Annotated in this window: 54 protein-coding genes and 1 pseudogene (1 of these 55 running past the window's edge); 30 read left to right on the top strand and 25 right to left on the bottom strand. The window is 64.5% G+C overall.

The window, feature by feature from the left end; genetic code table 11:
• Positions 1 to 465: the 3' portion of a MarR family winged helix-turn-helix transcriptional regulator gene (locus ACFUOZ_RS10195; protein WP_377547533.1), read on the top strand. The gene continues 57 nt to the left of window position 1, outside the view; only the last 465 of its 522 coding nucleotides appear in the window; its start codon lies beyond the left edge, outside the window; it ends in the stop codon at positions 463 to 465.
• On the opposite strand, the gene ACFUOZ_RS10190 is transcribed toward ACFUOZ_RS10195, so the two are convergent.
• The 6 genes from ACFUOZ_RS10190 to idi are packed head-to-tail and all read right to left on the bottom strand — an operon-like array spanning position 460 to position 6,220.
• Positions 460 to 1,677, bottom strand: coding sequence for a prenyltransferase (locus ACFUOZ_RS10190; RefSeq protein ID WP_377547531.1), 1,218 nt, complete (start codon positions 1,675 to 1,677; stop codon positions 460 to 462). The genes ACFUOZ_RS10195 and ACFUOZ_RS10190 overlap by 6 nt on opposite strands.
• Complete coding sequence (locus ACFUOZ_RS10185) at positions 1,674 to 2,024, bottom strand: lycopene cyclase domain-containing protein (RefSeq protein WP_377547528.1); 351 nt, start codon at positions 2,022 to 2,024, stop codon at positions 1,674 to 1,676. The genes ACFUOZ_RS10190 and ACFUOZ_RS10185 overlap by 4 nt, the downstream gene beginning before the upstream one ends.
• Complete coding sequence (gene crtI / locus ACFUOZ_RS10180) at positions 2,024 to 3,673, bottom strand: phytoene desaturase family protein (protein WP_377547526.1); 1,650 nt, start codon at positions 3,671 to 3,673, stop codon at positions 2,024 to 2,026. The genes ACFUOZ_RS10185 and crtI overlap by 1 nt, the downstream gene beginning before the upstream one ends.
• Complete coding sequence (locus ACFUOZ_RS10175) at positions 3,670 to 4,575, bottom strand: phytoene/squalene synthase family protein (protein WP_377547523.1); 906 nt, start codon at positions 4,573 to 4,575, stop codon at positions 3,670 to 3,672. The genes crtI and ACFUOZ_RS10175 overlap by 4 nt, the downstream gene beginning before the upstream one ends.
• Positions 4,572 to 5,669 (bottom strand): polyprenyl synthetase family protein, encoded by a 1,098-nt coding sequence (locus ACFUOZ_RS10170; RefSeq protein WP_377547521.1) that lies wholly within the window; start codon positions 5,667 to 5,669, stop codon positions 4,572 to 4,574. The genes ACFUOZ_RS10175 and ACFUOZ_RS10170 overlap by 4 nt, the downstream gene beginning before the upstream one ends.
• Positions 5,666 to 6,220 (bottom strand): isopentenyl-diphosphate Delta-isomerase, encoded by a 555-nt coding sequence (idi, locus tag ACFUOZ_RS10165; RefSeq protein WP_377547519.1) that lies wholly within the window; start codon positions 6,218 to 6,220, stop codon positions 5,666 to 5,668. Before idi ends, ACFUOZ_RS10170 begins: the two co-directional genes overlap by 4 nt.
• 85 nt (positions 6,221 to 6,305) lie before the next feature.
• Here idi and ACFUOZ_RS10160 point away from each other — a divergent pair, with 85 nt between their 5' ends.
• On the top strand, positions 6,306 to 6,896 hold the full coding sequence (locus ACFUOZ_RS10160) for a MarR family winged helix-turn-helix transcriptional regulator (RefSeq protein ID WP_377547516.1): 591 nt from the start codon (positions 6,306 to 6,308) through the stop codon (positions 6,894 to 6,896).
• Here the strand turns inward: ACFUOZ_RS10160 and ACFUOZ_RS10155 are convergent.
• A complete protein-coding gene (locus tag ACFUOZ_RS10155) occupies positions 6,893 to 7,711 on the bottom strand; it encodes a CPBP family intramembrane glutamic endopeptidase (protein WP_377547513.1) in 819 nt (272 codons plus the stop codon). The genes ACFUOZ_RS10160 and ACFUOZ_RS10155 overlap by 4 nt on opposite strands.
• Positions 7,712 to 7,884: 173 nt before the next feature.
• On the opposite strand from ACFUOZ_RS10155, the gene ACFUOZ_RS10150 reads away from it, so the two are divergent.
• The gene (locus ACFUOZ_RS10150) at positions 7,885 to 8,988 is read left to right on the top strand and encodes an EAL domain-containing protein (RefSeq protein WP_377547511.1); all 1,104 of its coding nucleotides are present in this window, start codon (positions 7,885 to 7,887) and stop codon (positions 8,986 to 8,988) included.
• Here the strand turns inward: ACFUOZ_RS10150 and ACFUOZ_RS10145 are convergent.
• Positions 8,985 to 9,836: a helix-turn-helix transcriptional regulator gene (locus tag ACFUOZ_RS10145; RefSeq protein ID WP_377547508.1), complete on the bottom strand. Its 852-nt coding sequence runs from the start codon at positions 9,834 to 9,836 to the stop codon at positions 8,985 to 8,987. The two genes, ACFUOZ_RS10150 and ACFUOZ_RS10145, sit on opposite strands and share 4 nt — an antisense overlap.
• Before the next feature lie 86 nt (positions 9,837 to 9,922).
• Between ACFUOZ_RS10145 and ilvD the strand changes: the two genes are divergently transcribed.
• Positions 9,923 to 11,785, top strand: a complete 1,863-nt coding sequence (ilvD, locus tag ACFUOZ_RS10140; protein ID WP_377547506.1) for a dihydroxy-acid dehydratase — start codon at positions 9,923 to 9,925, stop codon at positions 11,783 to 11,785.
• Between the two features lie 11 nt (positions 11,786 to 11,796).
• Here ilvD and ACFUOZ_RS10135 read toward each other — a convergent pair.
• Positions 11,797 to 13,604 (bottom strand): annotated as a pseudogene (locus ACFUOZ_RS10135) (thiamine pyrophosphate-requiring protein).
• Between the two features lie 62 nt (positions 13,605 to 13,666).
• Positions 13,667 to 14,518, bottom strand: a complete 852-nt coding sequence (locus tag ACFUOZ_RS10130) for a LysR family transcriptional regulator (RefSeq protein WP_377547504.1) — start codon at positions 14,516 to 14,518, stop codon at positions 13,667 to 13,669.
• Positions 14,519 to 14,604: 86 nt separating this feature from the next.
• Here ACFUOZ_RS10130 and ACFUOZ_RS10125 point away from each other — a divergent pair, with 86 nt between their 5' ends.
• Positions 14,605 to 15,444: a DMT family transporter gene (locus ACFUOZ_RS10125; protein ID WP_377547501.1), complete on the top strand. Its 840-nt coding sequence runs from the start codon at positions 14,605 to 14,607 to the stop codon at positions 15,442 to 15,444.
• A 26-nt stretch (positions 15,445 to 15,470) separates the two neighbouring features.
• On the opposite strand, the gene ACFUOZ_RS10120 is transcribed toward ACFUOZ_RS10125, so the two are convergent.
• Positions 15,471 to 16,490, bottom strand: coding sequence for a LacI family DNA-binding transcriptional regulator (locus ACFUOZ_RS10120; RefSeq protein ID WP_377547498.1), 1,020 nt, complete (start codon positions 16,488 to 16,490; stop codon positions 15,471 to 15,473).
• A 28-nt stretch (positions 16,491 to 16,518) separates the two neighbouring features.
• Entirely contained in the window at positions 16,519 to 17,604 is a 1,086-nt protein-coding gene (locus tag ACFUOZ_RS10115) for an AAA family ATPase (RefSeq protein WP_377547496.1), read from the bottom strand.
• A 171-nt stretch (positions 17,605 to 17,775) separates the two neighbouring features.
• Between ACFUOZ_RS10115 and ACFUOZ_RS10110 the strand changes: the two genes are divergently transcribed.
• Positions 17,776 to 18,960 (top strand): Gfo/Idh/MocA family protein, encoded by a 1,185-nt coding sequence (locus tag ACFUOZ_RS10110; protein ID WP_377547493.1) that lies wholly within the window; start codon positions 17,776 to 17,778, stop codon positions 18,958 to 18,960.
• Position 18,961: 1 nt separating this feature from the next.
• Positions 18,962 to 19,957, top strand: a complete 996-nt coding sequence (locus tag ACFUOZ_RS10105; RefSeq protein ID WP_377547491.1) for a Gfo/Idh/MocA family oxidoreductase — start codon at positions 18,962 to 18,964, stop codon at positions 19,955 to 19,957.
• Positions 19,958 to 20,015: 58 nt separating this feature from the next.
• Here the strand turns inward: ACFUOZ_RS10105 and ACFUOZ_RS10100 are convergent, their stop codons facing one another.
• Together ACFUOZ_RS10100 and ACFUOZ_RS10095 are read right to left on the bottom strand one after the other, a co-directional pair.
• Entirely contained in the window at positions 20,016 to 20,810 is a 795-nt protein-coding gene (locus tag ACFUOZ_RS10100) for a TIM barrel protein (protein WP_377547488.1), read from the bottom strand.
• Positions 20,807 to 21,943: a Gfo/Idh/MocA family oxidoreductase gene (locus ACFUOZ_RS10095; protein WP_377547486.1), complete on the bottom strand. Its 1,137-nt coding sequence runs from the start codon at positions 21,941 to 21,943 to the stop codon at positions 20,807 to 20,809. Before ACFUOZ_RS10095 ends, ACFUOZ_RS10100 begins: the two co-directional genes overlap by 4 nt.
• A 479-nt stretch (positions 21,944 to 22,422) precedes the next feature.
• Between ACFUOZ_RS10095 and ACFUOZ_RS10090 the strand changes: the two genes are divergently transcribed.
• Entirely contained in the window at positions 22,423 to 23,409 is a 987-nt protein-coding gene (locus tag ACFUOZ_RS10090) for a LacI family DNA-binding transcriptional regulator (protein WP_377547483.1), read from the top strand.
• A gap of 15 nt (positions 23,410 to 23,424) precedes the next feature.
• Here ACFUOZ_RS10090 and ACFUOZ_RS10085 read toward each other — a convergent pair whose 3' ends face one another.
• Positions 23,425 to 24,717 carry an MFS transporter gene (locus ACFUOZ_RS10085; protein ID WP_377547481.1) on the bottom strand — a complete coding sequence of 431 codons (1,293 nt, stop codon included), beginning with the start codon at positions 24,715 to 24,717 and terminating at the stop codon, positions 23,425 to 23,427.
• 66 nt (positions 24,718 to 24,783) lie between these two features.
• A complete protein-coding gene (locus tag ACFUOZ_RS10080; RefSeq protein ID WP_377547479.1) occupies positions 24,784 to 24,951 on the bottom strand; it encodes a hypothetical protein in 168 nt (55 codons plus the stop codon).
• Positions 24,952 to 25,146: 195 nt separating this feature from the next.
• Here ACFUOZ_RS10080 and ACFUOZ_RS10075 point away from each other — a divergent pair, with 195 nt between their 5' ends.
• Genes ACFUOZ_RS10075 through ACFUOZ_RS10065 form a run of 3 tightly spaced genes read left to right on the top strand, consistent with a single transcriptional unit; the run spans position 25,147 to position 27,511 of the window.
• On the top strand, positions 25,147 to 25,965 hold the full coding sequence (locus tag ACFUOZ_RS10075) for a hypothetical protein (RefSeq protein WP_377547477.1): 819 nt from the start codon (positions 25,147 to 25,149) through the stop codon (positions 25,963 to 25,965).
• A complete protein-coding gene (locus tag ACFUOZ_RS10070) occupies positions 25,949 to 26,698 on the top strand; it encodes a LamB/YcsF family protein (protein WP_377547475.1) in 750 nt (249 codons plus the stop codon). The genes ACFUOZ_RS10075 and ACFUOZ_RS10070 overlap by 17 nt, the downstream gene beginning before the upstream one ends.
• Before the next feature lie 39 nt (positions 26,699 to 26,737).
• Positions 26,738 to 27,511, top strand: a complete 774-nt coding sequence (locus ACFUOZ_RS10065; RefSeq protein ID WP_377547473.1) for an allophanate hydrolase — start codon at positions 26,738 to 26,740, stop codon at positions 27,509 to 27,511.
• A gap of 10 nt (positions 27,512 to 27,521) precedes the next feature.
• Here ACFUOZ_RS10065 and ACFUOZ_RS10060 read toward each other — a convergent pair whose 3' ends face one another.
• Positions 27,522 to 27,956 carry a VOC family protein gene (locus ACFUOZ_RS10060; protein ID WP_377547471.1) on the bottom strand — a complete coding sequence of 145 codons (435 nt, stop codon included), beginning with the start codon at positions 27,954 to 27,956 and terminating at the stop codon, positions 27,522 to 27,524.
• Between the two features lie 46 nt (positions 27,957 to 28,002).
• Positions 28,003 to 29,358 (bottom strand): DUF445 domain-containing protein, encoded by a 1,356-nt coding sequence (locus tag ACFUOZ_RS10055; RefSeq protein ID WP_377547469.1) that lies wholly within the window; start codon positions 29,356 to 29,358, stop codon positions 28,003 to 28,005.
• A 50-nt stretch (positions 29,359 to 29,408) separates the two neighbouring features.
• Between ACFUOZ_RS10055 and ACFUOZ_RS10050 the strand changes: the two genes are divergently transcribed.
• From ACFUOZ_RS10050 to ACFUOZ_RS10035, 4 genes are read left to right on the top strand one after another with little or no spacing between them, the layout of a single operon-like run.
• Positions 29,409 to 30,296 carry a glycerophosphodiester phosphodiesterase gene (locus tag ACFUOZ_RS10050; protein WP_377547466.1) on the top strand — a complete coding sequence of 296 codons (888 nt, stop codon included), beginning with the start codon at positions 29,409 to 29,411 and terminating at the stop codon, positions 30,294 to 30,296.
• A gap of 43 nt (positions 30,297 to 30,339) precedes the next feature.
• Positions 30,340 to 30,774, top strand: a complete 435-nt coding sequence (locus ACFUOZ_RS10045) for a hypothetical protein (RefSeq protein WP_377547464.1) — start codon at positions 30,340 to 30,342, stop codon at positions 30,772 to 30,774.
• Positions 30,771 to 31,529, top strand: a complete 759-nt coding sequence (locus ACFUOZ_RS10040; RefSeq protein WP_377547461.1) for an AzlC family ABC transporter permease — start codon at positions 30,771 to 30,773, stop codon at positions 31,527 to 31,529. Before ACFUOZ_RS10045 ends, ACFUOZ_RS10040 begins: the two co-directional genes overlap by 4 nt.
• Positions 31,526 to 31,837, top strand: a complete 312-nt coding sequence (locus tag ACFUOZ_RS10035; RefSeq protein ID WP_018778883.1) for an AzlD domain-containing protein — start codon at positions 31,526 to 31,528, stop codon at positions 31,835 to 31,837. The genes ACFUOZ_RS10040 and ACFUOZ_RS10035 overlap by 4 nt, the downstream gene beginning before the upstream one ends.
• A 33-nt stretch (positions 31,838 to 31,870) precedes the next feature.
• Here ACFUOZ_RS10035 and ACFUOZ_RS10030 read toward each other — a convergent pair whose 3' ends face one another.
• Entirely contained in the window at positions 31,871 to 32,500 is a 630-nt protein-coding gene (locus ACFUOZ_RS10030; protein ID WP_377547457.1) for a TetR/AcrR family transcriptional regulator, read from the bottom strand.
• A 91-nt stretch (positions 32,501 to 32,591) separates the two neighbouring features.
• On the opposite strand from ACFUOZ_RS10030, the gene ACFUOZ_RS10025 reads away from it, so the two are divergent.
• The 3 genes from ACFUOZ_RS10025 to ACFUOZ_RS10015 are packed head-to-tail and all read left to right on the top strand — an operon-like array spanning position 32,592 to position 34,140.
• Positions 32,592 to 32,924 carry a thiamine-binding protein gene (locus ACFUOZ_RS10025; protein WP_262276998.1) on the top strand — a complete coding sequence of 111 codons (333 nt, stop codon included), beginning with the start codon at positions 32,592 to 32,594 and terminating at the stop codon, positions 32,922 to 32,924.
• A 40-nt stretch (positions 32,925 to 32,964) separates the two neighbouring features.
• On the top strand, positions 32,965 to 33,636 hold the full coding sequence (locus ACFUOZ_RS10020) for an O-methyltransferase (protein WP_377547454.1): 672 nt from the start codon (positions 32,965 to 32,967) through the stop codon (positions 33,634 to 33,636).
• Positions 33,637 to 34,140, top strand: a complete 504-nt coding sequence (locus ACFUOZ_RS10015) for a GNAT family N-acetyltransferase (RefSeq protein ID WP_377547452.1) — start codon at positions 33,637 to 33,639, stop codon at positions 34,138 to 34,140.
• A 1-nt stretch (position 34,141) separates the two neighbouring features.
• Here the strand turns inward: ACFUOZ_RS10015 and ACFUOZ_RS10010 are convergent, their stop codons facing one another.
• Positions 34,142 to 34,324 (bottom strand): hypothetical protein, encoded by a 183-nt coding sequence (locus tag ACFUOZ_RS10010; protein ID WP_377547450.1) that lies wholly within the window; start codon positions 34,322 to 34,324, stop codon positions 34,142 to 34,144.
• Positions 34,325 to 34,441: 117 nt separating this feature from the next.
• Here ACFUOZ_RS10010 and ACFUOZ_RS10005 point away from each other — a divergent pair, with 117 nt between their 5' ends.
• Complete coding sequence (locus tag ACFUOZ_RS10005; protein ID WP_377547448.1) at positions 34,442 to 35,317, top strand: spermidine synthase; 876 nt, start codon at positions 34,442 to 34,444, stop codon at positions 35,315 to 35,317.
• Between the two features lie 88 nt (positions 35,318 to 35,405).
• Here the strand turns inward: ACFUOZ_RS10005 and ACFUOZ_RS10000 are convergent, their stop codons facing one another.
• Together ACFUOZ_RS10000 and ACFUOZ_RS09995 are read right to left on the bottom strand one after the other, a co-directional pair.
• Positions 35,406 to 37,136, bottom strand: coding sequence for an ABC transporter ATP-binding protein (locus tag ACFUOZ_RS10000; protein ID WP_377547826.1), 1,731 nt, complete (start codon positions 37,134 to 37,136; stop codon positions 35,406 to 35,408).
• A gap of 47 nt (positions 37,137 to 37,183) precedes the next feature.
• Complete coding sequence (locus ACFUOZ_RS09995) at positions 37,184 to 38,971, bottom strand: ABC transporter ATP-binding protein (RefSeq protein ID WP_377547445.1); 1,788 nt, start codon at positions 38,969 to 38,971, stop codon at positions 37,184 to 37,186.
• A gap of 40 nt (positions 38,972 to 39,011) precedes the next feature.
• Between ACFUOZ_RS09995 and ACFUOZ_RS09990 the strand changes: the two genes are divergently transcribed.
• From ACFUOZ_RS09990 to ACFUOZ_RS09965, 6 genes are all read left to right on the top strand, one after another.
• A complete protein-coding gene (locus tag ACFUOZ_RS09990; RefSeq protein WP_377547443.1) occupies positions 39,012 to 39,818 on the top strand; it encodes a helix-turn-helix domain-containing protein in 807 nt (268 codons plus the stop codon).
• Positions 39,819 to 39,943: 125 nt separating this feature from the next.
• Positions 39,944 to 40,897 (top strand): ABC transporter substrate-binding protein, encoded by a 954-nt coding sequence (locus ACFUOZ_RS09985; RefSeq protein ID WP_377547440.1) that lies wholly within the window; start codon positions 39,944 to 39,946, stop codon positions 40,895 to 40,897.
• Complete coding sequence (locus tag ACFUOZ_RS09980) at positions 40,894 to 41,775, top strand: siderophore-interacting protein (protein ID WP_377547438.1); 882 nt, start codon at positions 40,894 to 40,896, stop codon at positions 41,773 to 41,775. The genes ACFUOZ_RS09985 and ACFUOZ_RS09980 overlap by 4 nt, the downstream gene beginning before the upstream one ends.
• Positions 41,775 to 42,848 (top strand): Fe(3+)-siderophore ABC transporter permease, encoded by a 1,074-nt coding sequence (locus ACFUOZ_RS09975; protein WP_377547435.1) that lies wholly within the window; start codon positions 41,775 to 41,777, stop codon positions 42,846 to 42,848. Before ACFUOZ_RS09980 ends, ACFUOZ_RS09975 begins: the two co-directional genes overlap by 1 nt.
• A complete protein-coding gene (locus ACFUOZ_RS09970; RefSeq protein WP_377547432.1) occupies positions 42,845 to 43,897 on the top strand; it encodes a FecCD family ABC transporter permease in 1,053 nt (350 codons plus the stop codon). Before ACFUOZ_RS09975 ends, ACFUOZ_RS09970 begins: the two co-directional genes overlap by 4 nt.
• A 17-nt stretch (positions 43,898 to 43,914) precedes the next feature.
• Positions 43,915 to 44,736 (top strand): ABC transporter ATP-binding protein, encoded by an 822-nt coding sequence (locus ACFUOZ_RS09965; RefSeq protein ID WP_377547430.1) that lies wholly within the window; start codon positions 43,915 to 43,917, stop codon positions 44,734 to 44,736.
• Between the two features lie 71 nt (positions 44,737 to 44,807).
• Here ACFUOZ_RS09965 and ACFUOZ_RS09960 read toward each other — a convergent pair whose 3' ends face one another.
• Entirely contained in the window at positions 44,808 to 45,704 is an 897-nt protein-coding gene (locus ACFUOZ_RS09960) for a LysR family transcriptional regulator (protein WP_377547428.1), read from the bottom strand.
• A 137-nt stretch (positions 45,705 to 45,841) separates the two neighbouring features.
• On the opposite strand from ACFUOZ_RS09960, the gene ACFUOZ_RS09955 reads away from it, so the two are divergent.
• Both ACFUOZ_RS09955 and ACFUOZ_RS09950 read left to right on the top strand, forming a co-directional pair.
• Positions 45,842 to 47,224, top strand: coding sequence for an MFS transporter (locus ACFUOZ_RS09955; RefSeq protein ID WP_377547425.1), 1,383 nt, complete (start codon positions 45,842 to 45,844; stop codon positions 47,222 to 47,224).
• Positions 47,225 to 47,228: 4 nt separating this feature from the next.
• Complete coding sequence (locus ACFUOZ_RS09950; protein ID WP_377547423.1) at positions 47,229 to 47,978, top strand: 3-hydroxybutyrate dehydrogenase; 750 nt, start codon at positions 47,229 to 47,231, stop codon at positions 47,976 to 47,978.
• Positions 47,979 to 48,097: 119 nt separating this feature from the next.
• Here ACFUOZ_RS09950 and ACFUOZ_RS09945 read toward each other — a convergent pair whose 3' ends face one another.
• Entirely contained in the window at positions 48,098 to 49,534 is a 1,437-nt protein-coding gene (locus tag ACFUOZ_RS09945) for an amino acid permease (protein WP_377547421.1), read from the bottom strand.
• A 258-nt stretch (positions 49,535 to 49,792) separates the two neighbouring features.
• On the opposite strand from ACFUOZ_RS09945, the gene ACFUOZ_RS09940 reads away from it, so the two are divergent.
• Together ACFUOZ_RS09940 and ACFUOZ_RS09935 are read left to right on the top strand one after the other, a co-directional pair.
• Complete coding sequence (locus ACFUOZ_RS09940; RefSeq protein ID WP_377547419.1) at positions 49,793 to 51,811, top strand: ALF repeat-containing protein; 2,019 nt, start codon at positions 49,793 to 49,795, stop codon at positions 51,809 to 51,811.
• A gap of 158 nt (positions 51,812 to 51,969) precedes the next feature.
• A complete protein-coding gene (locus tag ACFUOZ_RS09935; protein ID WP_377547417.1) occupies positions 51,970 to 52,779 on the top strand; it encodes an IclR family transcriptional regulator in 810 nt (269 codons plus the stop codon).
• A 38-nt stretch (positions 52,780 to 52,817) separates the two neighbouring features.
• Here the strand turns inward: ACFUOZ_RS09935 and ACFUOZ_RS09930 are convergent, their stop codons facing one another.
• On the bottom strand, positions 52,818 to 53,276 hold the full coding sequence (locus tag ACFUOZ_RS09930) for an SRPBCC domain-containing protein (protein ID WP_377547414.1): 459 nt from the start codon (positions 53,274 to 53,276) through the stop codon (positions 52,818 to 52,820).
• Positions 53,277 to 53,439: 163 nt separating this feature from the next.
• Here ACFUOZ_RS09930 and hutU point away from each other — a divergent pair.
• A partial coding sequence (gene hutU / locus ACFUOZ_RS09925; protein ID WP_377547412.1) for a urocanate hydratase occupies positions 53,440 to 54,641 on the top strand: 1,202 nt, incomplete at its 3' end.

The raw sequence follows: 54,641 nt of genomic DNA, 5'->3' as shown, positions 1-54,641 counted from the left end.
GCCATCGCCATCGATGTCCTGAACGCATTGAGGGACTATCGGGCCTCCGAACAAGCGATGCGCCGGCGGACTCGTTCCTCTATGGGGATGGGCGAGAAAGACTTGCTGGCACTGCGATACCTGTTTGAGGCTGAAGCTGCGGGCAAGGTAATGAAGCCGAAGGACCTTGGGGACAAGCTCGGGATAACGTCGGCATCCATGACCACATTGATCGACCGTTTGGTGGAGTCGGGCCATATCCTGCGGGAGCCGCACCCCACGGATCGCCGCGCGCTGATCCTGAAGGCAACGCCCGGGTCGGACCAGGAAGTGCGCCACACCTTGGGCGGGATGCACCGCAGGATGCTGGACGCAGCATCTGCGCTGAGCCCCGACGAGTCCCGCGTAGTAGTGGACTTCCTATTGCACATGCGCGAGGCGATGGACACCATCGACGAGGACCCCGAGGAGCCGGCCGGCTCATGACGTGAGGCTCCAGTGCAGGATGAAGATGAGCGTCACGAGGAATCCTGAGCCGTAGTTGAGCCAGATGAACCGCCGCCATGCCGTGTTGGTGCGTGCCGCCGTCGTGTCCGTCACGTTCCAGTACGGCGCGCAGTTGACGATGTACGGGACGGCGATGATCGCCGCGAGCGGCCCGGGCCACGGCGTCGCCAGCATGGCCAGGCCGGCTACCAGCCACAGCACGACGGCGAGGCGCACCGTCCGGCGGGCACCGATGACTGTCGCTATGGAGCCGATGCCGGCCTGCCGGTCCGGTTCGATGTCCTGGACGGCGCCGAAGGCATGGGCGGCCATTCCCCAGAGGAAGAATGCGGCCAGCAGGATGACGAGTCCGGGCGTCACGTCGGCGCCGGCGATTGCAAGGCCGACGACGGCGGGACTCACGAAGTGCGTACTGGACGTTATCGAGTCCAAGACCGGGCGTTCCTTGAAGCGGAGTCCTGCGGCGGAGTAGGCCACCACCGCGAACGCGCTCACCAGCAAGGGCAGCCACGACGCCGGACCTCCTGCGAGCGCCAGTACCACCAGGAACGGAATGTTGGTGATCGCGGCGAGCCACAGCATGGGCCGGTGGAGCCTTGGCTGGAGGAGGGCGCCTTCGATGCCGCCTTTGCGTGGGTTTTTCAGGTCCGATTCGTAGTCGAAGACGTCGTTGATCCCGTACATGGCCAGGTTGTACGGGATCAGGAAGTAGATCGTTCCCACCACCAGGACCCAGTCGATCCCGCGGGTGGTCAGCAGCATGGCCGCAGCGAACGGGTAGGCGGTGTTGATCCAGCTGACGGGACGGGAGGCCAACAGCGCCTGGGGGATGAGGCCCTTGAGCCGGGACGACTTTCCCAGCGTCGCGTCGCCGTTGCGCTCGTGTCGTCGTGTCAGCCACATCCACAGGCCGGGGAGCGCCACTGCGCCGGCCAACGGATAGGCGAAGTCCTCGATGGGTGCCAGGCCAACGGTGAGGCCCAGGAGGTGGGAGGTGTCGTAGTGGAAGAGCTCCATGCCGATCATGACTGAGTCGAACACTGCGGTCAGGACAGCGAGGGCAGCGAAGGCAACCCCGACGGCTTGCCAATGCCGCCGGGACTCACGGGTGCGGGACCCCTGCCGGGCAAAAGCCACCCCGGCTACCGCTGCCATGGCCACGAAGATGAGTGCGAGCCAAAGATAGGTCATGCGTTCTCACGCTCCCTCTCGCGACGCTTCCCGGGCACCCGGGACAAGAACCGCCGGGCGCCGGTGTAGAGGACCATGGTGCACAGGGTCAGGAACAGCAGGAACACTGGTTCCTCGATGGGCAGCTCCGGCGCGAGCAGGATGCCCGTGGCGATGTTCCCTTCCCCACGGAGGAAGATCCCCAGCCCGATGCCGGCCGCGTCCCAGCAAAGGAAAAACAACAGCCCGACGGCGGTCACGATCGCCGCTGCTTTTGCGTCCTGCCAGAAAAACAGGCGGAATCTGTGGTCAAGCAGCAGCATGCACGTGATGCCAAGCAACAACGAGACCAGGTAAAGGACACCCATCAGCCAATCCTGCTGGCTACGGGCCTCACGGTGACTGGGCCGGTGCTGTGGTCGCCGCGGATCCTTTTCAGCACCAACTCGGCACTGATCAGGCACATGGGTACGCCCACGCCCGGGGCAGTAGTGGCTCCCGCATAGTAGAGGCCCTGAACCCGCTTGGAGGCGTTCTGGGCCCGGAACATGGCGCTCTGCCCCAGGGTATGGGCTGGGCCGAGCATTCCGCCGCGCCAGGAGTTGTAATCGCGGGCGAAGTCCGCCGGTCCTGTCGTGTGTCGGACCACGATCCGCTCGCGAAGGTCGGGAATGTTGGCCCACTCGGCGATCTGGTCGATGGCGGCGTCGGCGGCACGCTCTATGAGGACATCGCCGGTTCCGTCCGGGCCACCGGCTCCCAGTGACGGATCAGCCGGGACGGGGACCAGGACAAAGAGATTCTCATGGTCCGCGGGAGCCACGGCAGAATCCGTGGCGCTGGGTTTGCAGACGTAAAGGGAAGCAGGATCAGGGATGCTGGTTTCTGCTCCGAAGATGGAAGCGAAGTTCGCTTCCCAGTCCCGGGTGAAGAACAACGAATGGTGGGGCAGCTCCGGGAGTTTGCCTTTGACTCCCAGCATCACCAGGACGGCGCCGGGCCCGCTGGTACGCCGCTGCCACCACGAGGCCGGGTAGCTGCGGTCCCGTACACCCAGCAGCTTGGTTTCGGTGTGATGCAGGTCAGCACCTGAGACCACCAGATCCGCCACAATGTAGTGCTCGTTGCCCGAGGCGTCGCGCCACGTCACGCCCGTCACCTCGCGGCTGTCTTTGCCGGTCAAGGCGGCTGGAAGTTTTACGCCGTCAAAGCGACCTACCTTTTTGGTCCTTGTGGTTTCGCGCGTGGTGATCTTGAGGGCTTCGGCTCCGGTGTGGATGCGGACCCCGGCGTCCACGGCTAGGGCTTCAAGCCGGGTCACCAGCTCCCGGAATCCGCCCATGGGGTATTGCACACCGTCCCCAAGGTCCAGTGCGCTCATAAGGTGGTACATCGCGGGAGCGTCGGAGGGGCTGGTACCAAGGAACACCGCCGGGTAGCCCAGGACCTGCCGGAGGACCGGATGTTGGAAGCGCCGGGCCACGTACTTGTCCAGGGGAGTCAGGAGTAGCTGCGCCAGCTTGGGCAAGCTCCGGAGCACCTCGGGCTGGAGCAGGGCCTGGAGCTTGGTGAAGGGGTTGTAGAGGAAATAGCGCTCGGCCATCTCTGTGGTGTGCCTTGCCGATGCCAGGTACGTGGCCAGCTCCTTGGCGCTTCCGGGCTCCAATTTTTCGAACGTCTCCAAAACCTGCTCGCTGCCCAAGGGGACGGTCAATGGCTCCGGCCGGCCGTCGTCGTCCGGTTCGCTGAAGACCCGGTACGCGGGACTCAGGGTGCGCAGGTCCAGCTGTTCGGCGGTGCTGGTGCCCAAAAGCTCGAAGAAATGGTCGAAAATGCCGGGCATGAGGTACCAGGAGGGGCCCGTATCAAAGCGGAAGCCAACGCGCTCGAGGCTGCCGGCCCGGCCGCCTACTTCGCTCCGCTGCTCCAGGAGTTGGACCTCGTGTCCTTCGTGGGCGAGCAGTGCGGCGGTGGCAAGCCCAGCGATGCCACCGCCGATTACGACTGTCCGTTTCATCGGTGCAACTCCATCCAGGTTGAGGCCACTGCCCTGGCCGCGAGGCCGGCTTTCACGGCATCCGGAACACGGACCCGTGAGCGGTAGAGCTCGTCCACGGTGGTCTGCTCGATCTTGTCTGTCAGGGCTGTGAAGAGCGAAAGTGCGCTGCGGACAGCTGCCCGGGCGTCACGCGGGAGGAGCGGGATGACGGCGTTGGCGTCGGCCAGTTGGGCCCGGATGGTGCGTACCCATTCCATGCGGTCCCGGTCCACCAGGTGCTCCGAGGTGCCCAGGTAGCTGCGGCCCAGGCGTGTGGTGTCATCGGCGAGGTCGCGGAGGAAGTTGATGTTCTGGAAAGCGGCTCCCAGGCGGCTGGCGCCGTGCTCCAGGGCCGCGGCATCGCCGTCGTCGATGTTTTCATCCCGCATGAAGACGCGTAGGCACATCAGGCCCACCACCTCGGCGGAACCGTGGACGTAACCCTGGTGGGCGTCGGCGTCGAAGCGCAGGGGACCGGCAGGGGCCGAAGTGCGCTCGCCGAGGTCGGTGCGCATCGATTCGAAGAACGGATCGATCAGGGAATCGTCTATGCGGGCTGCCCGGGCGGTCTGTGCGAACGCGTGGATGATGAGGTCGCTGCTGTAGCCAAGTTTCACGGCGCGGTGGGTTTCATCAATGAAGTGCGAAAGGGCATCGCACTGCTCCTGGTAGCTGAGGCCGGCCTCGGCGGTGACACCGTCCACGAGTTCGTCCGCGACCCGCACCAGGGCGTAGATGTTGCGCACATGCTGGCGGTGCCGCGGGCCCAGCAGTTTGCATGCCAGGCCGAAAGAGGTGGAGTAGGCCGCAATGACTTGGTTGGCGGCCCGCTCGGCAGTCCGGGTGAAATGGCTGAAAGAGGTGTCCATGGCGACGCTCATGACTGCCGTCCTTCCAGTTGCCCGGCGAGATCCAGCAAAACACGGCACACACCCGGTGGAATGGTGCTGGTGAGCAGCTCGTTGAAGGCCCGCATCTGTTCCTGAATGAGCCCGTTGACGAACGTTTCGGCCCCGCAATCGGCCAAGTGGCGGCGCACATACTCGCATTCAGCGCCATCGAGTTCGGGCCTGCCGAAGAATGGCTCAATGTCCGGCCACGACGCGGTAGTGCGGGCGTGGGCGATGATCGCTGTTTCCTTGCCCTCGCGTAGATCAGAAAAGGGGTCCTTGCCGTGCCGGCGGGGATCACCGAACGTGGACAAGAGGTCGTCTTGGAGCTGGAAAGCCAGGCCCAGATGGCGGCCGGCGGTGGCGAGCGCATTTTCGACGGCGAAATCAGCACCTGCCAGCGCTGCGGCAGCCCGCAAGGGAAGCTCAAAGGTGTAGGTGGCCGTTTTGTAGCCGCACATCACCAGGATGGTTTCAAGGCGGGGATCGATGATGCCGTCACCCAAGCCGACATCCAACTGCTCACCGGCCACCGTTTCGTTGATGGTGTGTTCCAGGAGATCCAGGAGCCGCAGTCTCAGTGCGTGGGGGAGTTCGGCCCGGGCGAACGCCTGATGGGTGGCCGCGAGGAGCATGTCGCCCATGAGGATTCCGCCTGTTTGGGCCCAGTGGAGGTCGTTGCCTTCGCGGGCACCTTCAGTGGTGTTCCGGGGAAGCGCCTGGGCCTCGGCGAGGAGGGAACCAATGAGGTTGGGATGGCCGCGCCGGACGAGGTCGCCGTCGATCACGTCGTCGTGCAGCAGGAAGGAGTAGTGGAGCATTTCGATCGCGGCTGCAATGCTGATGGCGGTTTCCCGGTGCTTCGTTGCGGGTTGCCGGAGCGCCTCGTAGCATTCCATCAGCAGCAGTGGGCGGACAAACTTTCCGCCCAGGACGTTGCGGCCCGCGAGCTCCCAGAGCCTGCTGAAGTGGGGCCCATAGGCCGTGGCCGCGCTGGCGCGTTTGCCAATAAGCCCGCTCAGCTCGTTCTCGATCGCAGTGCAGAGGTCGGTGCGGCTGCGTAGGGCGCCTGGGATGACGGTCATGCCTTGGCTCCGGTTCCTGGCTGGAGCACCCGCGACTCAAGGAGTTGCGGGAATTGAAGGCCCAACCACGGGCTGAAGACCGAGGGGCTGCGCTCCAGGGACTTGGCCAGCATCGCTGGGGACATCCAGGCCCAGTCCGCCACCTCGGCAGGGTTGGGGTCCACATCGCCGCCGATCCTGGCGACGTAGACGGGGCAGATCTCGTTCTCCACGATGCCCGAGGGGTCAATGGCCCTGTAGCGGAAGTGGGGGAGCGCCAGCTCGATCCGGTTGGCGTCCACGCCCAGTTCGAAGCGCGCACGTCGGGCCACTGCGTCCAAGGGATCTTCTCCCGGACCGGGGTGCCCGCAGAAGCTGTTGGTCCAGATTCCGGGCCAGGTCTTTTTCTCCGGCGAACGGCGGGTCAGGAGGATTTCGCCGTCGTCATTGAGGAGGTAGCAGGAGAAAGCGAGGTGGAGTGGCGTATCCCGTGTGTGTACCCCCGCCTTGGGTGCTGCGCCGATTGCCCGGCCAGCATCGTCAAGGAGGACAACCATTTCTGTCGCGTTCATACTGCGTCTTCCTCCCGGGGTGAATATTGCTAGACAAGCTAGAAGAAAGGCTACCATGTAGGAAGTTAGGTGTAACATACTCAGCATGTCCAGTCCTGAAGAAAAACCCGAGGAAACCGGCTTCCCGGTATCAGCGGACATCTATCACCTGGACGCCAACGATCCCCATCAGGAGCTGATGGACCGCTCCGGGCTCGCGGACACCGACGTCCAGCAGATCAGCGAGCTTATGGCCGCGCTTGGAAAACTTCGCGACGCCGAACAGCGCCTCGCGGAGGCTTCCCTGCGGTACATGAAACTCAACCAGTCGGACATGCGGGCCCTGCATTACCTGATTGTTTGCGCCAACCATGGGGTCATCGCCACGCCCGGTGCGATCGCTTCCCACCTGAACATTTCGACGGCGTCCACCACCAAGCTGCTGGACCGCCTGGAACGCGCCGGCCATGTCACCCGCCAATCGCACCCCTCGGACCGCCGCGCACTGGCAATTGCCATTACGCCCGAAATGCACGACGCCGCGATGCGCACGGTGGGTAAGCAGCAGGCCCGGCGCTTCCTTGCCGCTGCACGCCTGACTCCGGACGAGCGTGTGACAGTGATGCGGTTCCTTGATGACATGGCGCGGGAAATTGAGGTGGCGGACGAGGCCTGGGCGGGAAGCTGGGGGACCTAGTACAGGAAGATCGGCAGCCAATCGCGGTTGTGCGCGTGAACCAGTGCCAGGAACAGCACGAGGTCAAAAAGCAGGTGCACTGAAACCACGTAGGTGAACGACTTGGTCAGCTTGAACGTGTAGCCCTGCAGCAACGCAAAAGGGAACGTCAGCAAGGGACCCCAGGATTGATAGCCGATCTCCCATAGGAATGAGGAGAAAACCACAGCTTGCAGGAGGTTTGCCATCCAGTCCGGGAAGTGCTGGCGGAGCAGGGTGAACGTGGTGCAGATAAAGAACAGCTCGTCCCAGATCCCCACGGCATTGACACCCAGGAAGAGCCGCCAGAAGATGTCGGGATCGGAAGCGTCGGGCCAGTTTTGGTAGACGCCGGTGCTGATCAGGTAGACGGGCAGGATGAAGTAGCCCAGCGCCACAACCCCGATCAAGTACAGTTTCGCGGCAAGAGGCCACTTTCGACCGGTGTTGACGGGGAACTTGATGATGTCTTCGCGGAACAAGAAGCGCGACAGCAACCACGGCACCAGGACTGCCAGTGCGAGGGCGCCTCCCATGAGTGCCATATGTTCCGTGCTGAGGTCCGCATTAAGGGGAACCTGGCTGAAGATGAACATGCCGGCAGCTACCAACGCGAGGTGACGCATCAACAGGTGGTCGATGAAAGCGGCTGTGGCAACGCTCGCGAGCAGCAGGCCGTATCCGAGCAGCTCGTTGCCCACAGCAAAAAGCGGCACGCCGGATAATGAGAGCAGCGCCGCCGGCAACAGTTTCCAGCTGAGTGCGGTGCGGGGCGCTTCCGTTGAGATGGACGTCACCCCCTAAGCATCTCAGGGCTGGCGCCCCCGCGACACGTTTTTGCCCGCGTGTACAGGCACACCACCACAACGGCGATGGGTTCTTCTGTATCATTCGTGACAGGGCCCACAGATGGGTCGGTCGGGTAGTTGTCTGGCTTAGCCAGCGGGGGATACACATAAAGGAATGGCTGATGGCTCAAGAAGAGGGCTCTCTTTCACCTGATGGCGGGGCGGACTCCGCACGCCCTAACGGCGCAGAAGTGCCAGTATCTGCTGAGGCGACCATGCGTGAGCAGGTGAAGGACATCATTGATTCCATCCTCGCCGATGGCGAACCCCGCAGCGAGGACGCCAGGACCAGGCTCCGCGCGTTGCTCGAGACGCATCCCGATGATCCTGCGGGCGCCCTGCTGGAGCACTTGCTCGAAACCCGCAAAGGGAGTCCGTCGCCGGGAGCCGTGCCGGTTCAACTGCAGCCCTCCAGCCTCCACCTCGAATCCGCTGATGCGGCCCGGACCGTATCGGTTCCCGTGAGCCACGAAGTGCGGGAAGGCATCCAGGCGATCCTGGCCGACAAACTCCTGCTGACGGCCTTCCAGCCTGTCCATGCGCTGCCAACAGGTGATGTGGTGGGAGTTGAAGCACTCACCAGGTTCGTCGGTGAAGATGGCGCCGGTGCCGATGTGTGGTTCAGTGAAGCAGCTGCAGCAGGGTTGGGGACCGAGCTGGAGATTGCCGCCCTGCACTGCGCGCTCACGGCCGCGCATGACGTTCCCGACACTATGTCTGTTGCACTGAACCTCACCCCCGCAACTTCCAGTGACCCGAGGGTCCGGAACTTGCTTGCCGCGACGTCCCTTGCGCCGGACCGGATCATCGTTGAGCTCACCGGCAGCCTGGCAGATGTCGAAGGTCAAACCGGCAACGACGGACTGGGCCCGTTGCGTGCGCTGGGTCTGCGACTGGCCATCAGTGCCTCCGGCGCGGCGTTGGTCTCCTTGGAACGCGTCGACCGGTTGCGCCCGGACATCATCAAGCTGGACCGCCACCTCATTGAAGGTATTGAAGGCAACGAGGGGCAGAGGATCCGGGCCCGGGCCATCGTGGAACTTGCCCGGGAGATCGGCGCGGAAGTCATTGCCGTAGGCATCGAAACTGCCGAAGAGCTTGAGGAAGTCAGCGCGCTCAAAATCACCGCAGCCCAGGGATACCTTTTGGGGCGGCCGTCGGTTCACCCGCTGGACTGGTCGGCGTGGAGCATCCGCGCGCAAACGGAAGCGCAGCCTGCCGGCTAGATGTCCGCTGCGCCGCTCCCCTGAGTCTCCATCAGTCGCTGCATCTGGCCGCCGGCGTCACTCCCGGGCGCCGGCGTATAGACCACGATATGAAGGTCCGGCCGGTCCGACGGCGACACCTGGTGGTGCTCAAGCTGCAGCACTCCCACAGCGGGATGATGGAACAGCCGCTCGCGGGACTCAAAGCCAAGGATGTCGTATCGGTCCCAACTCTCCTGGAACTCCGGACTGGCTTCCTTGAGCCGTTCCACTTGGTAGGCAACATCCGGATCGCCCAGCCGTTGACCTGTTTCGGCCCGGAATTCGGCGAGGAACCTTTTGCTGGTGACATCCCAGTCCGGCAGCAGGTCCCGGACATAGGGGTCGGTGAACACCAACCACAAAAGGTTCCTGTCGGCGGCGTCGAACGTTCCAATGTTTGGATACAGCGCCTCATAGGCGCGGTTCCACCCTGCAACCCCCCAGTCCGGGGAAAGAGCGTACGAAGGGTTGGGATCAAGAGCGTCCAGCAGCCGCTGGACGTGGGCGGGGGCGTCGGCGGCGACGGGCCCTTTGGGAAGGGCAGAGGAGTATCCGCCCAACGAGAGCACGTAGCCCAGCCCTGTGTCCGAAAGGTGCAGGGCGCGTGCCACGGACTCCAGCACCTGCCTGGACGGGCTGATGTCGCGGCCTTGCTCCAGCCAGGTGTACCAGGTGACGCTGACGCCGGAGAGAAAGGCGACCTCTTCCCGTCGGAGCCCGCGCTCGCGGGAGCGTCCTACGGGCGGGAGTCCGTAGTCCGATCGCAGGGCCTGGTTCCGGCGGGTCCTCAGGTACAGCCCGAGTTCCTTGCGCCTCTCGTCTTTCACGCTGACAACACTATTACTCTGGTACTTTCACTACTAGTAGCAACACCGTCTTCCCGGGACCGGGGAAGACCAGCATGATGGTACTCATGCCTGCACTTCGCTCCAAAACAGTTACCCACGGCCGCAATATGGCCGGTGCCCGCGCATTGCTGCGCGCTTCCGGCGTCGCCAACTCCGACATCGGCAAGCCGATCATCGCCGTGGCCAACTCCTTCACCGAATTCGTCCCCGGCCACACGCACCTGGCACCCGTGGGCAGGATCGTCTCCGACGCGATCCTTGCCGCCGGCGCCGTGCCGCGTGAATTCAACACCATTGCCGTGGACGACGGCATCGCCATGGGCCACTCGGGCATGCTCTACTCGCTGCCCTCCCGCGATTTGATCGCGGACTCCGTTGAGTACATGGTCAACGCACACTGCGCCGACGCACTGGTCTGTATCTCCAACTGCGACAAGATCACCCCCGGCATGCTCATGGCCGCGTTGCGCCTGAACATCCCCGTGGTGTTCGTCTCCGGCGGGCCCATGGAAGCCGGCCGCGTAACCCTGACTGACGGCTCCGTGCGCTCCCTGGACCTGGTGAACGCGATTGCCGACGCCGTAGACGAATCCATTTCGGATGAGGACATCAACCTCATCGAAGAGAACGCCTGCCCCACGTGTGGTTCCTGCTCCGGCATGTTCACCGCCAACTCCATGAACTGCCTCGCCGAGGCCATCGGCCTGGCACTACCGGGCAACGGCTCGGTGCTGGCCACCCACACCGCCCGCAAAGCGCTCTACGAGAAGGCCGGCGCCACTATCGTTGACCTCGTCAAGCGCTATTACGACGGCGACGACGACTCCGTACTGCCGCGCAACATCGCCACTGCCGAGGCCTTCGACAACGCCATGGCGCTGGACATCTCGATGGGTGGCTCCACCAACACCATCCTGCACCTGCTGGCAGCTGCGCAGGAGGCAGGCGTGGACTACGGCCTGGCCGAGATGGACGCCAAGTCCCGCCAGGTTCCCTGCCTGGCCAAGGTCGCTCCGAACGTCGCCGGAAACAAGACGTACTACATGGAGGACGTGCACCGCGCCGGCGGCATCCCCGCACTGCTCGGCGAGCTGAACCGCGGCGGCCTCCTGCACAAGAACGTCCACTCGGTGCACTCCAGCGACCTCGACGGCTGGTTGGATGACTGGGACATCCGCGGCGGCAAGGCCACCGAGGAAGCGCAGGCCCTGTGGCACGCCGCTCCCGGTGGCGTCCGTTCCTCCACGGCTTTCTCGCAGTCGAACGAGTGGACCTCATTGGACACTGATGCCGAGGGTGGTTGCATCCGCTCCGTGGAGCACGCCTTCTCCAAGGACGGCGGCCTTGCCGTGCTGCGCGGCAACATCGCCGTGGACGGTGCCGTGGTGAAGACCGCAGGCGTGGACGAGTCCATCTGGAAGTTCGAAGGCCCCGCCATCGTGTGCGAGTCGCAGGACGAGGCCGTGGAGATGATCCTGAACAAGACTGTCAAGGAAGGCGACGTGGTGGTCATCCGGTACGAAGGCCCCCGTGGTGGTCCCGGCATGCAGGAAATGCTCTACCCGACCTCCTTCCTCAAGGGCCGTGGCCTGGGCAAGAAGTGCGCCCTGATTACGGACGGCCGCTTCTCCGGGGGTACCTCCGGCCTGTCGATCGGTCACATCTCACCGGAGGCTGCCTCCGGTGGCGAGATCGCCCTCGTCGAGAACGGCGACATCATCAGCATCGACATCACCCAGCGCTCGCTGGAGTTGAAGGTCTCCGAGGACATCCTGGCCGAGCGCCGCGAGAAGCTCTTGGTCAACGGCGGATACAAGCCGAAGAACCGCGACCGCCAGGTGTCCCCGGCGCTGCGTGCCTACGCTGCCATGGCGTTGTCCGCTGACAAGGGCGCCGTCCGCGATGTCTCTTTGGTGGAGAACCTTTAGCCAGTAAACCTCTAACCCCGGAGCTGCGACTCTCCTTCGGCGTAGCTGTCCAACAGCTTGCGTGCATGCTCGCCGTCGGGACCCTCCTGGGACAGGGCGGACCTCATGCCCTCAAGCTTCTCCTCTCCCGCCGGGAAGGGGGGAAGCAGGGGGATGTTGGGGTCCGTCCTGACTTCCAGGACCACTGGCCGGTCAGCGGAAAGGGCGTAGTCCCACGCCTCGCCGAGCTTGCTTGGATCTTCGACGCGTATTCCGGCCAGGCCCAGCAGCTCGCCGTACGCGGCGAAGGGGAAGTCCGGAAGTTCCTGGCTGGCGGGGAAGCGCGGTTCGGCCTCGGTTTCGCGCTGCTCCCAGGAGACCTCGGCCAAATCGCGGTTGTTGAACACGCACACCACGAACCGTGGATCCGCCCAGCTCCTCCAGCGATGCGCCACAGTGATCAGCTCGGCCACTCCCAGCATCTGCATGCCTCCGTCCCCTGCCAGCGCCACCAGGGGCCGGTCGGGGTGCGCGAGCTTGGCCGCCAGCCCGTACGGAATCGCGCAGCCCATGCTGGCGAGCGTTCCGCTGAGGTGACGGGGACTCCCTGCGGGAGGATCAATTGGCGCGCGTACCAGTAAACGCAACTGCCGACGTCGATACTCAACTGGGCATTGTCGGGGAGCCTTCCGCTGAGCTCGCGGACCACCAACTCCGGATTTACCGGCTCGGCAGGAAGGTTGGCGCGTTCCTCTGAAAGGTGCCGCCACGCGCTGACCTGGGTTTCGACGTCGGAACGCCACTGGGCGCGCTGGCTTTCCTTCTCCTGTTGTTTGGCGTCGAGACGGACCGAGAGCTGCCGCAGGGTTTCCCCGGCGTCGCCCACCAGGCCAAGCTCCACCGGGTAGCGGTTGGCGATCTTGCGGCCATCGATGTCGATCTGGACCGCCCTGGCCTGTCCCGGCTTGGGGTAGAACTCGGTCCACGGGTCGTTGGAGCCGACGATCAGCAGGGTGTCGCAGTTCTCCAGATGGTATGCGCTGGCGGTTGTGCCGAGGTGGCCCATGGTTCCGGTGGCGAAGGGGAGGGTTTCGTTCACATAGGGTTTGCCGAGCAGGCTGGTGGTGATGCCGGCGTTGAGTTTTTCGGCCAGCTGAACCACTTCCTCCCGGGCCTTCCTGGCGCCCTGGCCAACGAAGAGTGCAATCCGCTCACCTTGGGACAGGATTTCGACGGCGGCATCCAGTTCTTCGTCGCGGGGCATCACGCGGGCCGGGTGCCAGATGGGGGCTGTCACCACAATGCCGTGATCGGGCTCGAGCTCCGGTGCCTCGGCGGTCTGCAGATCGTGCGGGACGATGACTACGCAAGGCGTGCGGGTTTCGAGGGCAGTGCGGAAGGCCCGGTCGATCAGCATGGGAACCTGCTCCGGGGAACTGGCCAGCTGCGCGAACTGGGCGGCAACATCCTTGAAGAGCGTGAGCAGGTCGATTTCCTGCATGTAGGCCGAACCCAGCACGGTCCGGCTCTGTTGCCCGATGATCGCGACTACTGGAACGCCGTCCATTTTCGCGTCGTAGAGTCCGTTGAGCAGGTGGACCGCGCCAGGGCCCTGGGTGGAAGTGACCACGCCAACGCCGCCGGTGTACTTCCCGTGGCCCACGGCCATGAATGCTGCGGCTTCCTCGTGCCGGGCCTGGACGAACTCCACCTCGCCTTCGGTGCGGCGGAGGGCACCCATGAAGCCATTGATGCCATCGCCGCTGTAGCCGAACACCCTGTCAACGTCCCATGCCTTGAGCCGTTCCACGATCAGATCCGAAACTGTTCGCTGAGTCATGAACCCATAGTAAGCATACTGATGGATCTCGCGGCAGGGCGCGGCAGGGCGGCACAGGACGCTCAGGCGTACACGAACTCCAGGAGCTGCACGATGGAGGCACATTCCCGGGGTGGGTCTTTCGTCAGCCACGCGGCGTACACGGGGAGCGTTGGAGCGTCCCTGACCGGGCGATAAACGACGCCGCGCCGGCGGTATTGGTGGGCCGTGGACTCTGCCGTGATCCCGCGGGCGGAACCGCTGCCGATGACGGTCAACCAATCGTCGATGTCACTGATGGGAATCACCTCCTGTGGTCGCCCACCCTCCGGCCAGAGCTCCACAGTGGTGCTTCCGGTGCGCAGGTCCATCGCCACGGGCAGTTCGGCAATTTGGGCCAGGCTGACGCTCCGCCGCGAGGCCAGGGGGTCGTCCGCGGACATGGCGCAGTAGCGCTTTTCCGTACCGATCCGGACATGTTCGACGCCGGTCGCTCCCGGAAGGCGACGAAGGATGGCAAGGTCTGTGGTTCCGTCCAGCAGCCCACCGCTGGGTGTGTTGGAACGGACCAGTTGCAACTCGGTAGTGGGGAAGCGCTCCCTCCAGTTGCGCTGGAACGCGGTGGTGTGTTCTCCGAGCGCTGACCAGGCGTAGCCGATCCGTACCCGTCCGGCGTCTCCCCGGGCTTCGCGTTCAAGGTCCGACAACAGTGCCAGGATCCGCCGGGCCTTTGCGACCGTGCGCTCACCGGCGGGGCTCAGCTTGACCATGCGCGTTGTCCGCTCCAGCAGCGTTGCCCCGAGGGCCTGCTCGAGGGCTGCGATATTGCGGGAAACGGCTGCCTGCGACATTCCCAGTGCGATCGCGGCGTCCGTAAACGTCCCCTCATCAACTACTGATGCCAAGCAACGCAGCTGCCGCAATTCCACATCCATGGAGTCCATCCTATTCATGCATTTTCCGTATAAATAGGTTCATTCATGCATTTAGCGAATGATTCTTTTCGGCGCACACTCTCACCATGAACAGAAGTGCAGCGGCGGGCGGAACCGCCACTTTGGTGGCCAGTGCTCTCTCCAACCAACTCGGAGCGGCGACCGGATCCCTTGCGTTTCCCGTGATGGGGCCGGTGGGCGTGGTGGCAGTCCGCCAGCTCGTGGCTGCGGCAGTACTGCTCCCGACCGTGCGACCCAAGCTGCGCGAGCTGAGCTGGCAGCAATGGTGGCCCGTGCTCCTGCTGGCACTCTCCTTCGGAACCATGAACCTCGGACTGTATGCCTCGATCCAGCGGATTGGCCTGGGCCTTGCCGTGACCCTGGAGTTCCTGGGCCCATTGGCCGTGGCTTTGATCAGCTCAAGGCAGAAGGCAGGCGCCGTAAGCGCCGTTGCCGCAGCTGCTGGAGTAATGCTCATTACCCGCCCCGAGGCCTCCACCGACTTCGTGGGCATTGGGTTCGGCCTGATGGCGGCATGCAGTTGGGCCGCTTACATCCTCCTCAACCGGGTGGTGGGCCGTCGGATCCAAGGCATCCAGGGCACGGCTGCCGCCTCGGGAGTGTCGGCGACGCTCTTCCTGCCTGTCGCCGTCGTCGTTTTCCTGAGTCGGCCGGTGGATGCCTTGGCGGTCCTGTGCGCGGTGGGGGCTGGCATCCTTGCCTCGGTCCTGCCCTACGTTGCGGACCTGATCGCGCTCCGGCGGGTTCCGGCGAGCCTGTTCGGCATCTTGATGAGCATCAATCCCGTCTTCGCCGCGATCATTGGTGCACTGGTCCTGGGTCAGGAGTTGGAGCTGGTGCAGTGGGCGGGGATTGCTTTGATTGTGGCCGCCAATGCCGGGGTGTTGCTGCTGGGCAGGCGGTAGGGGCTTGGCCAGGTAGGGAGATTTGGCTAGGAGGGCACGTCCCCTGAGGATCCCCGTACCTGCAACTGGGAGGGCACTTGGTGAACCCTCCCAGGCAGTTCCGGCGCGGCAAGGCGCTGCAGGATGAACTTTCCGGCCTCGACGCCGACTGCCAGGTTGCCGTTGTCCACAGATGTCAGGGAGAGGTGCCGGATTTTGGCCAGGTAGGTGTTGTCGTAGCCCACGAGTGAAAGGTCTTCGGGTACGGACAGGCCAAGGTCGTCGGCCGCGGACAGTGCGCCAATGCAGGCGATGTCGTTGTAGGCAAAGATCGCGGTTGGCCTGTCTTTTCCGGATAAGAGCCGGCTGGCCGCGGCGTAGGCGCTTTCCTCGCTCACGCCGCCGGACACCACCACTGGCGCGAGTCCGGCGTCGCGCATGGTCCGTTCGAACGATTCCCGCCGGATTCTGCCTACCTCGGCCGGCCCCTGCAAATGTGCGATCCTCCGGTGCCCCAGTGCAAGGAGGTGTTCGGTCGCCTGGCGTGCACCGGCGTCGTCATCATTGACGACTATATCGACGCCGGGCAGCACGGGTTCGCGGGTTCCAGCCAGGACCACCGGGATGCTCTGCGCGGCCCTCTCAATCGCGGCGGACTCCACGGTGGTACCAACCACCACCAGGCCGTCAATCCGCTGCTCCAGAAGGGTCTCCACGGAACTGCGGCCCACCCGGTTGTCGGTGTAGGAATCGGCCAGGACCGGTGAAACTCCGGCCGCATGGAGGGACGCCGTAAGCCCTTCCAGCAATTCCACGAACCACGGGTTGCGGATGTCATTGAGCATTACGCCGATGGTTCCGCTTCGAGGGCCGGACAGGCGTTGGGCCAGTCTGTTGGGCCGGTAGCCCAGGTGCTCCATGGCTTCCAGGACGGCACGACGGCGGCTCTCACTGACGTTGGCCGACCCCTGCAGGACCAGCGATACCAAGGATTTGGAGACCCCCGCAGCGCTCGCGACATCGCGGATGGTGGGCTTGTTGGGCGGTGCTTTCGGCGCGTCGGTCACTGCGTTGCTTCCTCTCTGACGTCCATGATCACGAGCGAAGGTATTGACGAAGCCCGGGGATGGCGAAGTCGAACTTGCCGTAGCCGGCGATCTCGATCAGGCCAGCGGCGATAAGCCTGTTCCTGTACTTGGACACCACATTGGGTTTGGACTTGATGATCTGTCCTACCTGGCTGGCCGTTGACGGGCCATCCTGCATCGACATTGCCTTGAGAAAGTCGCGGTCCTTGCCGGACAAATCCGACAATGCCGACTCCACCACCACTTGGATGTTTCGGCGCTCAGCTGCCGCGATCGCCGTGCCAACGGCATCATCGCTGAGTGTCCACCCTGCTTTGTCGGCTTCAATCCAGAGGTAATAGCCCACCAATTGGATCAGAAAGGGGTAGCCCGCTGTCGCCTCGGCTGCCCGTCCGAGTAGCTCATCAGGGATACTTGCACCGCCGGCGCTGAAGAGTTCGCGGTATGAGGCAGTGACTTCGTTGACTGCCGCTTCGTGGAGGTTGATCCGGTCAGCGCGCCTCAGGAAGGTGGCTACCCCCTCGTTGAGCAAGTCCGAGACGGCGGCAGGGAGTCCCGCAAAGATCAGCCCGATAGGCAGACCGTCACGGATGAAGTGCTGGACATCGGAAGCCAGCTGGGAGATTTCGGTCCGATCCACGGCATGAATTTCATCCACGGTGATCAACAGCCCAGTGCCCTTGGCGTCGAGGATGCGTAGCAGCGACTCTCCTGTTCGCCGCCAGTCCACGGCGCGCTCCGGCGGCAACTGCGTTGTGAGGCCAAAGCCTGCGGCAGAGAACGCTGTGATCTTGCGCGTGGGCGGACCGTCGCCCAGTTCATCAACGAGGCGGAGCATGTCGTCGCCGATCCTGGCCAGGAAGCCCGGGTTGGCAGTTCTGGAGATGACCGCCCAACCATGGTCGCGGGCGATATTCTCGGCCGTGGTCAGCATGACGGTCTTCCCGATGCCCCTCGACCCGGTAATGATGGTGAGCAAGCCCGGGGCGCCGGATCCCTGCTGCAGCCCATACTCGAATTCATCAAGGAGCCCGGCCCTGCCGATGAGCGCAGGAGGCGTGGCTCCAGCCGTTGGCTTGAAGGGATTCTGCATCGGATCTCCGGGGTGAAAGTAGGTGAAACTGGTGAAACTGGTGAATCCTCCAACATTCTAGCAATGCCTCCGAGTCCAGGCCTCGTGCGAAAAAGGATTGACGTCACGGGTCTTTTACCTCCATTATGGACCGGTCCAAGTAAATTCCAAAGAGTCAATGAGGATCATTCAATGAGTGCACCGAATTCGCGGCAGTTGCTCGCCGGCATGGTTGGAGGCGGTCCGGGCGCCGACATCGGCAAGACCCACCGTTACGCCATGCGGCTGGACGGCCACTACGATCTCCGGGCGGGAATCTTCGGGCGCGATGAGAGCAGTTCCCGCGCCACCGCCGTCGAACTTGGCGTTGAGCCGGACCGCAACTACCGCGACAGCCAGGAGATGGCCGAGGCCGAAGCTGCCCGCGAGGACGGCGTGGATGTGGTGGTGGTGGCGACGCCCAACGACAGCCACTTCGAGATCGCACGGACGTTCCTTGAGGCCGGGATCTCCGTGGTGTGCGAGAAGCCCCTGACCCGGGACTCTGCATCTGCGGCCGAGCTGGTCCGGGTTGCGGAGGAGAACAACGCCATCCTTGCCGTCCCGCACTGCTATTCGGCGTACGCCATGGTGCGCCAGGCTGCCCGGATGGTCCGCAATGGTGAGTTGGGCGCCATTCGTTTTGTCGACGTCGAGCATGCCTCCGGCTGGGCAGCAACACCCCTCGAGAACGAAGGCCACAAGCAGGCGAAATGGCGGACGAACCCCGACATCGCGGGTTTCCCGAGCGTCGTGGGAGACCTTGGCACCCATGCATTCCATCTTCTCCGCTACATCACGGGATTCGAAGCCGAGCGCTTGACCGGCCGCTTGCAGACGTTTGTGCCCGGACGCCGCGTCTTCGATAACGCCACCGTTGAACTCGAACTGACCGGCTCAGTTCCCGCGCGGCTGTGGGCCAGCATGGCTGCAACCGGCCATAACCACGGCCTCCGCATCCGGGTTTACGGCGAAAAGGGCAGCTTGGAATGGCAGCACGAGGACCCGCACCACCTCAAGGTCCAGGACCTCGCCGGCACCACCACCATCCTCACCCACGGCCTCAGCACCCTGCACGACGACGCGTCCCGGCTCACGCGCGTCGGCCTCGGCCACCCGGAGGGCTTCCTTGAAGCTTTCGCCAACTTCTACTCCGACCTTGCCGAAGTGCTCAGCGCCCGCCGCGACGGCACACCGCTCCCGGAGCGTGAACTGTCCCTCCCGACCGGCGTTGACGGCTTGATCGGTGTCCAGTTCGTTGAAGCAGTCGCCGCCTCGCACCATGACGACTCCGCCTGGAAAATCCCCGCCTCCTCCTACCAGAAAGCAGCACTCTGACATGCCCCGTTTCGCCCTCATCGGGGCCGGTTTTATCGGTTCCGTCCACGCCGCCAACCTTGCCGCCCACCCCGGGATCGACTTCCGCCTGGTGTACGACGTCGACCTGCCGCGTGCACAAACCCTCGCCGCCGCGCACGGCGCCACAGCCGCCACCACCCTGGAGGAGGTCTTCGACCCCGAAGCGATCGACGCCGTCTTCATCGCCTCCTCCACCGATACGCATGCCGAGCACCTTCGGCGGGCCGCCGACGTCGGAATCGCGGCGCTCTGCGAGAAGCCCATTGACTTGGACCTGGACCGCGCACGCGAGACCGCCGCCTTCGCGCAGGAGAGCGGCGTGCCCGTGATGGTGGACTTCAACCGCCGTTTCGACCGCGACTATGCCGAGCTTAAGCGCGTGGTGGACTCGGGGGAGATCGGCACAGTGGAGCTCATCCAGCTCACGTCGCGGGGCCCGTCCATGCCGCCGTTGTCCTACATCGCCGTGTCCGGCGGGCAGATGCGCGACCAAACCGTCCACTTCTTCGACCTCGCGCGTTGGCTCTCCGGCCTGGACCCGGTGGAGGTTTTCGCCACCGGCTCGGCTTTGGCGGAGCCCGGCATTGCGGAGTACGACGACGTCGACACCTCAGCGGTCACGTTGCGGCTCCCCGGAGGGGCGTTGGTCCAGATCGATTCCGTGCGCCGCACCGGCTACGGCTATGACGAACGGATCGAGATCATGGGCTCCAAGGGGATGGTGGAAGCCCGCCGTCACCGCAACGGAGCGGTGTCCCGCTACTCCGGCACATCCGTGGTGGACGACGGGCTCCACCCGGGCTGGTTCGAACGTGTGCAGCCGACGTATGCCGCGGCCCTGGCAGCTTTCGTGTCCTCGTTGGAAGGCGGGTTGTCCCCAACCCCTTCCCTTGAGGACGGCCTGAAAGCCCAAGCGATCGCCGAAGCAGCCGTGCTCTCCCTCCGTTCGGGCCGCATGGAACCCATCAAGTACTGAACCCAACTGAGTAACAGCACCTGTCGCAATGAGCACTCATAGCGACAGGTGCTGTTACTCAGTTGGGGGAGAAGGCGGCGCGGAAGGCGGCGAGGGCTGCGTCGCCGGCTTCGACGCCTGGTCCACCCACGGCTCCGGCCTCCATCCCGATCACTCCCGCGTACCCCACCTCGCGGAGTGCCTTGGCAATGGCCGGGTAGTTGATCTCGCCGGTACCTGGCTCGAAACGCCCGGGAACGTCGGCCACCTGGATCTCGCCCGTGAACGGTTGGGCCGCCCGGACCAGTTCGATCAGGTTCCCTTCGCCGATTTGCGCGTGATACAGATCCAGCATCATCTTGACCTTCGGATGATCCGCGGCCTGCACCAATGCCAGAGTGTCCTTCGCCCGGGCCAAGGGAATGCCGGGGTGGTCGAGGATCGTGTTGAGGTTCTCCAAGGCGAAGGTGATGCCGTGCTTTTCACCCAGGGCGCCCAGCTGCTCCAGGGTGCGGAGGCCGGTCAGCCACATGTCTCCCGTTGAGCGATGGGTGGGCCGGACAGCCCGTCCGCCTTCGCCGAGCTCGGCCGGGTGGACCACCATCCGCTCCACTCCCAGCTCCAAGGCGGTGGGAATCAGCTTCTCTGCGGAGGCGAGCACTTCGTGCGCGCTGACAGGGTCGATCACGCTGCCGCCGAAGTAGCCACTCATGGACGAGAACCTGGCGCCGGTTGCTGCAAGCGCTGCAATGTCCCGACCGCGTGTGTCCCACAGCTCCACTTCGAAGCCTTGATCGTGAATCCGGCGCACGCGGTCGATGAGTGGCAATTCCCCGTAGACCATTTCAGCGCACACGGCGAGCCGGAAGCTCATGCCCCGGCTCCCTGCAACTGCACGGCGTCTTCGGCCGGGCGGAGTTCGGCGATCTCCGAAACCTCAACGGGCAGGCCGGTTTCCGAGGACCTGAACGCAGCCAGGGCCACGGCCAACGCGTTACGCGCGTCCACCCCGCCGGGCGCTGCCACGGCAGGTGCGGCGGCCGCCGTCGTGCGTCCATAACCGCGGCGCGCTGCGACGTCGTCCGCAAAGTGGGCGAGTTCGGCCGTGTAAGCGTCGTGGAAGAGGTGGATGTTCAGGCGCGAGGTCTCGGAGGCAATGCCTGCGGCGGTGTAACTGGTGGCGTTGGTGGCTTGGGGCGTGCCGGCGGTGACCATGCCGGCCGAGCCAAAGACCTCGCCGCGGACGTCGTAGCCGTAGAGGGCGTTGAAGTTCGCTTCCGCCACCGCGATGGCACCGTTGCTGTAGGTGACGGTCACGACGGCGGTGTCCAGCAGTCCGCCCGCCTTCGCCTCGGGTGCCACCAGGGCATCGGCGACGGCGTGGACGGTGACCGGGACGGCGCCGGGGTTGAGCCAGTTGAGGGTGTCGAAGTCGTGGATCAGGGTTTCCAGGAAGATGGTGCCCGGTGCGATGCGCTCCGGATTGCTGAGTCCGGCTTCGGTGCCGGGATCGCGGGTCAAGGAGCGGAGCAGCTGCGGTGTGCCCACGGCGCCGTCGTCGATCAGCTTGCGTGCTGCCGCGAAATCGCTTGAGTAGCGGCGGTTGAAGCCAAAGCGGAGTACGACGCCGGCACTCGCCGCTGCGTCGATGGCTGCGTCCAGTTCCGCGATGGTCCGTCCGCCCGGCTTCTCGCAGAAGATGTCCTTGCCCGCGTGGGCAGCGGCAGTATTGAGTTCCGCATGGAAGCGAAGGGGCGAGGCGATGAGCACGGCGTCAACGTCCGGATCCGCGAGCACATCGGCAGTATCTGTACTGATCTTGGTGGTCCCAAGCTTGGAGGCAAGCTCCTGGACGGCAGGAAGTACGGGATCGGCGATGGCTTCCAGCCGGGCATTCGGGACGCGGCGGGCGATGGACTCGGCGTGGAATTTGCCGATCCATCCTGCACCGATGACGGCTATGCGGACGGGGCGGTCTTCGACCAGCGGGTGCTGGAGGTACGTCATTGTGGCTCCTTTGAAGGCTCTAGATCGTTCTAGTCACTTTCATGGTTGCATGGGGATGCGCGCACTGTCTAGATCGTTCTAGTCTGGCCGGGCTGAGTAAGCACGATCATTGCGCGGTTCGAAAAAGTCTCAAAGCAATCCCCGAAAGCAGCTGAATCCCTGCGCAGAAGACCTTGTCGAAAAATATTCTTCGGAACTCCGCGTCACGTTTTCGGAGGTCAGAGTACATATCCAGTGCCCATGTCATTGACCCGCGTACAGCGCCGTTGCCCTTTTCGGCTGCGTCGCGTGTCATCGGCACAGTTGGCAGCGATGGGTGTGGCGGGTTCTGGGGCCCGCCCGGGGCGCCATCGCTGCGTGAACGGGCTAGTGCGGTCGGTCGTCTGAGTCGCGACCGACCGCACGACTCGTTCAAGGCCTGCGCCGGGCTTCACCAGAGTAGATCGTTCTATAGACTGGCTCCCGAACAGAGGAGGGCCATGACGGGCAAACGGCCTACGCTGATGGACGTAGCGGAAGCTGCAGGTGTTTCGCGAGCGCTGGTTTCCATCGTCATGCGGGATGCTCCGGGTGCGTCGGATGCCACGCGGCTCAAAGTGCGTGAAGCAGCCCGCGCACTCGGCTACAGACCGGACAGCCGCGCCCGCCTTCTCCGAAGCAGCCGCACGAGGCTCCTGGGCGTGAGTTTCTCCACGGCGCAGGCCTTCCACGCCGAAATCGTGGATGCCGCCTATGCCGGTGCCACCCTCCGGGGCTACGACATAGCACTGAGCGCCGTGGCTCACGGGCGCTCCGAAGAACGGGCCGTGGAATCGCTGCTGGATCTCGGCTGCGAAGCCCTCATCATGATTTCCCCGACCCTTGCAGAGCAGGAACTCGCCGCCTATGCTGCCCGGTTGCCCGTAGTCAGCCTCCTCCGGGACGACGTTGGCGATTCCTTGGACTCAGTGAGCAGCGACGACCACGCCGGCATCCACCTGGCGATCGAGCATCTCACCTCGCTGGGTCATCGGCGCATCGCCCACGTGGACGGCGGAGTGGCCGTGTCGGGCCCGCAGCGCAGGGAGGCCTTCGAGCAAGAGATGACGCGCCGGGGACTGCCCGCCCGAATCGTCCCGGGCGGCCCCACGGAAGAAGACGGTTTGCGCGCCGGACGTGAGCTGCAGCAGGACTTGCCCACCGCCGTCGTGGCTTTCAACGACCGCTGTGCGCTGGGTGTTTGGGAGAGTTTCCGCGCCGCCGGACTCCGCGTCCCGGACGACGTGTCGGTCCTGGGATATGACGACAGCCAATTCGCCCGCCTCAGCTACGTCCAGTTGTCCTCCATCAGCCAGGACGCGCCACTGCTGGCCCACGCTGCGGTGGACCGCGCCGTCGACCGCTTGGAAGGCACGACGCCGGCCACCCACCTGGTGCGGACGCCGCACCTGGTGACCCGCCGCACCACGGGGCCCGCGCCTGCATAAGGCAGCGGTGCCCAGCTAAACGGCGTCGGGCTGCGTATCCGTCGCCTCGGTCTCGGCAGGCGTCAGCGGATTTTCGATTTCGTCCGTCATCATGCGCGCCGCGAACACGGCCACGAACGCCATGATCGGGCACACCAACCCGGCCACCAGGAAAATCAGCCAGATCGGAACCACCTCGGCGACGGGTCCGGCGAGCGCCATCGACACGGGCATCAAGGCCAGGGAAACAAAGAAGTCCAGGCTCGAAATCCGTCCCAACAGATGCCGTGGGACGCGGCGTTGCAGGAGCGTGCCCCAGATGACGGTTCCCATGCCCTCCGTAACGCCGAAGATGAGCATGGCTGCTCCAAGCAGCCACACACTGTCCATGAACCCAATGGCGGCCACGGGCAGGCTGCCCAGTCCCCACGTCACCACCATGACCGTCAGGTAGCGGCGGGGCAGTGGGAAGGAGGCAGTTGCCAATGCGGCCACCGCACTTCCTACACCCATGACCGCAAGCAGGAAACCGAACATCCTGGAGTCGCCCCCGAGCTGGTCGCGGACCACGAACGGCAGCAGGACCTCGATGGGCCCGATCAGGAACAGCACGGACAGGCATGCCCATACCAGTGTCCAGAGCAGCCAGGGAGTTCGGACGGTGTAGCCGAAGCCCTCGCGGAGGTCACGGAAGAAGGACCTTGATGCGTGCTCCGGGGATGTTTCGGGGACGCTGGGATTCTGCCGCCCCAGGAAATTCAGGATCGCGAACGCCAGGAAATGGCAGGCGGCCACCCCTGCAATTGAGTGCGCAGGCGAGAAAGCCGCCACCAGGATGCCGGCGATCGCGGGTCCGGCGGCCTGTTGGAGGATGGGCCTGACCGTGCCTTCCATGCCGTTTGCGGCCAGGAGGTCCTCCGCGGGCAGGATACGCGGAAGGATGGCGGAGTAGGCGGGGAAGAAGAAGGCCTGGCCCACGCCAAGGACGAAAGCGCCGATGGCCAAATGCCAGAGTTGAAGGACGTTGAGCATCGCCAGGAGCGTTACCGTGGCGATCACGGCCAGGTTGGCGCCTTCAACGGCGATGATGAGGAGACGCTGGGGGAACCGGTCTGCGGCGATGCCACCTGCCAGTACGAAGCCGACCAGCCCCACACTCGCGGCCGTGGCCACCAACGACAACTCCAGCGGGCCACCGCCCAGGTGGATGACCTCATAGACCATTGCCACTGCCCACATGCCGGATCCGAAAATGGAGATGGACAGAGCGGAGATCAACACCCGGAATTCCCGGTGCATAAATGGGCGCAGCGCTCTCAGGGCGGCCATTTCACCAGCCTAGACCTGGGGCAGGCGCTGCGTAAGGTGGTCCCGCGCCGACGCGGGGACGTCAGGTCAAGAAGCGCCCGACGGCGGGGCGTCGCCGTCGTCGATGTCCGGGCCTTCGGCCGGGTCCTGGCTGTGCAGGCCGGTGTCGTGCGGAACCCAGCCTTCAGTTTCACCCTCTGCCGGGGCGTCGGTGTGATGCCGGATGACGTGTTCGTTCTTGTCCGGGGCGTTCATGACGGATACTCCCTGTCCTTGCTGGACTGCTTCCGTAAGTGCCCTCAGTCTACGCCGGGGAGGCCAATTGTGGGGTCCGCTCTGCGCGGAATAGTGTCCACATAGGGCGCAGATCGGGCCTCGCAACGCAGGAGTGTGGCATAGGCTAAAACCATCAGTTCCCTGAATAAACAGAGCTGCCAAGGAGAGGTGAACATGCAAAAGCGCCCCAACCCGGCGGTGAAAATCGCCCAAGAGACAGCGCACAACGCAGTCTTCGATGCCGAAGGCAACACCAAGCCGGGAGTGCACAACGTGCTTCTGAAGGCAGTGGAAGTCCAGCGCCCCCTTGTCCTGGCCAACCTTCGCAGGCTTCAGCGGCGACACCCAAACGATTCCCCGGCACAGCTGGCTGCCAGACTGGAGCGCCACTACCTCTTCGCCATCTCCGGCGGGGGAGCCGGGGTGGGGGCCATCGCCGTCGTGCCTGGGATCGGAACAGCGGCGTCGCTGGGACTCTCCGCGCTCGCAACGGTGGGCTTCCTGGAGACCACCGCCCTGTACGCTTCTTCGTTGGCTGAACTCCACGGCATCCGGCTCACTGACCCCGTACGGGCGCAAACCATGGTCATGGCCATCATGCTGGGTGAGGAAGGAACGTCCATGCTCGGCGCCCTGAGCGGCCAATCGCTTGGACGTGGCAAGGGTGTCACAAACGCTTGGGGCAAGACCCTGACCAAGAAGATTCCCGGAAGCGGCTTCGGCGTCATCCGCGACACCATCCAGCGCGCGTTCCTCAAGAACCTGTTGAAGAAGCAGGGCTCGGCCTTCCTGGGCCGCGCACTGCCGTTTGGCGTGGGTGCAGTCGTGGGCGGTGCGGGCAATATGATGATGGGCCGTGCTGTTGTGGCCACAGCCAAGGAAGCGTTCGGCCCCCTGCCGGACACCATTCCAGGCGAGTTGCTGCCGAATGCACGCAAAAATGTCCTTGAGAACCCGACATCGGAAGGCGATAACAGTGGATTTGAACGCTGATCTGGGAGAGTCTTTCGGCTCCTGGACCATGGGCGACGACGCTTCCATGTTCCGCATCGTGAGCAGCGCCAACGTGGCCTGCGGATTCCATGCCGGTGATCCGCTCACCATGCTGGACAGCTGCCGCGCCGCCTTCGAACTCGACGTGCGCGTCGGCGCCCACGTGGGCTACCGGGACCTGGCCGGTTTCGGCCGGCGTTCTCTCGATATGACCTTCGATGAGCTCTTCGGGGACGTGCTCTACCAGCTCGGAGCCCTGGACGGGATGGCGCACGCCGTCGGAGCCTCGGTCGATTACGTGAAGCCCCACGGCGCTTTGTACAACAGGATCGTGCGCGACGCGGAGCAAGCCGAAGCAGTGGTCGCTGCCGTCCACGCCTACGATCCCGGTCTTCCCGTGCTGGGCCTGCCGGGCTCGGCCTGGATCTCACTGGCCGACGAAGCAGGGCACCCGGTCTTCCGCGAAGCATTCGTGGACCGGGCCTACCTGCCCGATGGCACCCTGGTTCCCCGCACGCAGGAAGGCGCCGTGCTGCACGATACCGCCGCTGTGGTAGCGCAGGCCGTGCGGCTGGCCACACGCAAGGAAGTTGTGGCCATCGACGGTTCGGTTGTACCCGTCCAGGCCGATTCCCTGTGTATCCACGGCGACACCCCCGGAGCGGTCAACATGGCAGCGGCTGTGCGCGAAGGCCTTGAGCAGGCGGGCGTGAACATTGAGGCGTTTGCCTGATTTCGAGGGAACGGCAGAATTCGTGAGGAGGGAGGTCGCATGGGTGCGGTAGTGGTGGATCCCGGGCCCTCAAGCCTGGTCCTTGACCCTGAGCACGTCCTGGACCGCGCGTCCATGGACCTGGCCAACGCCCTGCTGGGCAACTCCGCCACGGCGCCGGGGCTTGAGGTGTTGGTAGGGGGCCTGAAGCTGCGCTTCGTCACGGGCTCTGCCATCGCCGTGACCGGTGCCGAGGGCGTAGTGACCCTCAACGGCGACGAACTACCACTGAACAAACCAGTCCGCGTGGCTCCCGGCGCCGTGCTGGTATTTGGTCCCGCCAGGTTCGGGATCCGCTACTACGTTGCCGTGCAGGGCGGATTTACAGGGCGCGGAGCGCTCCAGACGGGCACCACCGTCGCCTTCGGCAAGGCTCCAGGCCAGGGATTCCCGCACATCCACCAGCCGGCCCGGCGCGCACTGGACCCCGAACGGCCGGTGGTCGCCCGGATTACGCGCGGACCGCGGGTGCCAAATTACGACGCCGGATTGTGGCTTCGGTTGACCACGGAACCATGGATTCTCTCACCCGAGTCCGACCGCGTCGGTGCGCGGCTGGCGGGGCGGCCGCTGGAGGTGGCCTCGGCTCCAGCACCCCAGGCCCAACCGTTGGAGGCAGGCTCTGTGGTGCTGCCGGCGTCGGGCCTTCCCGTCATCGCCCTCGCCGACCGACCGGCCACCGCGAAGTCGCCCGTGATTGCAGTGGTCCGCGACGACGACCTTGACTTGATCGGGCAGGCCAGGCCGGGACAGATGGTGCATCTCTTAGGCTAAAGCGGAGCAGTCAGCCCTGCAGCTTCTGCGCCAGCATGACCAGGATGCCGCTGGGACCGCGGAGGTACGTCAGCTTGTAGACGTCCTGATAGTTGGCCACGCCGCGCAACGGGGTGCATCCGTGCTTGGCGGCGATCTCCAGGGCGGCGTCGATGTCGTCAACGGAGAAAGCCACGCGGTGCATGCCGATCTCGTTGGGAAGCGTTGGGCTCGTTTCGATCGCATCGGGGTGAAGGTACTCGAAAAGCTCCAGTTGGCCCTGGCCGTCCGGGGTTTGGAGGACCGCGATCTTGGCGTGGTTTCCGTCGAGTCCCACGGCGGTGTCGGCCCAGTCGCCGCTCACAGTGTCCCGGCCCAGCACCGTCAGACCGAGGTCGGTGAAGAAGGCTATGGTCTCTTCGAGGTTCCGGACAGCAATCCCGACGTTCTCAAGTTTGATAGGCATGCGTCGAAGGTACGAAGGCCCACCCGGTAGCTCCAGGGTGCCGGGCTCAGCCGAAGAGCAAGTGGGCCACGGTGAAGATCGCCAAACCGGCCAACGCGCCCACCACGGTTCCGTTGATGCGGATGTACTGGAGGTCCTTGCCCACCTGCAGCTCGATCTTCTGCGATGTCTCCTCGGCATCCCAACGCGCCACCGTGTCCGAGATGACGCCGGCAATGTCCGAGCGGTACGTGTTCACCAGATACCCGGCGGCGTCGCCGATCCAGGTGTTGACCTTGCCGGCCAGTTCTTCGTCGTTTACCAGGCGCGTACCGAAGTCGCGCACGGCGCTCTTGAAGCGCTGGCTCAGCTCGCTGTCGGGATCGTCGACGGCGTTGAGCAGCGCGGTCTTGACCGTCCCCCAGGTGCGGGAGGCCAGTTCGCGGACCTCAGGGTCGCCGAGGATCTGCGCTTTGATGCCCTCCGCGCGCTCGATCATCACCGGGTCGTACTGAAGGTCTTGCGCGAGGTCGGTGAGGTAGGCATCGATTGATTGGCGGACCTGGTGGTTCGGGTCTGCCTGTACGGCGCGGACGAACTTGGAAAGCTCCACGTGCACCCGGTCACCCACCAGTCCATCGACAAACGTCGGCACCCACAGCGGAGACCGGTCCGACACCAGCCGGTTTACCGTCGCATGGTTGGCGTCCACCCAGTCTGCGGCGCGGTCCACCAAGAGGTCCACCAGCCTGTGATGATGACCGTCGGCGAAGATCCGTTCTGCCATCCGCCCTACGGGAGGGCCCCACGGGGGAGTGAGGAGGTGCTTGCGGACCATGCCCTCGATGACTGCCTGCACGTCGTCGTCGTTGAGGACCGTAAATGCGCCGCGGATCGCAGCGCCGCCCTCCTTGGCCACGCGTTCAGCACCTCCGGGGCCGGACAACCACTGCCCGGCCTTGCGGGCAATATCGATGCTCGCCAATTTCTCCTGCACAACCTCCTGTGAGAGGAAGTTGCTCTCGACGAATTCGCTGAGTGACTCACCGATCTGGTCTTTGCGTCGGGGGATGATGGCCGTGTGCGGGATCCGCAATCCCATGGGGTACTTGAACAGGGCCGTCACGGCGAACCAGTCGGCCAAGGCGCCCACCATGCCGCCCTCGGCCGCGGCGCGCACATACTCCAACCACGGATACTGCTTCTGAAGTGCAAAGGCCACGGTGAAGATCACCGCCATGGCAAGCAGCAGGGCCAGCGCCAAACGCTTCATGCGCAGGAGCGCGGCCGCTTTTTCCCTCTCACTCGGGGAAAGATCGACGACGGCGGAACGGCCCCGCGCGTCCGCGTCACCCCGCCGCGTGGGGTTCGGCTCCGGCGTGGTGACGTCTTCAGTTGGGATTCGCTCAGAGTTCACCTGCATTAGCCCAGCGTAGTCCCCGTTCGGACAGCGGTGTGGGCTACCGTGTCTGCATGACCACCGACGACTTCGCTCCGCTCCGCCCCAAGGTTTACGCCCACCGCGGCGCCAGCGCCGCCTACGCTGAGCACACCAGGGCGGCCTATCTGAAGGCGATCGCCGACGGCGCGGACGGTGTTGAGTGCGACGTCCACCTGACCCGGGACCAGCACGTAGTCCTGCTGCATGATGCCAATCTGGACCGCACTTCCACGGGAACCGGGCCTGTTTCCGAGCACACCTTGGAGCAGCTCAGGTCGCTGGATTTCTCATCCTGGAAGGGTGCCCGCATTCCTGATGCCTACGGGGGAGTGGCCGACCAATTCCTGACGCTGCCTGAATTGTTGGACATCCTGCGTGGAGCCGGCCGCGATATTGGGCTGGCGATCGAGCTCAAGCACCCAAGCCCTTATGGGCTCAAACTCGAGGAGCGGGTCATCGCGCTCCTGGAGGAAGAAGGATGGTCGCCCGAAGAATCCCGGCTGGAGAATATACAGATCTCCTTCATGAGTTTCGACTCCGATTCGGTCCAACGACTGCTCCAGTCCGTTCCCGGGCAGCACATCTGCCAGTTGGTGGATGACTTCACTGTCCAGGAAATTCGCCAGGAGCTTGGCCTCGGATTCCTCACCGGCGGCGCCGTGGCCAACGTCATGAAGGCGGCCCAGGAAGACGCGGAGCGTGTGCTCGACGAAGGGCAGGTAGGCATTGCCGGTCCGGGCATTGACTACGTGCGCGAACATGCCCGGAACGTGCAGCGCTGGTTGGAAGCCGGGCGTATATTTCGGGTGTGGACTGTGGATTCCGAAAAGGACGTTGCACTGTGCCAGGGGTTGGGCATCCACGAGATCACCACCAACAGGCCGGCGCAGGTGCTCGCCCAACTGATGGTCTCCAACTAGAACGCAGCTTTGGGGGCCACCCCGCTTGTGATTGAGTGGTCTCATGTCTTTTCGCTGGTCAGTCCAAGCACGCCGCACCACCTCCGCAGTTGCCCTGAGCGCTTTGCTTCTGGCCAGCGCTGCGAAGCACGTCCGCACGCCGTCCTTCTACAACCCCGTGGTGCCGGATTATCTGTGCCGCAAGGACGAGCCGGGCGCCGCTTCCAACGGTCCCTTGGCAGTTATGTCCCGTGAGGAATGGATTGCGTCCTCGGGCCTGCTGGAGGCGGCTGCCGCCGTCGGACTCCTGATCCCCGCCACACGCAGGGCCACCGCGACCGCAACCACCGCCATGTTCATTGCATTCCTTGCCGGACATATAGATGCGTCGCGGCGGGCTTACGGGCCTGGCGGCACAGAGAAAGAGCGCCGTATCCACACCCTCCGCTTGCCTCTGCAGCTTCCCCTCATCCTGTGGTCCTGGAGTCTCCGGAAATGAGCAGCAGTTCCGCTCCCATGAAGCTGCGGGAATCGCCGGCCTTCAAGATTGCGCTGTCCCTGAGCATTGCGACGGGCTTGTACGGCGTGTCCTTCGGGGCATTGTCCGTGGCGTCCGGTTTCGACTTCTGGCAGACAATGGCACTGAGTCTCCTGCTGTTCAGCGGGGGATCACAATTCGCGTTCATCGGCGTCGTGGCAGGTGGCGGCTCAGGTGTTGCAGCAATGACCGCCAGCGCCCTGCTGGGTATGCGTAACGGCATATATGGCATGCAGATCAATGCCATGCTCCGCCCGAGGGGCTGGAAGAGGTATGTCTCAGCGCACGTCACAATCGACGAGTCAACAGCCACCGCCTCCGGCCAATCCGATCCCGGCGAGCAAAGCCGCGGTTTCTGGACTGCAGGAATCGGCATATTCGTCTTGTGGAATATCTTCACGGCCGTCGGAGCCTTGGCGGGTGACGCCATGGGAGACCCCAAACAGTGGGGGCTGGATGGGGCAGCCGTGGCCGCATTCCTCGCACTGTTGTGGCCACGCCTCAAGGGACGCGAACCGTGGGCGATAGCTGCGGCTTGCGCCTTGGCCACGATCCTGGCCGTACCTTTCGTGCCCTCCGGCGTTCCCATCCTCGTGGCCGCAGTGGTTGCCGGAGTCATTGGATGGTTCAGCCATGCACGCATGGACGAGGGGCTGGAGCCCGACGTGGATCCCTACGCGGAGAAGCGCCGGCACGGGAATGAGGGCAGGAAATGAACCTTTGGCTGTGGATCCTGATCGCCTGCGCGCTGGCCTACCTCACCAAACTGGTGGGCTACTTTGTGCCTGCCAAACTGCTGGACAACCCCCGGATCATGCATGTGGCCGGGACCATGACCATCGGGCTGCTCGCGTCCCTGACAGTGGTGAATGCCGTGGCCTCGGGCCAGGGTTTGGTCCTGGATGCCCGGATCGGCGCCCTGGTGGCTGCCGCCGTCGCGCTGTTGCTTCGTGCACCGTTCCTGGTGGTTGTTATCTCGGGTGCAGCAGCCGCAGCGCTGCTGCGGCTGCTTGGCTGGGGCTAGCGGTACTGGCCGCTGGGCGCCACCCGGAGGGGTTCAGGCGCCTTCGCTAAGGGTCACTCCGGGAATGCCCGACTGCTCGGGAAGGGGGCGCGAGGGCCGCTCGGTCCGGATGGCGTCCTCGATCAGGGCCACCGGGCGCTTCCACGCTTCGGAGCCTGGTTCCATGGTGTCGACGGCGCCGATCAGCATGGCCACCAGCCTGACCATGTCCTCGATGGTGATGTCACGGCGAAGCGTACCTTGGCCCTGTCCACGTTCCAAAAGGGTAGCCATGGCGCCAACAAGGCCCCCGGTGATGCCCATGAGAAGGCCGCGGCGGCCGGCAACGGCATCCAGGAGGTTTGCATCTTCGCTGGCAACCCGCATCACGGCGTCGATGACGTTGATAAGTCCTTCGGCGGCGTCCATGCCGTCAGTTGCCGCAGCGGCCACAGGATCCACGTGCTGGCGCAGTTGCCGCGACAGTGCGGCGAGGACCAGCTGTTCCTTGTCGGAGAAGTTGCGGAACAACGTTGCGGGGCCAACTCCAGCGGTGGCGGCAATGGTCTGCAGGGGCACGTCGGGGCCGTATTCACGGAAGCACTGCCGGGCGGCGGTAATGATCTTGTCCACATTGCGTGCGGCGTCTGCCCTGAGGGGCTTGCGTTCAGAGGGCTGTTCCATGTTTGTCAGAGTAGCAACGCAGGCGTTCCGGCCCGTTGTTACGCGGGAGTACGTTCTTATATGACAAACCAGCACATGAAACACTGGATTCATGTTGCTTGCATTCTCCGTAGCCCCTTCAGGCCAGCCCGCATCCGCCACCAATGGGGGACCCGCCCCGGATGCGTCCGTGCACGACGCTGTTGCGGCCGCCGTCAAGATCGTCCGTGAATCCGGACTGCCCAACCAGACCGACTCCATGTTCACCACCATTGAGGGCGAGTGGGACGAAGTTTTCGACGTCGTCAAGCGCGCCACTGAGGCGGTTGGCCGCTACGGCAGCCGTGTCTCGCTGGTTATCAAGGCGGACATCCGGCCTGGCTACAGTGGTGAATTGACCGGCAAGGTCGAACGCCTGGAAGACGCGATCTCCGCTTCGGAGTAGGTGCTTTCCCCAGCAGGCCGCGGGTGCCAGACTGGGGGCCATGATTGAACACGTGGCTGAACCCGGGTGGGTCGACGTCGAGCGTTACCTGACTGACGTCGTCGTGCGTCCTGAGCCTGCCCACCGGCGCGCGGTGGATTCCGCGCTTGAGGCGGGCATGCCCGCAATCGAGGTAGCGCCCAATGCAGGCAAGCTTTTGAGGATGCTCGTGCAAATGACAGGGGCCAGACGCGTACTTGAGATCGGCACGCTGGCCGGATTCAGCAGCATCTGGATGGCCCAGGGACTGCCCGACGACGGCAGGATCGTCACGTGCGAATACCTCCGGAAGCATGCCGACGTAGCGCGTGCCAACCTCGATGCCGCCGGCGTGGGGCACAAGGTGGACATCCGGGTGGGCGCTGCCTTGGACACGCTTCCAACGCTGGCCGGGCAGGAATCGTTCGACCTTGTCTTCATTGACGCAGACAAGGAAAACGATGCCAACTACCTCGACTGGGCCATCAGGCTTGGCCACCCGGGGACGGTGATCGTGATGGACAACGTGATCTGGGACGGGGCCATCCTGGAGCCGGGCCGGGATGAAACCAACGCGCCGGGGATCGTGAAGGCCTTGGAAATGATGGGCCAGGACCCGCGTCTGGATGCCACGGCCATCCAGACGGTTGGCAGCAAGGGTTGGGACGGCTTCGCGATCGCACGGGTGCTTTAGGTGGATTTCACGCTTCGCCCTGCAACGGTGGATGACGCTGTGCCCATGGCCGCCATGCATCTCCAGTCCTGGCGGGAAAGTTACGGGCATCTGCTGCCGCGCGAGTTCTTCGAGCGACAGGAAGCGGGGCTGGCCCGACGCGCCGACAAATACCGGGAGTCCATTGCGGCCGGTCACACCCGGATGCTGGCCTTCGGCCCTGACGGGGATCTTGTGGGACTGGGCGCCGCCGGTGAAGGCAGGGATGATGACCGCCCCTGCGACGTGGAGCTGTTCATGCTTTATACCTTGGAGCGCATCCACGGCCGCGGAGTTGGGCAGGCTTTGGTGGATGCCTTGATCGGGGACGGCCCGGCTTATCTGTGGGTACTCGACGACAATCCGCGGGCACAGGCTTTCTACCGCCGCAACGGTTTCGTCCCTGACGGCACACGCCAGCTGTGCGACCCGTCCTGGTACTCGCTGCCGGAACACAGGATGGTGCGTCCCGACGTCGAATCCTGACTCAGCGTTCTCTGTCCTCGGGCTGTCCGACCTCAACAGGCGCGTCCGGCGGCGTCTCAAGAACGGGCGGCGCGTCGAGCAGGCTGGGAGGTTTGGGCACCCGAGTGAGCAGGAGGAAGACAACTGTCAGCCACGCGACTGCCGCAGTCAACACCTCCGCCCAGACAGACGCTTCAACGTTCATGATGCGATCATATGGCTCAACCGGCCCAATCTGTAAGTATCCTTACTAATATGTGACCGAACCGGGTAATACGGCATTCCACTAGGCTGGGGGCATGAACCAGGCGGGATGTAAATAGTGGCAAAACGCGTAAAAAGATCGACGGCGGGAGTCGTCGAGGTGCCTTCCGGCGCCCGCCCCGTTGGTCCGGTGGAAGGCGTGTACTACATCGACACGGGCGACTGTGAATTGCTTCAGGACCAGGACAACTCCAACGGGTGGCTCTTGAAGATCAACGGCGTCATGAGTTCGCACATTGATCTCGCGGATCCCCTTTTCCTGGACTTTGAGTACATGCGTTGGATCGCCGCCCTGGTGGAATCGCGATGGCCGCGGGAGCACAAACCGAAGCTGCGCGCACTCCATCTGGGTGGGGGAGCGTGTTCGATGGCACGGTACTTCCACTCGGCGTATCCGGAAGCCCGGCAGGTCGTCGTCGAACTCGACGGCAAGCTGGCCGACTACGTCCGCGGCTGGTTCGACCTGCCCAAGGCGCCGTTGCTGCGGATCCGCGTGGGCGAAGCCCGGGCGGTCACCGAGTCCCTCACTCCTGATACGCGTGACCTCATCATCCGTGACGTCTTCGCAGGCGCTTTCACGCCGCGCGCCCTGACTACGCGGGAATTCACGGCCCACGCCGATGCTGTGCTGGCCGCTGACGGGCTGTACGTGGTCAATTCCGGCGACGCGCCGGACTTGAAGAATGCCCGGGCCGATGCCGCCACCATCGCCGACACCTTCGAGCACACCATGATCATCGCCGACCCCGCCATGCTCAAGGGGCGTCGTTACGGCAACATGATCATGGCCGGCAGCCATGTCCCGTTCGGTGATGATCCAACGCTGGCCCGGAGGTTGCTGGGCGGCGGCGTGCCCGCCCACATTTGGGACGACGCCAAGGTCCGTGCCTTCGCCGCAGGAACCCCCGTCCGCCACGATCCCCCCACCGACTAACCCACCCCCATTGGAGTTTTTGTACAGATAACGCCCTTATAAACGGCTTTTAAGGCCATTATCTGTACAAAAACTCCATGGGAGGGGGCTAGTTGCGGCTCAGGGAACTGTTCCAGGCCTCCCAAAGGTGCGCGTACCGGCCGCCAGCTTCCACCAGTTCCTGGTGCGGGCCGGACTCGACGATCGCACCATGCTCCATCACCACCACAGTGTCCGCTGAGGCCGCTTGTGACAGGCGATGCGCAATCACTACTGACGTCCTGCCGGCCAGTGCTGCCTCCGCGGCCTGATCCAGCATGGTGGCCGACCCCGTTCCGGCCTCCGCCGTGGCTTCGTCCAGTACGGCGATCGGGGGATCCTTCAACAACAGCCGGGCAAGGGCCAGCTGCTGCGCCTGCTCGGGAGTTGGCTGGTGGCCGCCGGCGCCTACTAAAGTTTCCAGTCCGTCGTCGAGCGTGTCCACCCAGGTAGCCCCAACAGCCCGCAGCACGCGCGCGATGTCCCCGGCAGAGGCTTCGGGCCTGGCCAGGCCAAGGTCCTCGGCGAGCGTCCCGGAAAAGACGTGCACTTCCTGGCTGACCATCGCGATCTGCCGATGCAGTTGCGCGGCGGGCGCGGACGCGGCGTCCACCCCGCCTACCCGCGCCGTCCCGCTCTGCGGGTGCTCCAAGCCCATGATCACCTTGGCCAGGGTGGTCTTGCCGGCCCCCGAGGTTCCCACGATCGCCATGCGCTCTCCAGGGCGCACGGTGAGGGAAACGCCGTTGAGGGCCGGGCGTTGGCCGGGGTAGGCGAACGTCACGTTGTCCAGGACGATGCCCGACGCTTCCCACGAATCAGGGGAAACCCACGGAGCAGGGGAAACGGACGCTGCGCCCGGGCTGGTTACAGCGGACTGCGTCAGCCCGAACATCCGGCCCAGACCGGCGGAGGCTTTCTGGAGTTCGTCGAACTGCCCCAGGACCACACCAATGGGATCGAACAAGCGGTAGAAATACAGTGCGGCGGCGGTGGCCGCACCGATGCTCACGGCGCCCTCGGCGTGGAGCAGGAAACCAACCAGCAACACGGCGGACAGGCCAATGAGTTCGGCCAGGTTCAGGCGGTTGTAGAAGCGGGTCAGGTAGCCCACGCCGCGTAGCGAATGACCAATATTCTCGTGCGATGCAGCCGCAACCAGGCCAGCGTGCCGCTCGCCCAGACCCAACGCCACCACCGACGGTGAACCGTGCACGGTTTCGATGATTTGCTCGGTCCGCCGTGCCTCCGTGATCCGCACGGTCCGGTAAATGGGGGCGGTGCGCCGGAGGAACCACCGCAGTGTGAGGATCTGCAGGGGCGCAGCAATCAGCACCGCAACCGCGAAACGCCAATCGATCACGCCCAGGCCCAGCAACGTCACACCAATGGTGAAAGCTACGCTGGTAAAGGCCGGCAACACCCCGGAGATCGCCTCGCTGACGGCCTCCACATCGCCGGAAACGCGGGCCACGACGTCGCCGATCCCCGCCTTTTCGAGCTCCGGCAGCGGCTTGTGGACCGCTGCGGCGAACACTTCCTCCCGCAATCCGGCCAATGCTTCCTCGCAAATCCGGGCCAGCAGGTTCTGGCCCAGAACGCCCAGGAGGGCAGCCAAACCGCCGGCCACCAGCAAGGCACCGGCGAGCCACAGCAACCACATGACGTCTCCGCCCGAGGCCGCGATGTTGACCATCACCCCCAGGATTGCCGGTGCCGCCAGGCCGCAGCAAGACGCCGCCAGCAACACCAGAATGGTCAGCGTGAGCCTTCCCGGGCGCTGCGCCAGAAGCCGCAACATGGCCTTCCGGGTCTCACGGGGCGAGGCAATGGGAAGAATCTCCGCGCTCACGAGCCCACCACGTGACGGTAGCCGGCGGACGTGGCAAGGAGTTCGCGGTGCGTGCCGGTTTCCGGCGGTCCATCCGCGTCCGCTATCACCACCCGGTGACAGACTGCGAGCAGCGTTGGGCTTGTGGTCACCAGGACCAGCGCTTTGTCCGGAAAGTTCCGCAGGCCGTCCGCGATCATGGCTTCCGTAGCGGTGTCGACGGCGGTTGTTGGGTCGTGCAGGACCAGGACCGGTTGTTTCTGGTGCAGTGAGCGGCCCAGGACCAGCCGCTGCCGCTGGCCACCGGACAGGCTTTGGCCGTGACCTGTCAGTACGGTTTCGGTGCCCTCCGGCAGTTGGGAGACAAAATCCCCGACGGCGGCAGCGGCCATGGCGCGGTCCTCGAGTTCGGTGCCGGCTACTGACATGTTGTCGCGGACTGTGCCATGGAACAGGACGCCTTCATGGTTGTCGGCAAAGATTTTGGAGCGGACCAGGCTGGGGTCGAGCCCGCCCGCATCGCGGCCATTAACGGACACCAGTCCCGGCGGTGCGGGTGTACGGCAGCCGAGGGTGTCCACCAAAAGCCTGGCTTTCGTGCTGTCCGGAAGGACGACGCCCACGATTTCCCCGGCTGCCGCCGTGAAGGAGGGCAGGCCACTGCCGGGCGTTCCGCCATGGAGCTCGAGCAGCGGGGCTGGCTCTCCCGGATGGGTGAGGGGCGCCGCTGACCCGGCGTCCGGCGTCGTGCGTTCTGCGTTCCCGAGGGTGGGAACCGCATCAGCTGCCGGGATGGCGGCCGGTTCCTCCAGCACTGCTGCAATGCGTGCTGCCGAGGCGCGCTTGCGGGCGAGTTCCACGCTGAGGAATCCGAGCCACGTCATTGGTCCCTGCACAAACTGGGCCACCCCTACAACCGCCACCAACTGTCCCACGGTGATGCTGCCTTGGACGGCGAACCAGGCGGCGAAGAAAGCAATGCCGGCCAGGAACGCAGCGGAGAGGGCCGAGCTGGCTCCCGTGTAGGCGGACTTCGCGCGGATGGCCTTCAACGAAGAGGTCAGTGAGTCCCGGCTGGCGGAACGGTAGCGCGTGATGGCAGCGTCCTCGGCGCCGAGGCCTTTCAGCGGACGGGATCCGGTGATGAAGTCGGTGGCCAAGGCTCCGGCTCGTGCGGCCGTGGATTGCTCTACATCGCTGCGGTTTTCGAGTGGTTTGGTGAGTCGGTGCATCACCAGCAGCATCACCGGTGTTGCCAGGAGGACGGCCAGTCCCAACGGCACCGAAATCAGCAGGAGCGTGACCGCTGATGTGACCAGTCCGGCTGCTGCAGCAAAGCCGCCGCCGATCAGCCAGGAAAGCCCTGCGACCCTGTCGGCGTCGGAGGAGGCGATGGCGACGATCTCACCGGGTGCGCGTCGGCTGGCCATTCCGCGGTGGTGAAGGGTGCGTTCCACCACCAACTGGCGCAGGTCGTGGGAGCCGTAGTTGAAGGAGCGCTCGGTGGCCAAGGTTCCCAGCCGCCATGACAGCGCCAGCACCACGAAGACCGCAGCCAGTGCACCAAGCCACCCAAGGAGGGCGCCGGCGTCGTTCGGTTGTATCGCGTTGTCCACTGCGGCGCCGATGGTGGCCGGCACCAAAGCTTCACTGACCTGGTGCAGGGCCAGTCCGGCGCAGCCTCCAAGCAGGAGCTTCCAGCGGCCGTTCGCGAACAAAGCGAAGGTGAAGATGCGGGAAACCTTCCATGGGGCTTGCTTGTTACGCCCGGGCGGGCAGGACAAAAGAGCGGATCTGGAAGGCATGCTTACCATAGTAAGGCTCACCTAACTTCAAGAAGGCCAGATGACCAGCCAAGCCGTATCGCAATCCGGACAGACCGCACCGCTGGTCCGCGGCGTTCACACCGGATACTTCGAGTGCGCCACGCCAGCCACCTGGACGGAACACGTCCACGATTGCCATGAGCTGCTCTGGGGTGCCCGTGGGGTGCTCACCGTGGAAGCCGATGGGGGATTCTTCGCGGTCCCTGCAACGCTGGGTTTGTGGATCCCCGCAGGCGTGGTCCATGCCGTGAAATCCACCCAGGGCACGGGGTTCTATTGCTCGCACATTGACGCCGAAGTGGCGCCCGCGTTGACTGGCCGGACCGTGGCTGTCACTGTCCCTGCGGCTGCCCAGGAACTGCTGCGGCACATGAGCACCTTTGACATGGATGATTCAACCCGGGAGCGTTCCGGGCATGTGGTGGTGGGTTTGCTGGATGTGGTGGATGCGCGGCCGATGCTGTTGCCCATGCCCACTGATCCGCGTCTGGAACTCATCGCCCGCGCCCTTCTGGACGATCCCGCCCTGGACCGCTCGCTGGAGGAATGGGGCGCGGTGGTGGCCATCAGTGTGCGCAACCTTTCCCGCCTGTTCCACAAGGAAACCGGGATGACGTTTGCGCAGTGGCGCATCCATGCCAGGGTCCGGGTGGCGCTGGGATTGCTCGCGGCAGGCTACCCGGTGTCCTCGGTCAGCAGGAGGGTGGGCTACAACAATCCCAGCGCCTTCGTGCAGGTGTTCAGGAAGGTGATGGGGCACACTCCGGGCTGGTATGTGGCATGGCTTAAGGCCGGAAACCACCACTCTCTGGCCGGTTCGGAATAGAATCCGGCGGTTTCCTTTGATCACTCGTTGTTAGGGTAGGAATACCTAACTTCGGCGGTCCGCCGTGAAACCAGCGGCCGCTACCGGGAGCTTCCCCGCCTCCCCTGAGAATCATAAGGACCGCAGTGATTTCACGCCCAAAAACCATGTTTGCCGCCTTCGCGGCCCTGGCGTCCGCCGCCCTTCTCCTCAGCGGCTGCGCCACCACCGACGCCAACGCCAGCGCCAAGTCGGAAACCCGCACCGTCACCAGTGAAGTCAAGGAAGTCAACATTCCAGCAGAGCCCAAGAAGGCCCTGGGCATGTACACCACGGACCTGGACATGCTGATCACCCTTGGAATTCCACTGGCAAGCCAGCAACCCATCCGGGACAGCGGCTACAAGGGTTTCCCCTACTTCTTCGACCAGAAGGCCCTCGAAGGAATCACCCCGTTCACCAACTACCCGGAGTTCAACTTCGAGGCCATCCTCAAAGCCCAGCCGGACGTCATTCTCAACGGCCTGGGCTACGAGGAGGAGCTTGACGGCAAGCTCTCCGACATCGCTCCTACCTATACGTTCAACGGCTTCGACGGCAGCGACTGGCGCACCAAGTTCAAGACAGTGGCTGAGGCTTTCGGCAAGACCGGTGAGTACCAGGCGTGGATGGACAAGTACCAGGCCAAGGTTGACGACGTAAAGAAGCGCCTGGCCGAGGCCGGCAAGAGCGACCTGGTGATTGGCCCGGTGGACTACTACGAGGACCAGGTGACGGTCAGCTGCTACGGAACGCCATGCCTGGTCATCAAGGACCTGGGCCTGAAGGTTTCCCCGCTCGCGGACGGTGAAGGCGCCAAGCTAAGCGCCGAGCAACTCGAGCAGCTCAACGGAATCGACGCCATCATCACCACCGAAGTTCCCGAGAAGGGTGGTGCCAACCCGGATGCCTTCGCCCCGCTGGCCAATAACAAGCTCTGGACCTCGCTGCCATTCGTTGCCAACAAGCAGATCCACACGTACGACCTTGAGATGATCTACGGCTCCCCGAGTGGCCAGTACGCCCTGCTGGAGAAGTTCGAAAAGGCGCTCCTGTCATGATGAGCATCTACCGTGCGGAGGTCGTTTCCACGCGGCCGCTCACACCGGGGATGGTCCGCATCACCTTTGGCGGACCCGGGCTGGCAGGCTTTGACAGCACGGGAATCGGCGACGAATACCTCCGCGTGTTCCTTCCCGATCCCGGCACCCACCAGGCCCGGCTGCCCATCTCCACCGGAGATTCCTGGGACTGGGAGCCCGGCGTCGAGCCATCCGCCATGCGGACCTACACCGTCCGCGCTGTGGATGCGGCCGCCGGAACGGTGGACATCGACTTCGTAGTTCACGACGGCGGATTGGCAGCTTCCTGGGCGCAGCGGGCCCAGGTGGGTGACGTCGTCGGGCTTAATTCCCCAACCGGCCTGTACGAACCGCCGGCGGACCTTCAGTGGCAGATCCTGTTGGCCGACGCTACCGGTCTTCCGGCTGTTGCCAGGCTCGTGGAGCAGACACCGCCAGGTGTACGGACCAGGGTGCTGATCGAAGTGGAGGATGCCTCGCACCAACAGGATCTCGTCCTCGGCGCAGGAACAGAGCTCGCCTGGATCCACGGCGGGAACGGCCACAGCCAGTCCCAGCTGGAGGATGTGCTTCGTTCCGTGGAGCTGCCCGGCGGGGTGGGCTACATCTGGGTGGCCGGCGAGACCAAGGTCCTGCGCGGGATCCGCAAGTACCTCCGGCATGAGAAGAAGCTCACGCCCGAGTCCTACAAGCTGATCGGCTACTGGACGGACAAGAGCGAAGCCTGGGAGGAGCGCTGGGGCAGCCTCGACGCCGAGACCCGGCGCTGGTTCGACGAACTCTGGACGAACGGGAAACGGGACCACGAGGAAACCGTGGACCTGCAGGACGCCAAGTTCGAACTGTTGGGGTTGTAGTGTCGGCTGGAACCCTGGCTCGGGCGTCTGAAGCGTCCGCGCCTGCCGCCCGTCACGGGACTCCGGGCCTGATGGCCGTGAACCGGTACAGGTTGCTGGGCTTGCTCACATCCGTTGCCGCGCTGGTCCTTGTCCTGTGGCTGAGCCTGGTGGTGGGGTCCAAGGACGTGGACCTGGGCAACCTCTGGCCAGCCATCACCGCCTATGATGGCTCACCGGAGCACGTGATCATCCACGATCTCCGACTTCCCCGGACCGCCACAGGCGTGGTGGTCGGGGTGGCACTGGGCCTCTCCGGTGCACTGATCCAGGCTTTGACCCGCAACCCGCTGGCGGACCCAGGCATCCTGGGCGTCAACGCGGGCGCAGGCTTCTTCGTGGTCCTGGGGGTGGCGCTGTTCGGAGTCACCAGCATCCAGGAATACATCTGGTTCTCGTTCTTTGGGGCGGTAGTGGCCACTGTGGCTGTGTACTTCATCGGGTCACGGGGGAGGGGCGGGGCAACCCCGCTCCGCCTCACCCTTGCCGGAGTTGCCTTGGGGGCAGTCCTCGGCGGCATCTCCTCCGGTATCACCCTGCTGCGCCCTGCCGTGTTCGACAGCATGCGCAGTTGGAGCGCCGGTACCTTGAGCAACCGCACTTGGGAAATCTTCACCACGGTGGCGCCGTTCATCCTGGTGGGAACGGTGATCGCACTGTGCATGGCCAGGTCGTTGAACGCCGTGGCCATGGGTGATGACACAGCCACCTCGCTCGGTGCCAATATCCGGGGCACCCGGATCTGGACCATCATTGCCGTGACCCTTCTCTGCGGTGCCGCCACGGCAGCGGCCGGGCCCATCGGATTCGTCGGGCTCATGGTCCCGCACGTGGTCCGATGGATCGTAGGCCCGGACCAGCGCTGGATCCTGGCCTACACACTGGTGCTCTCGCCCGTGCTGCTTCTGGTTTCGGACATCCTGGGCAGGCTGGTCCTGCGCCCCGGTGAAATGCAGGTCGGAATCATCACGGCATTCGTGGGAGCCCCCGTCCTCATCTGGCTCATCCGACGCCGGAAAGTGAGCACCTTGTGAGCAGTATCGATTTCGGTCGGCGGACCTTTGCCGTACGCCGCTTTGACGGGCGCCTCTCACTCCGAGTGGATGTCCGCACCCTGGTTGTCACCGCCGTCCTGGTAGCCGCCGCCCTGGCGCTCGCCGTCGTCGCCCTTGGCCTTGGCGAGTTCAGCATCGGGCTACCGGACGTCGTTTCGGCACTGTTGGGACAGTCCAGCGGCGCCGTGCACATGGTGGTGGTGGAGTGGAGATTGCCACGTGTCCTCCTGGCCCTGATATTGGGGGCGGCCATGGGGGTCAGCGGGGCAATCTTCCAATCACTGACCCGGAACGCGCTGGGCAGCCCGGACGTGATCGGTTTCAACACCGGCGCCTATACGGGTGCGCTGGTGGTCATCCTGCTGATGGGCGGCGGCTATTTCGCGGTGTCCGCTGGTGCGCTGGTGGGTGGGCTGGTCACTGCGGCACTCGTTTATCTGTTCGCCTACAAGAGGGGTATCCAGGGGTTCCGGTTGATCATCGCCGGCATCGCGGTCAGCGCCATGCTGGCATCCGTGAACACATGGATGATCCTCAAGGCCTCGCTGGAACAGGCAATGTCAGCGGCCGTTTGGGGTGCCGGTTCGTTGAACAAGATCGGCTGGGAGCAGGTGCTGCCGGTGGTGATCGTTTTTTTGGTGCTGCTGTTCGTGTTGTCCCTTTACGGCAGGCGGTTGGGCCTTTTGGAAATGGGCGACGACGCCGCCAGGGCCTTGGGCGTCCGACTGGAAGGTTCGCGGCTGGTCCTGGCAGTGGTGGGCGTGGCGTTGACCGCGATGGTCACCGCTGCGGCGGGACCAATTGCCTTCATTTCCCTGGCCGCCCCGCAACTGGCGCGCAGGCTGACCAGATCGGCTTCGGTGGGAATGGTTCCCTCGGCCGCCATGGGCGCGTTTCTCCTGGTGGCCAGCGACATCGTGGCGCAGAACCTCTTCGCCCCGGTCCAACTGCCCGTGGGCGTGGTGACTGTCAGCATCGGCGGCTGCTACCTCGTGTGGCTGCTTGCCCGTGAGGTGAAACGGCAATGACTTTCAAGGAGATGGCAATGACTGAAGTTCCGGCTGCACCTGTAATGGAGGGTGCGTGTGCCGGCCGGCCTGCCCGGCTCAGCGCTGAGGGGGTGAGCCTGGGCTACGCCGGACGCACCGTGTCTTCGGCGCTCGACGTCAGCATCCCGGATGGCGAGTTCACGGTGATTGTGGGCCCGAATGCCTGCGGCAAGTCCACTTTGTTGCGGGCACTGTCCCGGCTGCTGGAACCGGCGTCCGGGGCCGTGCTCCTGGACGGCAAGGGCATCTCCTCCTTTGGCGCCAAGGAAGTCGCCCGCCGGCTGGGCCTGCTGCCGCAGACTTCCATCGCACCGGACGGCATCACCGTGGCGGACCTCGTGGCGCGCGGCCGCTACCCGCATCAGAAGCTGCTCCGCCAGTGGTCCGAGGCCGACGAAGCCGCGGTTGTTGCCGCATTGGATGCAACCAACGTCACGGAGCTGTCCGGGCGTTTGGTGGATGAACTCTCCGGCGGTCAGCGGCAGCGCGTGTGGGTGGCCATGGTCCTCGCCCAGCAGACTCCCTTGTTGCTACTGGACGAGCCCACAACCTTCCTGGATATCGCCCATCAGATTGAGCTCCTGGACTTGTTCCGGCGCTTGAATGGCGGAGGCAACACCCTGGTGGCCGTGCTCCACGACCTGAACCACGCCTGCCGCTACGCCACGCACCTGATCGCCATGAAGGACGGGGCCGTGGTTGCCGAGGGCCGGCCCGCCGATGTGGTGACCGCGGAGTTGGTGGAGCACGTGTTCGGCCTGCCGTGCATGGTCATCGACGACCCCGTCAGCCACACGCCCCTGGTGATTCCGCTCTGATCCCTCCCCGCGAGATGGCATTTGATGACAATGTTTGTGCCTCGGATTGTCATTAAGTGCCACCTCGGCGCTCAATCCGCCCCCAGCAGCTCCTTCCGGCGGCTCTCCGTCTCCTCGCGCAGGGCCTGCACGACGGCGGCTACCGCGGGGCGGCGCATGGAGTCGGGGCGGAGGACCATCCAGTAGGGGAGGAGCTCGGCGAAGTCTTCGGGGAGGAGCCTCACCAGGTCCGCGTGCCGGTCCGCCATGAAGCACGGCAGGAAGCCAACGCCTGCCCCGGCCCGTGTCGCTTCCACATGCACGAACACGTTGGTTGAACTCAGCCCGTCCCGCATGGTGGGCACCAGCCTTCGGGGCGCATCCAGATCGTCCACCTGCAGCATCGAATCCACAAAGTAGACCAGTTGGTGCTGTGTGAGCTCCTCGACGCTGGAGGGAGTCCCGTGGTCTGCCAGATAGGCGCGGGAGGCGTACATCCCCAGCCTGTACTCGCCCAGCCGGAGCGCCTCGGCCCGGTGTACCTGCGGCGTCCCCACCACCACCTCGATGTCCAGCCCGGACCTCTGCTGCAACGCCCGCCTCGTCACCGTCACGATTTCGACGCTGAGGCCAGGGTGTGAGGTCCGAAGCCGGGCAACCGCCGGTGCCGCGATATAGGCGCTGAAACCATCAGTTGCGGTCATGCGTACGACGCCGGTAATCGGGTCGGGTGCGCGGTCGCTCGGTCCCAGGGCGCTCACCGCAGCTTCGATGCGTTCGGCGACCAGTACGGCTTCGGCGCCCAGGTCCGTCACCTCCCAACCACCGGCCGCACGCGCGAGGACCCGGCCGCCCAGCGCCTTCTCCAGCGCCGCAATCCTGCGCGAAACGGTGGTGTGGTTCAGTCCCAACGCTTGGGCCGCCGTCGTGAATTTTCCTGAACGTGAGACGGCCAGGAAGATGAGAAGGTCGTCCGGATTTGGATTCATATCTGCAATTCTGCACACCTAAGGTGCCTTATTGGTCATTGAGGCATAACGAATCTGCGGCAATACTCAGTGGAGCATTTCGTGTTGTGGTTCACATCACGTTCAAAAGGGTCGAAGAAGACACTGAGGAGATGGATATGAGCGTAGAGCAGCGCTCCGCATCAAAAGCCGGAAAAGACTCCGGCAAAGGCTCCGGCCTGAAGAAGATCGTCGCGGCCTCAATGGTGGGCACCGTGGTGGAGTGGTACGAGTTCTTCCTGTACGCCACCGCCGCCACATTGGTGTTCGGCAAGTACTTCTTCCCGAGCACCGGCAACGAACTGGACGGCATCATCCAGGCCTTCATCACCTACGCCGTCGGCTTCGTCGCCCGGCCCTTGGGCGGCATCGTATTCGGCCAGATCGGCGACAAACTCGGCCGCAAGCCCACGCTGCAGCTGACCATCGTGATCGTGGGTGTCTCCACGTTCCTGATGGGCTGCCTCCCGGGCTTCGTCGAAATCGGCTACTGGGCCCCGGCGATGCTGGTGGCTCTCCGCTTCATCCAGGGCTTCGCGCTCGGCGGCGAGTGGGGCGGCGCGGTCCTGCTGGTGGCTGAGCACAGCCCCAACAAGTCGCGCGGTTTCTGGTCCTCCTGGCCGCAGGCAGCCGTGCCTGTTGGCAACTTGCTGGCCACGCTGGTGCTGTTCGTCATGTCCACCACGCTCAGCAGCGAAGCGTTCCTCGGCTGGGGCTGGCGCGTAGCGTTCTGGCTCTCCGCAGTGATCGTGTTCGTTGGCTACTACATCCGCACCCACGTCACCGAAGCCCCGATCTTCCTCGAAGCCAAGGCACAGGTGGAGGAATCCAAAGCCATCAGCTACGGCGTCGGCGAAGTCATCCGCAAGTACCCCAAGGGCATCCTCCAGGCCATGGGACTCCGTTTCGCCGAGAACATCATGTACTACCTGGTGGTCAGCTTCGCGATTGTGTACCTCAAGAGCGTCCACAAGTACGACACCTCCTCGCTCCTGCTGGCACTCCTGATCGCCCACGTGATCCACTTCCTGGTGATCCCGCAGGTCGGCCGCCTGGTTGACTCCTGGGGCCGCAAGCCCGTCTACCTGATCGGTGCCATCACCGGTGCGGTCTGGCCGTTCTTCGCCTTCCCCATGTTCGACACCAAGAACGCCGTGATCATCGTGCTCGCCGTGACCATCGGCCTGTGCCTGCACGCCTTCATGTACGCCGGACAGCCGGCCATCATGTCCGAGCTCTTCCCCACCCGCATGCGCTACTCCGGTGTTTCGTTGGGCTCCCAGGTGACGTCCATCTTCGCCGGCTCGCTCGCGCCGTTGCTGGCGACCCAGTGGCTCAAGGACACCGGCTCGTGGCTCCCCACCGCGATCTACCTGGTGGTCGCCTGCGCGATTACCGCCGTCGCCGTCATTTCCTTGAAGGAAACCAAGGGCATCGCCCTCGAATCCGTGGACGAGGCCGACGCCGAGCGCCACGGACTGACAACCGCCGCGAAAGGCTAATGAGATGGACAACTCCTTGAACGGACGCAAAGCGCTGGTGACCGGAGGCGCGAGCGGAATCGGGGCCGCCTGTGCCCGTGCGCTCGCCGCCCGCGGGGCGAAAGTAGTAGTGGCCGACGTCGATGCCTCCGGAGCCGCGGCCCTCGCCGACGAGCTGGGCGGCACGGCTTGGACGGTGGACCTGCTCGACGTGGACGCCCTGTCCGCGCTGAGCCTGGACTGCGACATCCTCGTCAACAACGCGGGCATCCAGAAAGTCGCACCGATCGAGGAGTTCGATCCATCCGAATTCCGGCGGATCCTGGCCTTGATGCTGGAGGCCCCGTTCCTCCTCATCCGGGCCGCCCTGCCGCACATGTACGCCAACGGCTTCGGCCGCATCATCAACGTCTCTTCAGTGCACGGGCTCCGGGCTTCCGCCTACAAGAGCGCATACGTTTCGGCCAAGCACGGGCTTGAGGGGCTCAGCAAAGTCACGGCCTTGGAGGGTGGCGAGCACGGGGTCACGTCCAACTGCATCAACCCCGGCTACGTCCGCACGCCGTTGGTGGAGAAGCAGATCGCCGACCAGGCCCGGCTCCACGGCATCCCCGAGGCAGAGGTGCTCGCCAAGGTGATGCTTACCGAGTCCGCCGTGAAACGGCTGGTGGAGCCTTCCGAGGTGGCGTCCCTGGCGGCCTGGTTGGCCTCCGACGACGCCGGTATGGTCACCGGCGCGAGCTACACCATGGACGGTGGGTGGTCGGCGAGGTAACGCCGGCCACCCCCGCCCCCGCCACACCCCCCCGCGAGATGGCAGTTAATGACAATGTTTGGCGCTCAGACTGTCATTAATTGCCATCTCGGCGCAGGAGGTGGGGGTGGGCGCGAGAATCAGGCCGTTTCGTCCACCAACTCGGCCCGGCGAAGGCCACCACCACGAACCCACAGCTTGTAGGCCACGAACAACAGCACCAGCCACGTTCCGCCCACATACAGGGCAACCCGGGTGTCCTCGAAAACGCCGAGGATCACGATCACCATCGCCATGAACGCCATGGTCAGGATGGACGCCGTCGGCCACAGCGGCGAACCGAATTCCGACGCCGGCAGGCCCGTGCGTTTGATTTCCCGCTTCATGGCCACGTGCGAAGCGAGGATCATCACCCACACCCACACGGTGGCGAAGGTCGCAATGGAGGCAATGACCAAGAAGACGTCTTCGGGGATCACGGCGTTCAGCACGACGCCCACCAGCAGAATGCCGCCCATCATCACCACGGTCATCCACGGAACGCCATGCCTGGAGATCTTGCCAAAGCTCTTGGGCGCATGCCCCTGCTGTGCCAGCCCAAACAGGATCCGGCCAGCCCCAAAGATGTCGCTGTTGATGGCGGACAACGCTGCGGTGATCACCACTGCGTTGAGAATGTGCGGTGCGGCGGGGATGCCCAGGCCATCGAAGATCTGCACGAACGGACTGCCGTTGCTGCCGATTTCATTCCACGGGAAGATGCTCATCAGCACGCCCAGGGTCAGCACGTAGAACAGCAGCACACGAACGGGCACTGTATTAACAGCCTGCGGAATGACCTTCTTTGGATCGGCAGCTTCGCCAGCGGTGATACCAATCGTTTCGATCCCGCCAAAGGCAAACATCACGACGGCGAACGCGGCCAGGAGCCCCTCGAAACCGTTCGGGAACAAACCGCCGTGGTTCACAAGGTTCCCCAGCCCCGGTGCTACGCCACCGCCGTCGGCCGTTTGGAAACCGAACACGACGATCGCTGCTCCACCAACGATCATGGCGATAATCGCCACCACCTTGATCAGTGAGAACCAGAACTCGAGTTCGCCGAACACCTTGACGCTCAGCAGGTTCATGGCCCCCAGGAACAGGATGATCGCGAGCACCCAGATCCATCTGTCCACCTGCGGGAACCAGAAGCCCATGTAGATACTGAAAGCAGTGACGTCGGCGATCGCCACGATGGCCATCTCGAACACGTACGTCCACCCGGTCACGAACCCGGCGAACGGGCCCAAATATCGGCTGGCGTACTGCCCGAAGGAGCCGGAGACCGGGTGTCGCACGGCCATTTCGCCGAGCGCGCGCATCACCATGAACACGGCTGCGCCACCGATGATGTAGGCCGGGAGTACGGCCGGTCCGGCTTTTTGAATGGCCGACGCAGAGCCGTAGAACAGGCCCGTGCCGATGGCGGATCCGAGTGCCATGAAGCGGATGTGTCGGACGTTGAGGCCCCGGCTGAGTGCCGTACCTGCGGCCTGGAGGACAGAGCTCTCCGCAGCCAGCTTGGTTTGTTGCATGGTAAAACCTTCTCGTCTTTGGGAGGGGATCGCTATCCAGCAGATCACTTTTGGCGGCTCTGTGATCGGACTCACGGGGCTTTGGTGTCTTTGATCGCAGACACTCCGGATCCCAGACAGTTTCCTGCTGGTAAATGTCATAGTTCCCGGTCGGATATGATGACCGCGGACAGGACTTCAACACGGTCAGGCATCCCTCGCACTCGCGTCGCCCCCCTTGAACTCTGTGCTGACTCGCATCTGTTACCTGGGGGACTCATGATTTCCGTAATCCGCACTACCCGACGCCGTTGGGCCGCTGCCGTTGTTGCCGTCGTGGCGGGGGCTTCCTTGCTCTTTGCCGCGCCCGCCCAGGCCTATGACATTCCGAAGTTCGAGGTCCCGAACGCGTCCCAGGCCCCAGTTCCGTTTGTGGAGCGGGCGAGCGACGCCGCTGGTGTCGTTGAACTGTGGAAGATCGGTGGCCCCGCCACCCGCGCCGCCGCCGCTGCAGCCCTGGTGGGTGGCGCTGATGCGATTCAGGATTTTCTCGACGGCGGCCAGGACGTCGCGCTGGCGGCCGACCGGAAGCAATTGGTCACCGAACTGACGTCGCGGGGGAGTGAGCACGTACGATCGGCGGCCGCTGAAATTCTGGCATCGAACGACCCTTCGAAGATCGACGAATTTCTGGCCATTGGGTGGGGCCAGACTTGGAGCGGTGATCTCAGGACTGCCGCGACCTACTTCCTCGAATACGGCAATGTCCACGTCGCACAGGCGGCTTCCGCGAGCCTGGACAACGGCGACGCTGCCATTGAGAAATTTGTCCTCGAAGGCTGGCGTGCCAAGGTCTTCATGACAGACCGCCAAGCGGCTTACGCAGTGCTTGCTTCGTCGAACGCCGCGGTTTCTGCGGCTGCGGAGGCAGCACTTAACACCGGTGATGGAGCTGTCGTTGCTGACTTCCTCCGATACGGCCAGTTTGTAGTCGCCGATCATGACGCAGAATCGTCGGCAGTTTCGGCGTTGCTGCAACAGGTCAAAACGGACATCGCATCCAACCCTGCTGGTGCTGCCGGCGTCGCTGACCGGGCCAAGACCGCCGTCGGGAAGGCCCGCAATACTGCAGCTGCCGCGAGGACCGCGGACACTGAGCGATTGATGGCGGACTGGAAGTTCCAGTCGACGCAGGCAAAGCCGCGCGCCATCATCGACGGTGCCACCATGAGCACCAACAAGCCTTTCCTGAAGGCTTTCGGAAGGGCAGCGCGGGAAGTGCCCGGACTTCTCACTACGCTGGCGGCGCCCGGAGCCGACCTCGACGCGCTGGCCAAGGAAGCCCGCCAGGCCACCTTGGATCTTGCTCTCGTGGGCACGCCTGAAGTCCGGAAATCCGCGGAAGCTGCCCTGCTTGGCGGAGACGCCGCCATCAAGGATTTCATCGCCGTGGGACACGATGCCGCATTCGAACTGGACGGGGCCGCCCTGGTCGCGGACCGGCAGCGAGCCTTCCAATACCAAGCGACCGGGGGCAAGTATCTCCAGGAAGCGGCTCTGAATGCCGTGAAGTCGACAAACCACGCAGACGTCCGCTTCTTCCTGGAATACGGATTTGCCATGGCGCAGGACCTCGATAATCGCATCTTCGCGTATCAGAAGCTGAACGATGCTGGACTCGAACTTCGGGTAGCCGCGAACCTCGCCTTGGAGGGAAGCCGGGCAGATACACATGCATTCGCTACCGTTGGGCAGTTTGCAGCCGCCGACCGGGACACCGCAACCGCCACCCACGTAGCCTCCATCGACGCCATGATTACCGAGCTCGCCGGGCTGGCGAACCAGGCAACGGTCGACGCCGGCAAGGCGGCTGACGCTGCGAAGTCCGCTCAAGCCGCGGAAGCCGCCCGTCAGGCCGAGGCCGCCCGCCAAGCGGGGAACTCCCCGTTTGCGTCGGGCGGTGTCGAGGCACCTCAGGGATTCGCAACCGGAGCAGCCCCGATCGTCATTCCGTGGCCGCGTGACTCAAGTGCCGCCGTCGGACTGGGCGAAACTGGTACACCCGCTGCCGCAGCAACACCGTCGGCCGCGCCGAGCATTTCCGTGCCCCCGGCAGCATCCGCCGCCCAGGGTTCCACGTCGGTAGACTCCCAGTCGCAGGAAGCGGCTGCTCCACTGGCTGCGTCCTCGACCGGGATAAGCGGGTGGACCATCGGGCTGATTGTGGCACTGGTGCTGGCAGCGGCCGGTGGCATCACCCTCCTGCTAAGGCGCAAGGGCGAAGCCGGGAAGGGCTAGCCCCAGCCAGCGCCTGAGCGCGGGGCCACCGTACGGTATCCCAGACGCCGATCCCCGTTTCCCCGCTGGTGTTCCCCCTCCAAAGGGTGCACGCTTGAGTACGGGATACCGGACAGTTTCGCGCGGTAGCCCTCAAGGACCCACAGCAGCGAGGAACAATGACCAGCACGCCAACCGCGCCCGGCAAAGCCACGTCCAAAGTCCCGGCTGCCGAAAACACCCTGCGCATCCTCAAGCTGTTGGCCTCGCGGCGGGGGCCCATGGCGGCGTCGAACATTGCCACGGCGCTTGGCCTGCCGAGGTCCAGCGTCTACCACCTGCTCGGTGTGATGGAGGCGAACGGCTTCGTCCTGCACCTGCACGAGGAACAGCGCTACGGACTGGGCATCAGCGCCTTCGAGCTCAGCTCCGCGTACTCGCGACAGGAGCCGCTGTCCCGCTTGGGCCGGCCCATGCTGGCTTCGCTTGTGGACGTGATCGGCGAGAGCGCACACCTGGCGGTGCTCCACGGCCGGGACGTCCTCTACATCGTGGAGGAACGCGCCAAGAACCGCCCAAGTCTGGTGACCGACGTCGGCGTTCGCCTTCCCAGCCACCTCACGGCAAGCGGCCGCGCGATCCTTGCTGCCCTGCCGAAGTCGCAGGTCAGGGCCCTTTACCCGAACGCCGCTGCGTTCACTTCCCGGCACGACGTCGAATTTCCCATCATGAAGTACTCGGCACTGTCATCCCATCTCGATCAGGTCCGGCAGCGCGGTTACGCCACCGAAAACGGCGAAATCACGCCGGGGTTCGGATCCATCGCCGTCCCCGTGACGGACCATGTTGGATGGCCGACGGCGGCAGTCGCCGTTACGTTCCTGGAGGACAAAGTGCCGGCTGAGCAATGGCCGGTACTGGCCGCACGGATCAGGAAAGCTGCCGACGAACTTTCCGTCCGGATCCACGGACGTCCGACGGCGGGCTGACGCGCCTTGCGGTGCGGGCGCGCCCTGCGTGCCGTCCGCTAACGGCCCTCGGCCTGCGGGCCGCCCGCTCCGGGCGAGTCGCGCTCAACCATGGCGCGGAACGTTTCGAGCTCACCGCGGAAACTGCCCCGGTAGGACCCCATGGCAAAGACCCGGCCGACCACCGAGGCCACCAAGCCACGGGTCTCGAACACCTGCTGGATGCGTGTCCCAGCCCCCTCCGGCGTGAAGGTGACGTCCGATTCGCCCTTGAGGATTGCGTTGCCGAACGTGGAACGGATGTGCCGTGGCCGTTCTGCTTCGATGACCTCCGTGGGGCTCGCCATGCGGCCAAACCACACCGTATAGCTGCTCCCGGCCTGGCCCGCGGAGCCGACACGGTCGGTCACCCGGGTGACGCCGCCGATCCACTCAATAAAGCGGTCCGGGTCCGTCCAGGCCTCGAAAACCCGCTCCGGGGGCGCTGCGACGAACGTGGACACTCGATACGTTGCCATGGGTCCAGCATGCGCGTATCAGCGACCGAAAGCGAGACCCTGCGCATGTCTGTAATACCGGACAGCACCCGTCAAAAAGCCGTTTCCGGCAACCGCGGAACAGGCTCTACTGGATACAGAAGATCTTTCACCCAGACATTTACCGAGAGATGAAGGAGCCATCATGGCACCCGCCGATTTCACTACTGGAGCCCGTCCGGTCAAGGCTGCCCGGGGTACTGAGCTTTCTGCCAAGTCGTGGCAGACCGAGGCGCCGCTGCGCATGCTGATGAACAACCTGGACCCGGAGGTTGCTGAGCGTCCGGATGACCTGGTGGTCTACGGCGGCACCGGCCGCGCTGTCCGTTCGTGGGCTGCCTTCGATGCGATCACCCGGACCCTGGAAACCATGGAGAAGGACGAGACCCTCCTGGTCCAGTCCGGCAAGCCGGTGGGCGTGTTCCGCACCAACGAGTGGGCACCGCGCGTGCTCCTGGCGAACTCCAACCTGGTGGGGGACTGGGCAACGTGGCCCGAGTTCCGCCGCCTCGAGGCCGAGGGCCTGACCATGTACGGGCAGATGACCGCGGGCTCGTGGATCTACATCGGCACCCAGGGCATCCTGCAGGGCACCTACGAAACGTTCGCCGCGGTGGGCGAGAAGCTCAAGGCCGACGGCCGCCACCCTGCCCCCGCGCCGGAGGGCTCCACCGAGGGACCGCTTGCCGGGACCCTGACCCTGACCGGTGGCTGTGGTGGCATGGGCGGGGCCCAGCCGCTGGCCGTGACCCTGAACGACGGCGCGTGCCTGATCATCGACGTCGACGAGACCCGCCTGCGCCGCCGCGCCGGGAAGCGCTACCTGGACGAGGTCGAAACGGACCTGGACACCGCGATCGCGAAGGTCAATGCGGCTAAGGCTGAGCGCCGTGGCTGGTCCGTCGGATACGTGGGTAACGCCGCCGAAGTCTTCCCGGAACTTTTGGCCCGCCATAAGGCTGGGGAGCTGACCATCGACGTCGTCACGGACCAGACCAGTGCGCATGACCCACTGTCCTACTTGCCGGAGGGCATCACGGTTCAAGAGTGGCACACCGAAGCAGAAGCTGATCCGGAAGGGTTCACGAAGAAGGCCCAGGCTTCCATGGCCCGGCATGTGCAGGCGATGGTGGAGTTCCAGGACGCCGGTGCCGAGGTCTTCGATTACGGCAACTCGATCCGTGACGAGGCCCGCAAGGGCGGTTATGACCGGGCGTTTGAGTTCCCCGGGTTCGTTCCGGCGTACATCCGGCCCCTGTTCTGCGAGGGCCTGGGCCCGTTCCGCTGGGTCGCCCTGTCCGGGGACCCGGAGGACATCCGCGTCACGGATGAAGCCATCAAGGAACT

This window comes from Paenarthrobacter sp. NPDC057355 (genome assembly GCF_042667405.1).
Lineage (GTDB): Bacteria > Actinomycetota > Actinomycetes > Actinomycetales > Micrococcaceae > Arthrobacter.
The sequence above is the reverse complement of the archived record's forward strand: the minus strand, read 5'-3'. Positions and strand labels throughout refer to the sequence as shown.

Excerpts from the sequence above, each read along its gene's own strand:
- ACFUOZ_RS10190 (WP_377547531.1), bottom strand. The coding sequence starts at position 1,677 with ATGACCTATCTTTGGCTCGCACTCATCTTCGTGGCCATGGCAGCGGTA.
- ACFUOZ_RS10185 (WP_377547528.1), bottom strand. The coding sequence starts at position 2,024 with ATGGGTGTCCTTTACCTGGTCTCGTTGTTGCTTGGCATCACGTGCATG.
- crtI (WP_377547526.1), bottom strand. The coding sequence starts at position 3,673 with ATGAAACGGACAGTCGTAATCGGCGGTGGCATCGCTGGGCTTGCCACC.
- ACFUOZ_RS10175 (WP_377547523.1), bottom strand. The coding sequence starts at position 4,575 with ATGAGCGTCGCCATGGACACCTCTTTCAGCCATTTCACCCGGACTGCC.
- ACFUOZ_RS10170 (WP_377547521.1), bottom strand. The coding sequence starts at position 5,669 with ATGACCGTCATCCCAGGCGCCCTACGCAGCCGCACCGACCTCTGCACT.
- idi (WP_377547519.1), bottom strand. The coding sequence starts at position 6,220 with ATGAACGCGACAGAAATGGTTGTCCTCCTTGACGATGCTGGCCGGGCA.
- ACFUOZ_RS10160 (WP_377547516.1), top strand. The coding sequence starts at position 6,306 with ATGTCCAGTCCTGAAGAAAAACCCGAGGAAACCGGCTTCCCGGTATCA.
- ACFUOZ_RS10150 (WP_377547511.1), top strand. The coding sequence starts at position 7,885 with ATGGCTCAAGAAGAGGGCTCTCTTTCACCTGATGGCGGGGCGGACTCC.
- ilvD (WP_377547506.1), top strand. The coding sequence starts at position 9,923 with ATGCCTGCACTTCGCTCCAAAACAGTTACCCACGGCCGCAATATGGCC.
- ACFUOZ_RS10130 (WP_377547504.1), bottom strand. The coding sequence starts at position 14,518 with ATGGATGTGGAATTGCGGCAGCTGCGTTGCTTGGCATCAGTAGTTGAT.
- ACFUOZ_RS10125 (WP_377547501.1), top strand. The coding sequence starts at position 14,605 with ATGAACAGAAGTGCAGCGGCGGGCGGAACCGCCACTTTGGTGGCCAGT.
- ACFUOZ_RS10115 (WP_377547496.1), bottom strand. The coding sequence starts at position 17,604 with ATGCAGAATCCCTTCAAGCCAACGGCTGGAGCCACGCCTCCTGCGCTC.
- ACFUOZ_RS10110 (WP_377547493.1), top strand. The coding sequence starts at position 17,776 with ATGAGTGCACCGAATTCGCGGCAGTTGCTCGCCGGCATGGTTGGAGGC.
- ACFUOZ_RS10105 (WP_377547491.1), top strand. The coding sequence starts at position 18,962 with ATGCCCCGTTTCGCCCTCATCGGGGCCGGTTTTATCGGTTCCGTCCAC.
- ACFUOZ_RS10100 (WP_377547488.1), bottom strand. The coding sequence starts at position 20,810 with ATGAGCTTCCGGCTCGCCGTGTGCGCTGAAATGGTCTACGGGGAATTG.
- ACFUOZ_RS10095 (WP_377547486.1), bottom strand. The coding sequence starts at position 21,943 with ATGACGTACCTCCAGCACCCGCTGGTCGAAGACCGCCCCGTCCGCATA.
- ACFUOZ_RS10090 (WP_377547483.1), top strand. The coding sequence starts at position 22,423 with ATGACGGGCAAACGGCCTACGCTGATGGACGTAGCGGAAGCTGCAGGT.
- ACFUOZ_RS10085 (WP_377547481.1), bottom strand. The coding sequence starts at position 24,717 with ATGGCCGCCCTGAGAGCGCTGCGCCCATTTATGCACCGGGAATTCCGG.
- ACFUOZ_RS10080 (WP_377547479.1), bottom strand. The coding sequence starts at position 24,951 with ATGAACGCCCCGGACAAGAACGAACACGTCATCCGGCATCACACCGAC.
- ACFUOZ_RS10075 (WP_377547477.1), top strand. The coding sequence starts at position 25,147 with ATGCAAAAGCGCCCCAACCCGGCGGTGAAAATCGCCCAAGAGACAGCG.
- ACFUOZ_RS10065 (WP_377547473.1), top strand. The coding sequence starts at position 26,738 with ATGGGTGCGGTAGTGGTGGATCCCGGGCCCTCAAGCCTGGTCCTTGAC.
- ACFUOZ_RS10060 (WP_377547471.1), bottom strand. The coding sequence starts at position 27,956 with ATGCCTATCAAACTTGAGAACGTCGGGATTGCTGTCCGGAACCTCGAA.
- ACFUOZ_RS10055 (WP_377547469.1), bottom strand. The coding sequence starts at position 29,358 with ATGCAGGTGAACTCTGAGCGAATCCCAACTGAAGACGTCACCACGCCG.
- ACFUOZ_RS10050 (WP_377547466.1), top strand. The coding sequence starts at position 29,409 with ATGACCACCGACGACTTCGCTCCGCTCCGCCCCAAGGTTTACGCCCAC.
- ACFUOZ_RS10045 (WP_377547464.1), top strand. The coding sequence starts at position 30,340 with ATGTCTTTTCGCTGGTCAGTCCAAGCACGCCGCACCACCTCCGCAGTT.
- ACFUOZ_RS10040 (WP_377547461.1), top strand. The coding sequence starts at position 30,771 with ATGAGCAGCAGTTCCGCTCCCATGAAGCTGCGGGAATCGCCGGCCTTC.
- ACFUOZ_RS10035 (WP_018778883.1), top strand. The coding sequence starts at position 31,526 with ATGAACCTTTGGCTGTGGATCCTGATCGCCTGCGCGCTGGCCTACCTC.
- ACFUOZ_RS10030 (WP_377547457.1), bottom strand. The coding sequence starts at position 32,500 with ATGGAACAGCCCTCTGAACGCAAGCCCCTCAGGGCAGACGCCGCACGC.
- ACFUOZ_RS10025 (WP_262276998.1), top strand. The coding sequence starts at position 32,592 with ATGTTGCTTGCATTCTCCGTAGCCCCTTCAGGCCAGCCCGCATCCGCC.
- ACFUOZ_RS10020 (WP_377547454.1), top strand. The coding sequence starts at position 32,965 with ATGATTGAACACGTGGCTGAACCCGGGTGGGTCGACGTCGAGCGTTAC.
- ACFUOZ_RS10010 (WP_377547450.1), bottom strand. The coding sequence starts at position 34,324 with ATGAACGTTGAAGCGTCTGTCTGGGCGGAGGTGTTGACTGCGGCAGTC.
- ACFUOZ_RS10000 (WP_377547826.1), bottom strand. The coding sequence starts at position 37,136 with ATGTTGCGGCTTCTGGCGCAGCGCCCGGGAAGGCTCACGCTGACCATT.
- ACFUOZ_RS09995 (WP_377547445.1), bottom strand. The coding sequence starts at position 38,971 with ATGCCTTCCAGATCCGCTCTTTTGTCCTGCCCGCCCGGGCGTAACAAG.
- ACFUOZ_RS09990 (WP_377547443.1), top strand. The coding sequence starts at position 39,012 with ATGACCAGCCAAGCCGTATCGCAATCCGGACAGACCGCACCGCTGGTC.
- ACFUOZ_RS09980 (WP_377547438.1), top strand. The coding sequence starts at position 40,894 with ATGATGAGCATCTACCGTGCGGAGGTCGTTTCCACGCGGCCGCTCACA.
- ACFUOZ_RS09965 (WP_377547430.1), top strand. The coding sequence starts at position 43,915 with ATGACTGAAGTTCCGGCTGCACCTGTAATGGAGGGTGCGTGTGCCGGC.
- ACFUOZ_RS09960 (WP_377547428.1), bottom strand. The coding sequence starts at position 45,704 with ATGAATCCAAATCCGGACGACCTTCTCATCTTCCTGGCCGTCTCACGT.
- ACFUOZ_RS09955 (WP_377547425.1), top strand. The coding sequence starts at position 45,842 with ATGAGCGTAGAGCAGCGCTCCGCATCAAAAGCCGGAAAAGACTCCGGC.
- ACFUOZ_RS09950 (WP_377547423.1), top strand. The coding sequence starts at position 47,229 with ATGGACAACTCCTTGAACGGACGCAAAGCGCTGGTGACCGGAGGCGCG.
- ACFUOZ_RS09945 (WP_377547421.1), bottom strand. The coding sequence starts at position 49,534 with ATGCAACAAACCAAGCTGGCTGCGGAGAGCTCTGTCCTCCAGGCCGCA.
- ACFUOZ_RS09940 (WP_377547419.1), top strand. The coding sequence starts at position 49,793 with ATGATTTCCGTAATCCGCACTACCCGACGCCGTTGGGCCGCTGCCGTT.
- ACFUOZ_RS09935 (WP_377547417.1), top strand. The coding sequence starts at position 51,970 with ATGACCAGCACGCCAACCGCGCCCGGCAAAGCCACGTCCAAAGTCCCG.
- ACFUOZ_RS09930 (WP_377547414.1), bottom strand. The coding sequence starts at position 53,276 with ATGGCAACGTATCGAGTGTCCACGTTCGTCGCAGCGCCCCCGGAGCGG.